The 57,671-nt window shown below is 74.1% G+C and carries 42 protein-coding genes (2 of these 42 cut by a window edge); 32 read left to right on the top strand and 10 right to left on the bottom strand.

The annotated features are described in order from the left end of the window. The 6 genes from IF01_RS0129810 to IF01_RS0129785 all read left to right on the top strand — a co-directional run. On the top strand, window positions 1-2,508 hold the 3' portion of the coding sequence (locus IF01_RS0129810; RefSeq protein WP_030396686.1) for an FtsK/SpoIIIE family DNA translocase. It extends 186 nt beyond the left edge of the window; the window shows 2,508 of its 2,694 coding nt (coding positions 187-2,694); its start codon lies off the left edge, out of view; it ends in the stop codon at window positions 2,506-2,508. A gap of 306 nt (window positions 2,509-2,814) precedes the next feature. Further along, complete coding sequence (locus IF01_RS0129805) at window positions 2,815-3,687, top strand: helix-turn-helix domain-containing protein (RefSeq protein WP_078880427.1); 873 nt, start codon at window positions 2,815-2,817, stop codon at window positions 3,685-3,687. 96 nt (window positions 3,688-3,783) lie between these two features. Next, window positions 3,784-5,256: a 30S ribosomal protein S12 methylthiotransferase RimO gene (rimO, locus tag IF01_RS0129800; RefSeq protein WP_051742870.1), complete on the top strand. Its 1,473-nt coding sequence runs from the start codon at window positions 3,784-3,786 to the stop codon at window positions 5,254-5,256. Next, the gene (pgsA, locus tag IF01_RS0129795) at window positions 5,253-5,891 is read left to right on the top strand and encodes a CDP-diacylglycerol--glycerol-3-phosphate 3-phosphatidyltransferase (RefSeq protein ID WP_030396683.1); all 639 of its coding nucleotides are present in this window, start codon (window positions 5,253-5,255) and stop codon (window positions 5,889-5,891) included. Before rimO ends, pgsA begins: the two co-directional genes overlap by 4 nt. A 95-nt stretch (window positions 5,892-5,986) precedes the next feature. Then, window positions 5,987-6,538 carry a CinA family protein gene (locus tag IF01_RS0129790; protein WP_078880426.1) on the top strand — a complete coding sequence of 184 codons (552 nt, stop codon included), beginning with the start codon at window positions 5,987-5,989 and terminating at the stop codon, window positions 6,536-6,538. 384 nt (window positions 6,539-6,922) lie between these two features. Further along, the gene (locus IF01_RS0129785; RefSeq protein ID WP_030396681.1) at window positions 6,923-7,291 is read left to right on the top strand and encodes a helix-turn-helix domain-containing protein; all 369 of its coding nucleotides are present in this window, start codon (window positions 6,923-6,925) and stop codon (window positions 7,289-7,291) included. A 575-nt stretch (window positions 7,292-7,866) separates the two neighbouring features. Here IF01_RS0129785 and IF01_RS0129775 read toward each other — a convergent pair. Beyond that, the gene (locus IF01_RS0129775; protein ID WP_030396679.1) at window positions 7,867-12,618 is read right to left on the bottom strand and encodes an Lhr family ATP-dependent helicase; all 4,752 of its coding nucleotides are present in this window, start codon (window positions 12,616-12,618) and stop codon (window positions 7,867-7,869) included. A gap of 362 nt (window positions 12,619-12,980) precedes the next feature. Here IF01_RS0129775 and IF01_RS0129770 point away from each other — a divergent pair, with 362 nt between their 5' ends. The 7 genes from IF01_RS0129770 to rny all read left to right on the top strand — a co-directional run bounded on the left by IF01_RS0129770 (window position 12,981) and on the right by rny (window position 20,873). After that, entirely contained in the window at window positions 12,981-14,513 is a 1,533-nt protein-coding gene (locus tag IF01_RS0129770; protein WP_244215670.1) for a S8 family serine peptidase, read from the top strand. Window positions 14,514-14,648: 135 nt separating this feature from the next. After that, window positions 14,649-15,287: a GNAT family N-acetyltransferase gene (locus IF01_RS0129765; protein WP_063764329.1), complete on the top strand. Its 639-nt coding sequence runs from the start codon at window positions 14,649-14,651 to the stop codon at window positions 15,285-15,287. Further along, window positions 15,284-15,478, top strand: coding sequence for a DUF3046 domain-containing protein (locus IF01_RS0129760; RefSeq protein ID WP_030396676.1), 195 nt, complete (start codon window positions 15,284-15,286; stop codon window positions 15,476-15,478). Before IF01_RS0129765 ends, IF01_RS0129760 begins: the two co-directional genes overlap by 4 nt. 240 nt (window positions 15,479-15,718) lie before the next feature. Continuing rightward, entirely contained in the window at window positions 15,719-16,861 is a 1,143-nt protein-coding gene (locus tag IF01_RS42490; RefSeq protein ID WP_279617280.1) for an AI-2E family transporter, read from the top strand. A gap of 154 nt (window positions 16,862-17,015) precedes the next feature. After that, on the top strand, window positions 17,016-18,134 hold the full coding sequence (gene recA, locus IF01_RS0129750) for a recombinase RecA (protein ID WP_030396674.1): 1,119 nt from the start codon (window positions 17,016-17,018) through the stop codon (window positions 18,132-18,134). 4 nt (window positions 18,135-18,138) lie between these two features. Next, window positions 18,139-19,188 carry a RecX family transcriptional regulator gene (locus tag IF01_RS44410; protein ID WP_051756481.1) on the top strand — a complete coding sequence of 350 codons (1,050 nt, stop codon included), beginning with the start codon at window positions 18,139-18,141 and terminating at the stop codon, window positions 19,186-19,188. 233 nt (window positions 19,189-19,421) lie between these two features. After that, window positions 19,422-20,873: a ribonuclease Y gene (gene rny, locus IF01_RS0129740; protein WP_030396672.1), complete on the top strand. Its 1,452-nt coding sequence runs from the start codon at window positions 19,422-19,424 to the stop codon at window positions 20,871-20,873. A 76-nt stretch (window positions 20,874-20,949) separates the two neighbouring features. On the opposite strand, the gene IF01_RS0129735 is transcribed toward rny, so the two are convergent. The 5 genes from IF01_RS0129735 to IF01_RS0129715 all read right to left on the bottom strand — a co-directional run bounded on the left by IF01_RS0129735 (window position 20,950) and on the right by IF01_RS0129715 (window position 26,354). Beyond that, on the bottom strand, window positions 20,950-22,800 hold the full coding sequence (locus IF01_RS0129735; RefSeq protein WP_063764328.1) for an FAD-dependent monooxygenase: 1,851 nt from the start codon (window positions 22,798-22,800) through the stop codon (window positions 20,950-20,952). A 134-nt stretch (window positions 22,801-22,934) separates the two neighbouring features. Then, a complete protein-coding gene (locus IF01_RS0129730; protein ID WP_030396670.1) occupies window positions 22,935-23,786 on the bottom strand; it encodes an amino acid ABC transporter permease in 852 nt (283 codons plus the stop codon). Continuing rightward, window positions 23,783-24,433 (bottom strand): amino acid ABC transporter permease, encoded by a 651-nt coding sequence (locus tag IF01_RS0129725; RefSeq protein ID WP_030396669.1) that lies wholly within the window; start codon window positions 24,431-24,433, stop codon window positions 23,783-23,785. The genes IF01_RS0129730 and IF01_RS0129725 overlap by 4 nt, the downstream gene beginning before the upstream one ends. Before the next feature lie 99 nt (window positions 24,434-24,532). Next, complete coding sequence (locus IF01_RS0129720; protein ID WP_030396668.1) at window positions 24,533-25,441, bottom strand: glutamate ABC transporter substrate-binding protein; 909 nt, start codon at window positions 25,439-25,441, stop codon at window positions 24,533-24,535. Window positions 25,442-25,580: 139 nt separating this feature from the next. Then, window positions 25,581-26,354 carry an amino acid ABC transporter ATP-binding protein gene (locus tag IF01_RS0129715; protein WP_030396667.1) on the bottom strand — a complete coding sequence of 258 codons (774 nt, stop codon included), beginning with the start codon at window positions 26,352-26,354 and terminating at the stop codon, window positions 25,581-25,583. Window positions 26,355-26,767: 413 nt separating this feature from the next. Here IF01_RS0129715 and IF01_RS0129710 point away from each other — a divergent pair, with 413 nt between their 5' ends. Then, the gene (locus IF01_RS0129710; protein WP_030396666.1) at window positions 26,768-27,523 is read left to right on the top strand and encodes a response regulator transcription factor; all 756 of its coding nucleotides are present in this window, start codon (window positions 26,768-26,770) and stop codon (window positions 27,521-27,523) included. Between the two features lie 6 nt (window positions 27,524-27,529). Beyond that, a complete protein-coding gene (locus IF01_RS0129705; RefSeq protein ID WP_030396665.1) occupies window positions 27,530-28,966 on the top strand; it encodes a sensor histidine kinase in 1,437 nt (478 codons plus the stop codon). Window positions 28,967-28,984: 18 nt separating this feature from the next. Here IF01_RS0129705 and IF01_RS0129700 read toward each other — a convergent pair whose 3' ends face one another. Continuing rightward, a complete protein-coding gene (locus IF01_RS0129700; protein ID WP_078880423.1) occupies window positions 28,985-29,992 on the bottom strand; it encodes a TAXI family TRAP transporter solute-binding subunit in 1,008 nt (335 codons plus the stop codon). Window positions 29,993-30,078: 86 nt separating this feature from the next. Between IF01_RS0129700 and miaB the strand changes: the two genes are divergently transcribed. Continuing rightward, entirely contained in the window at window positions 30,079-31,581 is a 1,503-nt protein-coding gene (gene miaB, locus IF01_RS0129695; RefSeq protein ID WP_030396663.1) for a tRNA (N6-isopentenyl adenosine(37)-C2)-methylthiotransferase MiaB, read from the top strand. A gap of 177 nt (window positions 31,582-31,758) precedes the next feature. Continuing rightward, complete coding sequence (locus tag IF01_RS0129690; protein ID WP_030396662.1) at window positions 31,759-32,457, top strand: class III extradiol dioxygenase subunit B-like domain-containing protein; 699 nt, start codon at window positions 31,759-31,761, stop codon at window positions 32,455-32,457. A 27-nt stretch (window positions 32,458-32,484) separates the two neighbouring features. Here the strand turns inward: IF01_RS0129690 and IF01_RS0129685 are convergent, their stop codons facing one another. Further along, window positions 32,485-32,844, bottom strand: a complete 360-nt coding sequence (locus tag IF01_RS0129685; RefSeq protein WP_030396661.1) for an antitoxin — start codon at window positions 32,842-32,844, stop codon at window positions 32,485-32,487. Window positions 32,845-32,981: 137 nt separating this feature from the next. Here IF01_RS0129685 and miaA point away from each other — a divergent pair, with 137 nt between their 5' ends. The 5 genes from miaA (at window position 32,982) to hflX (ending at window position 40,016) form a co-directional block, all read left to right on the top strand. Next, window positions 32,982-33,941, top strand: coding sequence for a tRNA (adenosine(37)-N6)-dimethylallyltransferase MiaA (gene miaA / locus IF01_RS0129680; protein WP_030396660.1), 960 nt, complete (start codon window positions 32,982-32,984; stop codon window positions 33,939-33,941). A 274-nt stretch (window positions 33,942-34,215) separates the two neighbouring features. Continuing rightward, window positions 34,216-34,716 (top strand): hypothetical protein, encoded by a 501-nt coding sequence (locus IF01_RS42480; protein ID WP_199523442.1) that lies wholly within the window; start codon window positions 34,216-34,218, stop codon window positions 34,714-34,716. Between the two features lie 89 nt (window positions 34,717-34,805). Further along, window positions 34,806-35,717: a diaminopimelate epimerase gene (gene dapF, locus IF01_RS0129670; protein WP_030396658.1), complete on the top strand. Its 912-nt coding sequence runs from the start codon at window positions 34,806-34,808 to the stop codon at window positions 35,715-35,717. Window positions 35,718-35,922: 205 nt separating this feature from the next. Continuing rightward, complete coding sequence (locus IF01_RS0129665; protein ID WP_078880421.1) at window positions 35,923-38,400, top strand: RelA/SpoT family protein; 2,478 nt, start codon at window positions 35,923-35,925, stop codon at window positions 38,398-38,400. A gap of 107 nt (window positions 38,401-38,507) precedes the next feature. Next, window positions 38,508-40,016 carry a GTPase HflX gene (gene hflX, locus IF01_RS0129660; RefSeq protein WP_037781584.1) on the top strand — a complete coding sequence of 503 codons (1,509 nt, stop codon included), beginning with the start codon at window positions 38,508-38,510 and terminating at the stop codon, window positions 40,014-40,016. A gap of 103 nt (window positions 40,017-40,119) precedes the next feature. Here the strand turns inward: hflX and IF01_RS0129655 are convergent, their stop codons facing one another. Beyond that, window positions 40,120-41,307 carry a trypsin-like serine peptidase gene (locus IF01_RS0129655; RefSeq protein ID WP_030396655.1) on the bottom strand — a complete coding sequence of 396 codons (1,188 nt, stop codon included), beginning with the start codon at window positions 41,305-41,307 and terminating at the stop codon, window positions 40,120-40,122. 329 nt (window positions 41,308-41,636) lie between these two features. On the opposite strand from IF01_RS0129655, the gene IF01_RS50335 reads away from it, so the two are divergent. From IF01_RS50335 to IF01_RS0129630, 5 genes are read left to right on the top strand one after another with little or no spacing between them, the layout of a single operon-like run. Further along, window positions 41,637-43,517, top strand: coding sequence for an IucA/IucC family protein (locus IF01_RS50335; protein ID WP_037781582.1), 1,881 nt, complete (start codon window positions 41,637-41,639; stop codon window positions 43,515-43,517). After that, complete coding sequence (locus IF01_RS50330; RefSeq protein WP_341845510.1) at window positions 43,409-44,128, top strand: GNAT family N-acetyltransferase; 720 nt, start codon at window positions 43,409-43,411, stop codon at window positions 44,126-44,128. The genes IF01_RS50335 and IF01_RS50330 overlap by 109 nt, the downstream gene beginning before the upstream one ends. A gap of 15 nt (window positions 44,129-44,143) precedes the next feature. Then, window positions 44,144-45,637, top strand: coding sequence for a lysine N(6)-hydroxylase/L-ornithine N(5)-oxygenase family protein (locus IF01_RS0129640; RefSeq protein WP_078880419.1), 1,494 nt, complete (start codon window positions 44,144-44,146; stop codon window positions 45,635-45,637). Continuing rightward, window positions 45,615-47,441 (top strand): IucA/IucC family protein, encoded by a 1,827-nt coding sequence (locus IF01_RS0129635; RefSeq protein ID WP_030396651.1) that lies wholly within the window; start codon window positions 45,615-45,617, stop codon window positions 47,439-47,441. The genes IF01_RS0129640 and IF01_RS0129635 overlap by 23 nt, the downstream gene beginning before the upstream one ends. Window positions 47,442-47,453: 12 nt before the next feature. Further along, on the top strand, window positions 47,454-49,586 hold the full coding sequence (locus IF01_RS0129630; protein ID WP_078880418.1) for an ATP-dependent DNA helicase: 2,133 nt from the start codon (window positions 47,454-47,456) through the stop codon (window positions 49,584-49,586). Between the two features lie 120 nt (window positions 49,587-49,706). On the opposite strand, the gene lexA is transcribed toward IF01_RS0129630, so the two are convergent. Then, window positions 49,707-50,588, bottom strand: coding sequence for a transcriptional repressor LexA (gene lexA, locus IF01_RS0129625; protein WP_369826377.1), 882 nt, complete (start codon window positions 50,586-50,588; stop codon window positions 49,707-49,709). Window positions 50,589-50,933: 345 nt separating this feature from the next. On the opposite strand from lexA, the gene nrdR reads away from it, so the two are divergent. The 5 genes from nrdR to IF01_RS0129595 form a co-directional block, all read left to right on the top strand. Further along, window positions 50,934-51,431, top strand: coding sequence for a transcriptional regulator NrdR (gene nrdR, locus IF01_RS0129620; protein WP_030396649.1), 498 nt, complete (start codon window positions 50,934-50,936; stop codon window positions 51,429-51,431). Window positions 51,432-51,645: 214 nt separating this feature from the next. Next, window positions 51,646-54,531 carry a vitamin B12-dependent ribonucleotide reductase gene (locus IF01_RS0129615; protein WP_030396648.1) on the top strand — a complete coding sequence of 962 codons (2,886 nt, stop codon included), beginning with the start codon at window positions 51,646-51,648 and terminating at the stop codon, window positions 54,529-54,531. A gap of 556 nt (window positions 54,532-55,087) precedes the next feature. Continuing rightward, complete coding sequence (locus tag IF01_RS42475; protein WP_051756478.1) at window positions 55,088-55,489, top strand: hypothetical protein; 402 nt, start codon at window positions 55,088-55,090, stop codon at window positions 55,487-55,489. Between the two features lie 188 nt (window positions 55,490-55,677). After that, the gene (locus IF01_RS0129600) at window positions 55,678-57,480 is read left to right on the top strand and encodes a sensor histidine kinase (protein WP_244215669.1); all 1,803 of its coding nucleotides are present in this window, start codon (window positions 55,678-55,680) and stop codon (window positions 57,478-57,480) included. Further along, window positions 57,477-57,671, top strand: the 5' portion of a protein-coding gene (locus tag IF01_RS0129595) for a roadblock/LC7 domain-containing protein (RefSeq protein ID WP_030396646.1). The gene runs 252 nt beyond the window's last position; 195 of the gene's 447 nt are visible here — the first part of the coding sequence; the start codon lies at window positions 57,477-57,479; its stop codon lies beyond the right edge, outside the window. The genes IF01_RS0129600 and IF01_RS0129595 overlap by 4 nt, the downstream gene beginning before the upstream one ends.

Genomic DNA, 57,671 nt, shown 5'->3' with positions numbered 1-57,671 from the left:
GCCGTGCGCGCCGTCTGGCTCGGCGCGGCGCACAGCATCGGCGCGGTCTTCCGCGGCTTCGGCGACGGCGCGAAGAACCTCGACCCGGCGCACCGCAAGGACGGCATCGGCCTGCTGCTGTTCGCGCTGGCCCTGGTGACCGCCGCCGGTACCTGGTTCAGCCCGCAGGGCTGGCTGGGCGAGGCGGCCACCAATGTGGTCTCCGGCCTGTTCGGCCGGCTCGACGCGCTGGTGCCCTTCCTGCTGGCCGCGGTGGCGGTCCGGCTGCTGCGCCACCCCGAGCTGCCGGAGGCCAACGGACGGATCATGATCGGTCTGAGCACCCTGCTGGTCGGGGTGCTCGGTCTGGTCCACATCGGCTGCGGAGCACCCGGGATGGGCAGTGGCGCGACCCGGATAAGGACCGCCGGCGGGATCATCGGCTGGGCCGCGTCCACCCCGATGATGGCCGCTGCCGGGCCGGCCCTCGCGGTGCCGCTGCTCCTGCTGCTCGCCTTCTTCGGCCTGCTGGTCACCACCGCCACCCCGGTCAACCGGATCCCGGAGCGGATCCGCGCGGTCGGCGTCCGGCTCGGCGTGGTCGAGGCCGGTCCGCAGGACACCGGGGCCGAGGGGCGCACGCCGGAGCGCGAGTTCTCCCACGACCCGCCGGAGGACGCCGACCCGTCCGCCCTGCCCTTCACCGTGGACACCGACGGTGAGGACCCGACCGACGAGGTGGCCGCCCGCCGGCGCCGCCGCAGGCGCAGGCCGGAGCCGGCCGAGGCGCCCGCCGACGAGCCGGACATGTTCGCCAAGGAGGCCCTGGACCCCTACGCCACCCGGGACATCGCCGCCGGCGCCGCCGCCGACCTGGACGGCGCGCTGGTCTACGGCGTGCCCGCCTCCTCGGCGGTGGCGGACATGATGCACCAGGTGCAGGACCGCACCGCCCCGCCGGAGGAGCCCGCCGTCCCGGCCGCCAGGACCGGCGGCCCCGGCCCCGGCGCCCCCGAGGAGCACGGCCCGGCACCGGTCCGGACGGAGCAGCTCCAGCTCTCCGAGGGGCTCAGCTACGCGCTGCCCCCGCTCGACCTGCTGGAGCGCGGCGGCCCGGCCAAGGCCCGCAGCGCCCTCAACGACGAGGTGGTGGCCCAGCTCACCGGGACCTTCGGCGAGTTCAAGGTGGACGCCAGGGTGACCGGCTTCACCCGCGGCCCGACGGTCACCCGCTACGAGGTCGAGCTCGGCCCGGCCGTCAAGGTCGAGCGGATCACCGCGCTGGCCAAGAACATCGCCTACGCGGTGGCCAGCCCGGACGTGCGGATCATCAGCCCGATCCCGGGCAAGTCCGCGGTCGGCATCGAGATCCCGAACCGGGACCGGGAGATGGTCAACCTCGGCGACCTGCTGCGCTCGCGCACGGCCGCCGAGGACACCCACCCGATGGTCGTCGGCATGGGCAAGGACGTCGAGGGCCACACCGTGATGGCCAACCTCGCCAAGATGCCGCACATCCTGGTGGCCGGCGCGACCGGCGCGGGCAAGTCGTCCTGCATCAACTGCCTGATCACCTCGATCCTCGCCCGGGCCACCCCGGACGAGGTGCGGATGGTGCTGGTCGACCCCAAGCGGGTCGAGCTGACCGCGTACGAGGGCATCCCGCACCTCATCACGCCGATCATCACCAACCCGAAGAAGGCCGCCGAGGCCCTCCAGTGGGTGGTCCGCGAGATGGACCTGCGCTACGACGACCTCGCGGCGTTCGGTTTCCGCCATGTGGACGACTTCAACGCGGCGGTCCGGGCCGGCACCGTCACCCCGCCGCTCGGCAGCGAGCGCGAGCTGACGCCGTACCCGTACCTGCTGGTGATCGTCGACGAGCTGGCCGACCTGATGATGGTCGCGCCGCGCGACGTCGAGGACTCGGTGGTCCGGATCACCCAGCTCGCCCGCGCGGCCGGCATCCACCTGGTGCTGGCCACCCAGCGGCCCTCGGTGGACGTGGTCACCGGTCTGATCAAGGCCAATGTGCCGTCCCGGCTGGCCTTCGCCACCTCGGCGATGGCCGACTCCCGGGTCATCCTGGACCAGCCCGGCGCGGAGAAGCTGATCGGCAAGGGCGACGCGCTGTTCCTGCCGATGGGGGCGAGCAAGCCGATCCGGATGCAGGGCGCGTTCGTCACCGAGGCCGAGATCGCCGCGGTGGTGAAGCACTGCAAGGAGCAGACCTCGGTCGCATACCGCGCGGACGTGACGGTCGGCGGCGGGCCCAAGAAGGAGATCGACGAGGAGATCGGCGACGACCTGGAGCTGCTGATCCAGGCGGCCGAACTGGTCGTCTCCACCCAGTTCGGCTCCACCTCGATGCTGCAGCGCAAGCTGCGGGTCGGCTTCGCCAAGGCCGGCCGGCTGATGGACCTGATGGAGTCGCGCGGCATCGTGGGGCCGAGCGAGGGCTCCAAGGCCCGCGACGTACTGGTGCAGCCGGACGAGCTGGACGGGGTGATCGTCGCCATCCGCGGCTGACGGCGCCGCGGTGGCCGGAGGGTGCGGTGCCGGGGCGCGGAGGAGTGTTCACCCGTTCGGACCGGGGTAGGCGGCGGGGGCGGAACCGATCGGGTGCGGACGGCGTCCCACGGGCAACGGCCGATGCGCCACCCCGGCAAGGGGGTCCCGGAGACGGCGGCCCCCGTACCGACGGACAGTCAGTGCACGCCCGGCCCCCGGCCGGGGCGGGCGAACGCATTCGGGCCTGTTCCGCTTGAGAAACGATCCGCTCGCGCCCCTAGACTGTTCCCCAGCAGGTGGCCAACCGCTCGAAAGGCGTGCACCGTGACCATCGGCAAGTCCCCCGACCGCGAGAACGCCCCGTCCTCCGCGCTGCCCTCCGGCACCGCGGAACAGACGGCCGATGCGCCGAGCATCGGCCGGGTGCTGTCCGCCGCCCGGATCGACGCCGGGCTCACGGTGGATCAGGTGAGCAGTGCCACCCGCGTGCGGGTGCCGATCGTGCACGCCATCGAGGAGGACGACTTCGGTCGCTGCGGCGGTGACTTCTACGCCCGCGGCCACATCCGGGCGATCGCCCAGCTGGTCCGCGTCGACGGCGAGGCCCTGGTGGCCCGCTACGACGCCGCGCACGGCGGCTCCCCGGCCTCCAAGCGGCCCACCGAGCTGATCGAGAGCGGCCCGATCAAGGTCCCCGGCCGGGGCCGCCCGAACTGGACGGCGGCGATGGTCGCCGCGATCGTCGCGGTCGTCGGAGTGATCGGCTTCAACCTGGTGAGCGGCAAGTCCGGCGTCGGCACCACCGGCTCCGCCAGCGCCCCGCTGCCCTCCGGCTCCGGCACCGGCTCGGTCGCCGCGGTGGCCCCGGCGCCCACCCCGACGGTCCAGCCGCCCGCGCCGGCGCCCAGCGCCGCCGCGATCGCCGCCGCCCCGGCCGACAAGGTCACCGTGAAGCTGGTCGCCGAGAAGGACACCAGCTGGGTCTCGGCGGTGGACGGCACCGGGAAGTCGCTGTTCCAGAACAACATCGGTGAAGGTCAGGACCAGACCTTCACCGACCCCAAGCAGATCAAGCTGGTGATCGGCAACGCCGGCGCCGTGCACGTGTACGTCAACGGCAAGGATCTCGGTCCGGCGGGCAAGAACGGCCAGGTGGTGCACGTCACGTACACCCCCGGAGACCCGCAGGCGGGCTGATGGCGAGGGGCGTCCGACCGGTCGGGAACCCGGCCGGACCCAACGCGTGGCCTCCGGGGCGAACGGCTCCGGCGGCCGCGCGTTAATCTTGGCCCTATGCCTGATCGCCGTACTGTCGCCCTTGTCACGCTCGGATGCGCCCGCAACGAGGTGGACTCCGAGGAACTCGCCGGGCGACTGGAGGCCGACGGCTGGTTGCTCGTGGACGACGCAGCCGAAGCCGACGTCGCCGTCGTCAACACCTGTGGCTTCGTCGAGGCCGCCAAGAAGGACTCCGTCGACGCCCTCCTGGAGGCCAACGACCTCAAGGGTCACGGCCGCACCCAGGCCGTCGTCGCGGTCGGCTGCATGGCCGAGCGCTACGGCAAGGAGCTGGCCGACGCGCTGCCCGAGGCCGACGGTGTGCTCGGCTTCGACGACTACTCGGACATCTCCGACCGCCTGCAGACCATCCTGTCCGGCGGCCACCACGCCCCGCACCTGCCGCGCGACCGCCGCAAGCTGCTCCCGCTGAGCCCCGTCGAGCGCCAGGCCGCCGCGGCCGAGGTGGCCGTGCCCGGTCACGGCGCCCCCGAGGACCTGCCGGACGGCCTCGCGCCCGCCTCCGGGCCGCGCACCCTGCGCAAGCGCCTGGACGACAACCCGGTCGCCTCCGTCAAGCTCGCCTCCGGCTGCGACCGGCGCTGCTCGTTCTGCGCCATCCCGGCCTTCCGGGGCTCGTTCATCTCCCGCCGCCCCTCGGACGTGCTGCACGAGGCCCAGTGGCTCGCCGGGGAGGGCGTCCGCGAGGTCGTCCTGGTCAGCGAGAACAACACCTCGTACGGCAAGGACCTCGGCGACATCCGACTGCTGGAGACCCTGCTCGGCGAGGTCGCCTCGATCGAGGGTGTGGAGCGGGTCCGGGTGTCCTACCTCCAGCCCGCCGAGATGCGCCCCGGGCTGATCGACGCCATGACCGGCACCGCGGACGTGGTGCCCTACTTCGACCTGTCGTTCCAGCACTCCGCCCCGGCCGTGCTGCGGCGGATGCGGCGCTTCGGCTCCACCGACCAGTTCCTGGAACTGCTCGGCTCGATCCGCGGCAAGGCCCCGCAGGCCGGCGCCCGGTCCAACTTCATCGTCGGCTTCCCCGGCGAGACCGAGGCGGACTTCGCCGAGCTGGAGCGCTTCGTGACCCACGCCGGGCTGGACGCGATCGGCGTCTTCGGCTACTCCGACGAGGACGGCACCGAGGCCGCCGGCTACGACGGCAAGCTGCCGGAGGACGTGGTCGCCGACCGCCTGGCCCGGCTCACCCGGCTCGCCGAGGAGATGACCGCCCAGCGCGCCGAGCAGCGGATCGGCACCGAGATCGAGGTGCTGGTCGAGTCGATCGACGGGGACGTGGTCGAGGGCCGAGCCGCCCACCAGGCCCCCGAGACGGACGGCCTCACCACCCTGCTCGGGGTCGAGGACCCCGAGGTCGGGCAGTTCTACCGGGCCCGGGTCGTCGCCAGCGAGGGCGTCGACCTGGTCGCCGAGGCGCTGGAGCAGGTGCGGGTCCGCCGGGCGCCCGGAGTCGGGGCATGACCCAGGGGCCAGGCGCCCCGGCCGCGGCCCACCCGGGCAGACCGGCGGCCGTGGCGCCGCCGGCGCCGGGGATCTGGAACATCGCGAACGTGCTGACCATGGTCCGGCTGCTGCTGGTCCCGGTCTTCGTCACCCTGCTGTTCGCCGACGGCGGGCACGACCCCAAGTGGCGCTCGGTGGCCTGGGCCTCCTTCGCGGTCGCGATGATCACCGATCTGTTCGACGGCGAGCTGGCCCGGCGCAAGGGCCTGGTCACCGACTTCGGCAAGATCGCCGATCCGATCGCGGACAAGACGATCATGGGCGCGGCGCTGATCGGGCTCTCGGTGCTGGGGGACCTCCCCTGGTGGATCACCGTGGTGATCCTGGCCCGCGAGCTCGGCATCACGCTGATGCGGTTCTGGGTGATCCGCTTCGGCGTGATCCCGGCCAGCCGGGGCGGCAAGATCAAGACGCTCACCCAGGGCATCGCGGTCGGCATGTACGTGCTGGAACTGGACGGCTGGCTGGCCACCGCCAGGGCCCTGCTGATGGGGGTCGCGGTACTGCTGACCGTCGGCACCGCGCTGGACTACGTGGGGCAGGCACTGCGGCTGCGCCGGGAGGGTCTGGCCGCACGGCGCACGACCGGGTGAAACCCGGGGCGAAGCGGCTCCCCGGCGGCCCTCCGGGCCCACAATGACGGGTACTCCGGGGTGGGCCCGGGGGAACACGAGGGAGGGACGTCGGGATGAGCGGCGGAGCCGGGGCGGCCTCCGGGTCGACGGATGTCGGACCGGTCGGTTCCGGGCCGGGTGATTTCGGTCTGGCCGCGCGGGTGCACGCCGGGCTGCGGGCGGAGGGCGGCACGGTGGCCGTCGCCGAGTCGCTGACCGGCGGACTGCTGGCGGCCGCGCTGGTGGACGTCCCCGGGGCCTCCGCGACCTTCCGGGGCTCGGTGACCGCGTACGCGACCGAGCTGAAGGCCTCGGTGCTCGGGGTCGACGAGGGACTGCTGGCGGTCCACGGCCCGGTCCACCCCGTGGTGGCCCGGCAGATGGCCGAGGGCGTGCGGAAGCTGCTCGGCGCCACCTACGGGCTCGCGACCACCGGAGTGGCCGGTCCGGAGCCCCAGGACGGGCAGCCGGTCGGCACGGTACACCTCGCGGTGGCCGGCCCGGGGGGAAGTCTGGTCAGTTCGCCCCGGTTGTCGGGGGAGCGTGCCACAATCCGTCACAGGGCGGTGACCGCCGCTCTGGAGCTGCTCGTAGGGCGGCTCCCGTCCGGTACGTCCACGCACTGAGCGTCGTCCGCACTGTCGTCACCGTGCCTCCGACCGTCCACGCACCACCTCCGACCCGGCTCCCGCAGACGGCCGCTCGCAGGATCTCCACCGAACCGAGATCCGCCGAACTGGCGTGCGGGCATCGGACAACTGCAGGATCGTGTTACATCGGAGGCCCTGGTTGGGCAGAAACCAGGTGGCGAACGAGTGGCGCGGCGGTGACCCGGTGCCGCCCGGAGGGTACGACGGGGTGCCCATCGGCCCGGGCGCGACACCGAAACAGGGGAGGGGACAGCCTTGCAGCCCAGAGTGAACACGACCATGGTCCCCGCACGCGAAGCGGGCAAGGCGGTACGGTGGGGGCGTGACATCTCGATCCGCAGTCCGAGGAGGGAGGCACCGATGATCCTGCTCCGTCGCCTACTGGGCGATGTACTGCGTCGGCAGCGCCAGCGCCAGGGCCGCACACTCCGCGAGGTGTCGGCGGCAGCCAGGGTTTCGCTCGGATACCTCTCCGAGGTCGAGCGGGGACAGAAGGAGGCCTCCTCGGAGCTGCTCTCCGCCATCTGCGACGCACTCGACGTCCGGATGTCCGAGGTCATGCGCGAGGTCAGCGACGAACTGTCGCTCGCCGAACTTGCGGCGATGGCCACGCTCTCCGAAGGTGAACTGCTGAGGCCGGTGCTCGAACCGGTACCGCTGCCGGCCCCCGGTGTCGACCGGGCGAACATGTCGCCCAAGGCCGCCGCGATGGACGTGGTCGCCGCCTGACCCGGCCTCGGAGCGGGCCCTCTGCGGCCCGGGTCGAGCGAAGGAGGCGGTCGTGCGGAATGCGGCGGCGATGCGTGCCGGGGCCCGAATACGGCTCCGGCGGGTGCGGTCCGGGCGGCTCCCGGTGCTGCTGGCTCTTCTGACGGTCCTGGCCGTCGGGTCCGGCTGGTGGCTCTCGGCGGGCGGCGGACGGCTGCCCGACGGGGCGATGCTCGGGCTGCTGGCGGCCGGAGGCTGGGGCCTCGGGTTGATCCCGGTCCATGCGGACAGATGGTCCACCGGCCCCTCGCGGCGCCGGACGGCTGAGCCGATCGGACCAGCGGAGGCCGAGTCCCCGATCGGATGAGATCGGGTGGGATCGGCCGAACAGAACGCGGACGAGGGCCGCGGGACTTCCGGGTCCCGCGGCCCTCGTTGTACGTCCGGGTGTTGCCGGTGGGCCGGGGTAGGTGCTTTTCGGTCGCTTCCGGGTGATTTCCGGTCCCCTTGCGCCGGTGCTGCCTGTGCCGCCGGTGCCGTCGGCGCTGCCTGTGCCGTCTGAGCTGCCTGTGCCGTCGGGGTCGCCGGTGCTCCGCTCAGGGGCGCAGCCGCAGACCGCGCGGGGTCGGGTGGAAGCCCGCCTCCTCCAGGGCGGCGCCGAGCGCGGAGCCGAGGGCGGGCTCGCCGTTGGCCCGTTCGACGGTCACGCTGCCCAGTGCCCCGGCCCGGGCCGCCCCGGCCAGCGCGGCCGCCGCGGTGGCCAGCGTCGCGCCGTCCTCCGGCCAGGCCAGCAGGGACTTGCCGCCGCGCTCGATGTACAGGCACAGCTCGCCGTCGACCAGGACCACCAGGGCACCGGCCTTCCGGCCCGGACGGTGTGCCTTGCCCGAGGTCTCGGCCGCCCCGGTGGGCGGCTCGGGCCAGGGCAGCGCGGCCCCGTAGGCGTTGGCCGGATCGGCGGCGGCCAGCACCAGGGCCTGCGGGGGCTCGGCGGACGGGGCGGCCGGCCACTCCACGCCCCGGGCCCGCTCCAGCCGGCCGTTGACCGAGCGCAGCCGGTCGGCGGCGCCCTCCATGGCGAACTGGGCGCCGCCCAGCCCCTCGACGAAGTAGCCCCGGCGGGCCCGGCCGCGCTCCTCCATCGCGGAGAGCACCCGGTAGACCCCGGCGAATCCGCCCGGGACCCGTTCGGCGACGACCGTGCCCCGGGTGAGCAGGCCGTGCCGGTCCAGCAGGCCCTGGGCCTGGGCGGTGGCCCGGAGGGTGGGGTCGGTGGTGAACGGGGGCAGCAGCGACCAGCGCCCGCCCACCGTCGGCGGGCCGCTGCGCAGGGCTCCGCCGAGTCGGCCGTGGGGCCGGCCGGCGCCGCCGTAGCGGCCGCGCGGGGTGGCCCGGGGCGCCCGGTGCGCGGTGGAGCCGGCCGTCCGCCCGGAGCCGAGCAGGGCCCGCAGCGGGGCCAGGGTGTCGTTGCTGACGTAACCGGCCCAGACGAGGTCCCACAGGGCCTCGACGATCTCCGGTTCGGGCGTCTCCGGGAGGTGCGCGACCAGTTGGCGGAAGAACAGGCCGTAGCCGCCGGCCAGTGCCTCCAGCAGGGCGGTGTGCACCGGGGTGACGGTGGGCGGGACGGGCTCGGGCCGCAGCAGATGGGCGTTCTCGGCCAGGTGCAGGCTGATCCAGCCGTCCTTGCCGGGGAGCGCGCCGGCGCCGGCCCAGCCGATCTCGCCGGCCGCCGTCAGCTCGTCGAGCAGGCCGGGGGAGTAGTCGGCCAACCGGGCCGGGAGGATCAGCTTCTCCAGCGCGGAGGCGGGCAGGGCGGCGCCCTGGAGCTGCTCGACCACCCGGAGCAGGCCGTCGGCTCCCCGCAGCCGGTGGCCGGCCAGGTGCTGCCACTGCGGCAGGAAGGCGGCCAGCGCCCGGGGCGGGACGGGCTCGACCTCCTGGCGCAGGGCCGCCAGCGAACGGCGGCGCAGTCGGCGCAGCACCTCGGCGTCGCACCACTCGACCGCGCCGGTGGGCCCGTCGGCGGGGGCGGCGTGCGGCCCTTCCGGAGCGGGGTGGTGGGTGCCGGGCGGGCGGAACTCGCCCTGGACCAGGCGGCCGGCGGCGGTGAGCCGGTGCAGGGTGCCGGTGACCACGGCGGTGCCGAGGCCGAAACGGGCGGCGGTCTCGGCCGCGGTGAACGGGCCGTGGGTGCGGGCGTGCCGGGCGAGCAGGTCGCCGAGCGGGTCCTTGACCGGTTCGGTGAAGGCCTCCGGCACGCCGACCGGGAGCGGGGTGCCGAGGGCGTCGCGCAGCCGGCCCGCGTCCTCGACGGCGGCCCAGCGCAGCTCGCCGGCGATCCGGACCTGGATCACCCGGCGGGCGGCCTCGAGCTCGAGGGCCAGGAGCGGTTCGGCGCCGCGGGCGGTCAGCTCGGCCTCGCTCAGCGGGCCGAGCAGGCGCAGCGCGTCGGCGACCCCCTCGGCGTCCTTGATCCGGCGCTCGGGGGTGAGCCGCTGGAGCTCGGCCTCCAGCTCGGCCAAGACCTCCGGGTCGAGCAGCTCCCGCAGCTCGGCCTGGCCGAGGAGTTCGGACAGCAGCCGGGAGTCGAGCGAGAGGGCGGCGGCGCGGCGCTCGGCGAGCGGGGAGTCGCCCTCGTAGAGGAACTGCGCGACGTAGCCGAAGAGCAGTGAGCGGGCGAACGGGGAGGGCTCGGGGGTGGTGACCTCGACCAGCCGGACGGCCCGGGACTCGAGGTCGCCCATCAGCTCGACCAGGCCGGGGACGTCGAAGACGTCCTGGAGGCACTCGCGGACGGCCTCCAGGACGATCGGGAAGGAGCCGTACTCGGCGGCGACCTCCAGCAGCTGGGCGGCGCGCCGGCGCTGCTGCCAGAGCGGGGTGCGCTTGCCGGGGCTGCGGCGGGGGAGCAGCAGGGCGCGGCCGGCGCACTCGCGGAAGCGGGAGGCGAACAGGGCGGAGCCGCCGACCTGGTCGGTGACCAGCTGCTCGATCTCCTGCGGGTCGAACAGGGCGGCGTCGGCGCCGACCGGGGCGTCGTCGGTGACCGGTCCGGTGAGGGCGCCCGGTGCGGCGGCGGGGCCGCCGAAGTCGAAGTCGGGCGAGAGCAGGTCGGCGTCGGGCAGCCGCAGCACGATGCCGTCGTCCGCGTGCATGACCTGCGGGTCGAGGCCGTGCTTCTCGCGCAGCCGGGCGGCCAGGGCGAGCGCCCAGGGGGCGTGCACCTGGGCGCCGAACGGGGAGTGGACGACGATCCGCCAGTCGCCCAGCTCGTCGCGGAAGCGCTCGACCACGATGGTGCGGTCGTCGGGGAGGTGGCCGCAGGCGGCGCGCTGCTCGGCGAGGTAGTCGAGCAGGTTGGCGGCGGCCCAGTCGTCCAGGCCGGCCCGCTTCAGCCGCTCGGTGGCGGCCGCCGGGTCGAGTGCGCCGAGCTCGCGGGTGAAGGCGCCGAGGGCGCGGCCGAGTTCGAGCGGGCGGCCGAGGGTGTCGCCCTTCCAGAAGGGCAGCCGGCCGGGGATCCCGGGGGCGGGGGTGACCAGCACCTTGTCGTGGGTGATGTCCTCGATCCGCCAGGAGGTGGTGCCGAGGGTGAAGACGTCGCCGACCCGGGACTCGTAGACCATCTCCTCGTCGAGCTCGCCGACCCGGCGCCCGCCGGCGCCCTTCCGGTCGTCCGTCCCGGCGATGAAGACGCCGAACAGGCCCCGGTCGGGGATGGTGCCGCCGGATGTGACGGCGAGCCGCTGGGCGCCGGGGCGGCCGGTGACGGTGCCGGCCACCCGGTCCCAGACCAGGCGGGGGCGCAGCTCGGCGAAGGCGTCGGAGGGGTAGCGGCCGGCCAGCATGTCGAGCACCGCGTCGAAGGCGGACTGCGGCAGGGTCGCGAACGGCGCGGCCCGGCGGACCAGCGCGAGCAGGTCGTCGACCTGCCAGGTGTCCATGCCGGTCATCGCGACCAGCTGCTGCGCGAGGACGTCGAGCGGGTTGCGCGGGATGCGCAGCGCCTCGATCCGGCCGGCCCGCATCCGCTCGGTGACCACGGCGGACTGGACGAGGTCGCCCCGGTACTTGGGGAAGACGACGCCGGTGGAGACGGCGCCGACCTGGTGGCCGGCCCGCCCGACCCGCTGCAGGCCGGAGGCGACCGAGGGCGGGGACTCGACCTGGACCACCAGCTCGACGGCGCCCATGTCGATGCCCAGCTCCAGGCTGGAGGTGGCGACCACGGCGGGCAGCCGCCCGGCCTTGAGCTCCTCCTCGACCAGGGCGCGCTGCTCCTTGGAGACCGAGCCGTGGTGGGCCCGGGCGATCACCGGCGGGGCGCCGCGGGCGGCGCCGGAGCCGCCCATCAGGAGGGCGGGGGCGTGCGCCTCCGGCGGCGCCCCGCCGGCCCGCTCCAGGGCGATCTCGTTCAGCCGGTTGCAGAGCCGCTCGGCGAGGCGGCGGGAGTTGGCGAAGACGATGGTCGAGCGGTGGGCCTGGACGAGGTCGACGATGCGCTCCTCGACGTGCGGCCAGATGGAGGCCTTCCGCTGCGGGTCCTCGGCACCGGCGGCGCCGGTGGAGGGGGCGGCGGGCAGGTCGTCGAGGTCCGGGACGGGGACCACCACGGAGAGGTCGAACTCCTTGGTGGCGGGCGGCTGGACCACCTCGGCGCCGCGCCCGGGGCTGAGGAAGCGGGCCACCTCCTCGACCGGGCGGACCGTGGCGGACAGGCCGATCCGGCGGGCCGGGCGGTCGAGCAGCTCGTCCAGCCGCTCCAGGGAGAGGGCGAGGTGGGCGCCGCGCTTGGTGCCGGCGACGGCGTGCACCTCGTCCAGGATCACCGTGTCCACACCGCGCAGGGCCTCGCGGGCGGCGGAGGTGAGCAGCAGGAAGAGCGATTCGGGGGTGGTGATCAGGATGTCCGGCGGGTGGGTGGCGAAGCGCCGGCGGTCGGCGGCCGGGGTGTCGCCGGAGCGGATGCCGACCTGGACCTCCGGCTCGGGCAGGCCGAGCCGGACGGCGGCCTGGCGCAGGCCGGCCAGCGGGGCGCGGAGGTTGCGCTCGACGTCCACCGCGAGGGCCTTGAGCGGGGAGATGTAGAGCACCCGGCAGCGGCGGCCCGGCTCGGCCGGGGGCGGGGTGCTGCTGAGCCGGTCCAGCGCGGACAGGAAGGCCGCGAGGGTCTTGCCGGAGCCGGTGGGGGCGACCACGAGCACGTCGGCCTCCCGGCCGATGGCGCGCCAGGCCTCGGCCTGGGCGGCGGTCGGCGCGGAGAAGGCGCCCGTGAACCAGGCCCGGGTGGCCGGGGCGAAGCCGGCCAGCGGGTCGGCCGGGGGCGGGGTCGGGTGCTCGGTCGCCATGCCCCCATGGTGCCGGGTGGCACTGACAACGCGGGGCGGGCGGGGGCGGGGCGGTGGCCGTTCGGGGCAATCGGGCAGGCGAGTCGGACAAACCGACCATATGGTGATGATTCTTACCACCGTGATGCTCCTGTGATGATCAGCCCTCCGGTGGCCGGCCGCCTCCGGCGCGGCCGCCGGGACCGACGAGCGGAGACCGTGCCATGGCGCAGGCGGACCCGTCCGGCCGCGGCGGTCCTCTCCCCGGTCCCGGCCCTCTCCCGGCCCGCGGCGCCGGCCCGGTCCACGTGCCCGTCCGGGCGGCGGGTCCCGGCCGCCCGGTCCGGCGACGGGGTCGGGGGCCGCTCCGGGTCCTGCTCGCGATGCTGCTGACCGCGCTGGTCGTCGGCGGGGCCGTGCCCTACGTCGCCGGGCCGGGCCGCTCCTACCTCAGCTACCTGGTGCTCGCCGACCGGGCCGACGCCGACGGGGCCGCGCACGCGGCCGCCGAGGCCCGGGCCGCCGGGGGGCAGGTGGTCCAGGAGTACCCGCAGATCGGGGTGGTGCTCGCGTACGCCGGCGGGGGCTTCGCGGAGAAGGTCCGGGGCCGACCGGGAGTGGCCGCGGTCGGGGCCAGCCGGACCTCGCCGGTGCCCGGGCCGCCCCGGCCGCTGGACGGCGCCGGCGACTTCCGGGCCGGGACGGACCCGGCGGCCGGTGACCGGGCCGACGGCGACCGGGCGCGGTCCGGACGTGCCGCCGACGGGACCGGCTTCCGCGGCGGCGGCGGTGGGGCCGCGGACGGGCGCGGGGCCGTGGACGGCGGGGACGACGCCACCGCCACCGTCCCGGACCCGGGCGAGCAGGACGCCTGGAACCTCGCGCTGCTCGGCGCCGCCCCCGCCGGCGCCGCGGACGCCACCCCCAACCTGCTGCGCGGCACCGCCGCCCCGGCCGCCGACGCCCTGCGCAAGGTGCTGGTCGCCGTCCTCGACTCCGGCGTCGACGACACCCACCCCGATCTGCGCGCCGCCGTCGACCCGAGGAGCTCCGCCTCCTGCGCCGACGGCCGCCCCGACGCCAGGACCGGCGCCTGGCGGCCCGACGCCGGGGTCGGCGAGAGCGGCCACGGCACCCATGTCGCCGGGATCGTCGGCGCGGCCAGGGACGGCCGCGGCGTCAGCGGGGTCGCGCCCGGCGTGCGGATCGCCGCCGTCCGGCTGCTCGGTCCGCTCGGCCAGTACTACGCCGAGAACATCGTCTGCGGCATGCTCTGGGCCGCCGACCACGGCGCCAGGGCGATCAACAACAGCTACTTCGCCGACCCGTGGAAGTACAACTGCCCCGATGACCCCGACCAGGCCGTGCTGACCGCCGCCGTCGGCCGGGCCGTCGAGTACGCCCGGGGGAAGGGCGCGGTGGTCGTCGCCTCGGCGGGCAACGACGGGCAGGACCTCGGCGCGCCCCGTACCGACGAGCGCAGCCCCAACGACCGCACGACCGGCCCGCCGCAGTCCCGCCACGTCGGCCCCGAGTGCGTCCGGCTGCCCGGCGAACTGCCCGGCGTGGTCACGGTGACCGCCGTAGACCGGGACGGCCGGCCGTCCGCGTACACCAACTACGGGCGCGGCCACGTCTCGCTGGCCGCCCCCGGCGGGGACCCGGACGGCGGCGCCCGGGGGGCGGTGGTCTCCGACTGGCCCGGCGGCCGGTACGCCGCGCTGGCCGGCACCTCGATGGCCGCCGCGCACGTCACCGGCGCGGTCGCGGTGGCCGCCGCGCTGCACCCGGACTGGGGCTCCGACCGGCTCGCCGCCCGGCTCGCCTCGGACGCGGCGGCCGCCTGCCCGCCCGGGCCGCACGTCTGCGGCGACCACGAGTTCTACGGCGCCGGGGCGCTGGTGCTGCCGCACTGAGCCTCCCCCGCCCCCGCCCCCGCCCCCGCCCCGCGCCGGGGCCGCAGTCGCAGCCGCGCCGGACGGGTGGTGCGGGGACGGAGGGCCGCGGAAAACCGGATGACGGGGCGGCGCCGGCGGGTCGAGGATCGAGGGATGGACACCTTCCTCACCACCGAGCGGCTGGTGCTGCGCCGCTTCACCGCCGCCGACGTGGACGCCCTGGTGGAGCTGGACTCCGACCCGGAGGTGACCCGCTACCTCACCGGTGGCCGGCCCACCCCGCGCGCGGTGGTCGAGGACACCCTGCTGCCGCTCTACTTCGACCACTACCGGCGCTTCGGCGACCTCGGCTGGTGGGCCGCCGAGGAGCGGGAGGGCGGCGCCTTCCTCGGCTGGTTCGAGTTCCGGTCGCTCCACGGCGACCGCGCCGAGGTCGAGCTGGGCTACCGGCTGCGCCGCGCGGCCTGGGGGCACGGCTACGCCACCGAGGGCTCCCGGGCGCTGGTCCGCCGGGGCTTCACCGGGCTGGGCGTCGAGCGGGTGGTGGCGTACACGATGACGGTCAACATCGGCTCCCGGCGGGTGATGGAGAAGGCCGGGCTGTCGTACGTGCGCACCTTCCACGAGGACTACCCGGAGACGATCGCGGGCAGTGAGCACGGCGAGGTCGAGTACGCCCTGACGGCCGCCGACTGGGCGGCGGCGGAAGCAGTCCGAGCGGCCCGGGCCGAGCGACCCGGTCCCCGAGTGCCCGGACCGGCCGATGTGTGGTCCGGGATACTGGGGGCATGAGGCTGACGGAGTTCTGGCGGCGAATGTACGAGCACTTCGGGGAGGCGTACGCGGAGTCGTTCGCGAGCGACCATGTGATGAGCGAACTGGGCGGGCGGACCGTCCGGCAGGCGCTGGACGCGGGCCAGGAGGCCAAGGACGTCTGGCGGGTCGTCTGCGACACCCAGGGTGTCTCCGGCGTGCTCCGCTGACCCCGGCCCCCGTGCCGGACCGGCGCCGACCCCGGTCCGGCGAACCCTCGGCCGTTGCTCGAACGTTCGTCGGGCATGGGTCAAACTGTGCGGGTGGCAAGCAGTGCAGAACAGCCGAATTCGGACAGGTCGGCGCAGGTCGCCGACGAGGCCGCGGGCCCTCCGCCCGCCTCCCCGCCCGGCCCGCCCGAGGGACCGACCGGGGCCCGGACCGCGGGTGACGGTCTCTGGGGTACCGGGATGCCGCGCTGGCTGCCGCGCGCGATGGTGCTCGCCCTGGTCCTGGTCGGGGTGTTCCAGCTCGCCGACTGGGCCTTCCACCAGCTGATCGACCTCTTCGTGATGCTGCTGGTCTCGTTCTTCCTCTCGCTGGCGCTGGAACCGGCCGTGGACCGGATGGCGGCCCGCGGCGTGCGCCGGGGCATCGGCACCTTCCTGGTCTTCGTCGCGGTGGCGATCGCCGTGGCCGGGTTCCTGACCGCGCTCGGCACCCTGCTGGTCGACCAGGTCGCGAAGATCGCCGGCGACCTGCCCCACCTGCTGGACAATCTGATCGCCTGGATCAACAGCACCTTCCACCAGGACCTCTCGCTGGACGAGCTGCAGAAGAAGCTGCTCAAGGACTCCGGTGCGATCGAGACCTACGCCCAGCAGGCCGCGGACAACGTCTGGGGCGTCTCCTCGACCCTGATCGGCGGGCTCTTCCAGGCCTTCACCGTCGGGCTCTTCACCTTCTACTTCACCGCCGACGGGCCCCGGGTGCGGCGGACCGTCTGCTCGATGCTGCCGCCCGCCAAGCAGGCGGAGGTGCTGCGGGCCTGGGAGATCGCGCTCGCCAAGACCGGCGGCTACCTCTACTCGCGGGCCCTGCTCGCGGTGGTGTCGGCGCTGGCGCACTGGGTGATGTTCGCGCTGCTGGACCTGCCCTACGCGGCCGCGCTCGCGGTCTGGGTCGGCGTCATGTCGCAGTTCGTGCCCACCATCGGCACCTACCTCGCCGGGGCGCTGCCGGTGCTGGTGGCGCTCACCACCCCCCAGCCGGTGGACGCGCTCTGGGTGCTGGCCTTCGTGGTGGTCTACCAGCAGATCGAGAACTACCTGCTGCATCCGCGGATCACCGCGCGGACGGTCGACGTGCACCCGGCGGTGGCGTTCGGCTCGGTGATCGCGGGCGCGGCGCTGCTGGGCGCGGTCGGCGCGCTGATCGCGATCCCGGCGGCGGCCACCCTGCAGGGATTCGTCGGGACGTACGTGCGCCGCTACGAGGTCGCCACGGACCCGCGGATCGACCGCGGCGAGCAGCGCCGGCACCGCCGCGAGCTGCGGCGGGAGGCGGCCCGGCGGCTGCGGCGGATGGTCGGCGGGGACTCCGGGAGGAAGTAGTCCGAACGGCTCCGGCTTGATTCGAACACTTGTTCTTTGTACTCTCCGGCGCAGAGTTTTCCCCAGGCAGAGCCCGGTCGGGGCCGATTGTCGGTGGGAGGCGCTAGCGTCGAGGACGATGAAGCGCACAGCACAGAACCCGAGGGTGGAAGCCATGGCAGGTACGGACCGCGAGAAGGCCCTTGAGACGGCGCTCGCGCAGATCGAGCGGCAGTTCGGCAAGGGCTCGGTGATGCGCCTCGGCGAGAAGGCGAACGAGCCGATCGAGGTGATCTCCACCGGTTCCACCGCCCTGGACGTCGCGCTCGGGGTCGGCGGCATCCCGCGCGGCCGGGTGGTCGAGATCTACGGCCCGGAGTCCTCCGGCAAGACCACGCTGACCCTGCACCTGGCGGCCAACGCCCAGCGGGCCGGCGGCACGGTCGCCTTCGTCGACGCGGAGCACGCGCTCGACCCGGAGTACGCCAAGAAGCTCGGCGTGGACACCGACGCCCTGCTGGTCAGCCAGCCGGACACCGGTGAGCAGGCGCTGGAGATCACCGACATGCTGATCCGCTCCGGCGCGATCGACCTGGTGATCATCGACTCGGTGGCGGCGCTCGTGCCGCGCGCCGAGATCGAGGGCGAGATGGGCGACTCCCACGTCGGTCTGCAGGCCCGGCTGATGAGCCAGGCGCTGCGGAAGATCGCCGGTGCGCTGAACCAGTCGAACACCACCGCGGTCTTCATCAACCAGCTGCGGGAGAAGATCGGCGTCATGTTCGGCTCGCCGGAGACCACGACCGGTGGCCGGGCGCTGAAGTTCTACGCCTCGGTCCGGCTGGACATCCGCCGGATCGAGACCCTGAAGGACGGCACCGAGGCGGTCGGCAACCGCACCCGGGTCAAGGTCGTCAAGAACAAGGTCGCCGCGCCGTTCAAGCAGGCCGAGTTCGACATCCTCTACGGCGTGGGCATCAGCCGTGAGGGCGGCCTGATCGACATGGGCGTGGAGCACGGCTTCATCCGCAAGTCGGGCGCCTGGTACACCTACGAGGGCGACCAGCTGGGCCAGGGCAAGGAGAACGCCCGCAACTTCCTGCGGGACAACCCGCAGCTGGCCGACGAGATCGAGCGGAAGCTCAAGAGCAAGCTGGGCATCGGCCCGAAGGTGGAGGAGCCGGCCGAGGCCGAGGCGGCGGGTGACGCCGAGGGTGCGGCCAAGCCGATCACCGCGACCGCCGCCAAGACGGCCGCGGCGAAGAAGACGACGGCGGCCGCCGCCAAGGCCTGAGCCGTTGACGCAGCACAGTGGGCCGGTCGGCCCCGAGGAGGACGACGACCACGGGCCGCCGGACTGGTTCGCGGCTGTCGCCTCGCCGCGGACCGGGGCGCGGGCCGCGGCGCAGCCCGAGCCGACGACCTGGCCGGAAGCGGTGTGGGATCCGGCGTGGGAGCCGGAGCCCGTGCCGGAGCGCGCCCGGGCGGTGAAGCGCCGGGCGGCCCGCCCGGCGGACGTGGGCGAGCTGGGGCTGGTCCAGGCCTCCGAGCTGCCCGCGGGGCGGCGCCGGCGGCGCTCGGCCCTGGAGGCCGAGGACGGCCCCGGCGAGGGAGCGGGTGCGGCCGGTCACGGGGGTGCGGCCGCCCCTGCTCCGACGTTCCCGGCGGAGCGCCCGAGGCGTCGGTCCGGCCGCACCCGGGGGGCCGGTGTCTCCGGGGGCGGGGGCCACGAGGGGCACGACGGCGATGAGGGCCGCGAGGGTACGGGCCGGGGCCCGGGTCGTCGCGGGGCGGGCCGCGGTGCCCGGACCGAGGAGCCGGCCGATCCCGAGAGCCGGGCGCGGGACATCTGCCTGCGGCTGCTCACGGGCGCGGCCAAGAGCCGCAAGCAGCTCGCCGACGCCCTGCGCAAGCGGGAGATCCCGGACGAGGTGGCCGAGGAGGTGCTGACCCGGCTGGAGGAGGTCGGGCTGATCGACGACGCGGCCTTCGCCCGGGCCTGGGTGGAGTCCCGGCACAGCGTCCGCGGTCTGTCCCGGCGTGCGCTGGCGCAGGAGCTGCGGACCAAGGGCATCTCCGGCGAGTTCGCCGAACAGGCCCTGGCCCAGCTCGACCACGACGACGAGACCGAGGCGGCCCGGGCCCTGGTCGACCGGCGGCTCCGGGCCACCCGGGGCCTGGAGCGGCAGACCCGCACCCGCCGGCTGGTCGGGCTGCTCGCCCGGCGCGGCTACTCCGAGGGCTTGGCCTTCCGGGTGGTCCGCGACGCCCTGGACGCGGAGGGGGCCGCGGACGAGTACGGCGACGGGGACGAGTACGGCGACGAGGGCGACGGCTACCAGGACTGAGGCGGGCCCGGGCGGGTCGCTCCGCCCCGACTGTTACCGGAGGGTTGGTCAACTGCCTGGCCAGTCTTGACCGTTTCGTAACCCGCGCTTAGCCTCGCACTCAGTGCGGGAGCACGTCGACCGTCCCTCGGACGCCCCGGCCGTATGCCCGGCCATGCCTGTGACCGGGCTGTTCCGGGCGGCCGCGCGGTGGTCCCGGGCGGCGTGCCGCGGCGGGACGGGGAGTGGGCAGCATGAGGATCGCGGTGAGCGCCGGATCGGCCGCTTCCCTTTCGGTGGCCGTCCTACTGGTGGTCCTGGCGGCAGCGTGGCTACTGGCCCGGCGGTCGAGGGTCGCTCGCCGCCGCGCGGCCGCAGCGGCCGAACGGGCCCGGCGGCAGGCCGAGCAGCAGGCCGACCGGTTGCGGGCCGAACTCGACCGGCGCGAGGAGCGGCTGGCCGGGGAGCTCGACCGGCTGCGCACCCGCGAGGACGAACTCGCCGAGCGCTCGGCGGCGTTGGCCCGCGCCGCGGCGGAGGCCGGGGAACTCCTCCGGCGCCGGGAGGCCGAGCTGGAGCGGACCGCCGGGCTCTCCGCAGCCGAGGCCCGTGCCGAACTCGTCCGGGAGGCCGAGTCGGAGGCCCGCCGGGAGGCCGCGGTCGCCGTCCGGGAGATCGAGCGCGCCGCCCGCGAGGAGGGCGAGCAGCGGGCCCGGGGCATCCTGGCCGGGGCGATCCAGCGGCTGGCGGCCGAACAGACCGCCGAGACCGCGGTGTCGGTGTTCCGGCTGCCCAACGAGGAGATGAAGGGCCGGGTGATCGGACGCGAGGGTCGCAACATCCGGACCTTCGAGGCCGTCACCGGCGTCAATCTGATCATCGACGACACGCCCTCGGTGGTGCAGCTCTCCTGTTTCGACCCGGTCCGCCGGGAGACCGCCCGGCTCACCCTGGAGCAGCTGGTGGAGGACGGCCGGATCCACCCGCTGCGGATCGAGCACGTGCACGAGCGCAGCCGGATCGAGGTCGAGCGCCGCTGCGTACGGGCCGGTGAGGACGCGCTGCTCGCCGTCCGGGTCGGCGCCATGGACCCGGAGCTGGTCCGTACCCTCGGCACCCTGCGCTACCGGGCCTCGTACGGGCAGAACGTGCTCGGCCACCTGGTGGAGTCGGCGCACCTGGCCGGGATGATGGCCGCCGAACTCGGGGTGGACCCGGAGCCGGTGCGGCGCGCGGCGCTGCTGCACGACATCGGCAAGGCGCTGACCCACGAGGTCCAGGGCAGCCATGCGGCGATCGGCGCCGACCTGGCCCGGCGGTTCGGCGAATCGGCGGACGTGGTGCACGCGATCGCCGCGCACCACGGCGAGGTGGAGCCCCGGACGGTGGAGGCGGTGCTCACCCAGGCCGCCGACGCCTGCTCGGGCGCGCGGCCGGGCGCGCGCAAGGAGTCGCTGGAGGCGTATGTGCGGCGGCTGGAGCGGTTGGAGGAGATCGCCCGGGCGCACGACGGCGTGGCCACCGTCTACGCGATGCAGGCCGGCCGGGAGGTGCGGGTGATGGTCCGGCCGGAGGTGGTGGACGACCTCGGGGCGCAGGTGATCGCCCGTGAGGTCGCCAAGCAGGTCGCCGAGGAGCTGACCTATCCGGGCCAGATCCGGGTCACCGTGGTCCGCGAGAGCCGGGCGACCGAGGTGGCCAGGTAGCAGGCGGCCCGGTGAGCCCGGCCTCGGCCCGTCGGGCGTTCGGCCCGTTCGGCCGCCGCCCCGTTCGCCCGCCCGGTCAGCGCCCGGACGGGCGGACCGGCGGCGCCGGAGCGGCGGCAGGAGCAGTGGCGGGCCTGGCGGCGGGCGTGGCGCTGACCGGGCCGGTGACGACCGGGCCGGGGGTCGCGGCCCCGGGGCCTGCGGGGCCGGGGGTCGCGGCACCGGGCCCGGCGGGCTCCGGGGCCGGCGCCTCCTGGTCGGGTCCGCCGGGGAGCGAGGCCGGCCCGCCCCTGGCCCCGTCGGCCAGTGCCTGGAGGTCCTCCGCCGCCGCGCCCTGAGTGACCCCGACCAGATGACCGTCGGGTCGGATCAGCAGCACGGAGTGCGGGCCGGCGCCCGGGTAGGCCTCGGTGACCAGGACCTCGGCCGGGACCGGCAGCGCGGCGGCGACCTCGGCCAGCCGGGGCATCAGCCCGGCGCCCAGCCAGCGTTCCGCGGACCAGACGGCGGTGCCGGGCGCGACCAGCAGCAGCAGGAAGCCCGCACCGAGCCGGGAGTGCAGCCGGTCGGGGGTGCCGTCGGTGGCCAGCACCGGCAGGTCGGGGACGAGCACCCCGGGGGCGGTGGCGGGCAGCAGTTCGCTGAGCGAGGTGGTGCCGCGGGCGCCGCGCTGGACCGGGACCCGCCCGGGCACGCCGGAGGGCGCGGCCGGATAGGCGGGGGCGCCGCCGAACCGCCCGGTGCCGAGGTGCCCGTCGGCGAGCATCGGCGCGTGCTTGCGGAAGGACCCGGTGAGCAGCGAGCGCCGGGTCTGGGCCCAGCCGCGCAGCGGGCGCAGCAGCGGCATGGCCTGGTCGACGGCGCGCAGCCGGGCGCCGACCGCGCCGCGGCGTTCGGCCTCGTAGCCGTCGAGCAGGGAGCCGCCGGGCTGGGGGCCGCCCGAGTGGAGGTGCCAGGCGAGGGCGAGCCGCCAGGCCAGGTTGTCGGCGTCGCGCAGGCCGTCGGTGAGGTTCTGCATGCCGAGCGCGCCGTGCAGATGGGCGGCGTCGCCGGCCAGGAAGCAGCGGCCGACCCGGAACCGGGCGGCCAGCCGCTGCTGGGCGGTGTGGTCGGCGGCGGCGAGCAGGTCGAACTTCGGGAGTTCGCCGCACCAGCCGGTGAGGGTGGAGGAGACCCGGGTGAGCAGCGTGTCGCCGGTGACGATGCCGGGCCAGGTGGCGTGCGGGTCGACCGGTTCGGCGGGGGCGGGACGGCCCGGGGGGAGCCGCCAGTCGAGCCGCCAGACGCCGTCCGGCAGCGGGCGGGCGGTGGCCTCGCGGTCGCCGCGCCACGGGGGCTCGCGGTGCAGCCGGGGTTCGGTGAACGGCAGGTCGACCCGGACGGTGGCGATCGCGCTGCGGTCGACGGCGGGCCGCCCGGGGAAGCGGATCTTCAGCAGTTTGCGGACGGCCGAACGGGCGCCGTCGCTGCCGACCAGGTGGCTGCCGCGCCACCAGGTCTCGGTGCCGTCCTGCGGGTTGCGGGTGAGCACGTTGACGCCGTCGCGGTCCTGTTCGAGCCGGGTGACCCGGCTCAGCGGAACGAGTTCGACCAGCGGGCTGCCGGTGAGGGCGTCGCGCAGGCCGCGCTGGAGGCGGTGCTGGGGCAGGTGCAGCACGGGGGTGTCGGCCAGGTCGATCCGGAGCACCTCCTGGCGGCGGCGCCAGACGGCGAAGGCGTCCCAGCGGGCGGCGTCGGAGGCGGCCCGGGTGTAGCCGATCCGGGTCAGGAAGGCGGCGGTGTCGGCACCGAGGACGACGCTGCGGGGGCTCTCGGGGCAGAGTCCGGTGCCCTCGTCGAGGACGACGGTCGGGACCTCGTGCCGGGCCAGGGCGAGGGCCAGGGCCAGGCCGACCGGCCCGGCCCCGACCACGATCACCGGGTCCATGCCGGTCCCTCCGGGCCCGGGCGGGCGCCGTGGATCTCGGAGCACGGACCGGCTGTCAGCCTGCCGTCATATGCCGCGTGGATGCTCCCGGATGGTGTCACGAAGAGCAATGCAACAGTTCACCTGCGTGTCCGTCAAGCAGCAGCTGAAGTGCGCCGGTTCGCGCCGCGTCGGCCACGTGCCTCGATCCACCGGGCGAGCGCGGTGAGCAGGAGGCACATCGCGATGTAGATGGGGCCGATCACCAGGACCACGGGGATGTAGGGGAAGCCCGCGGAGTTGAGCGGCTGGGTGGCGATGGCCTTACCCACGAAGAGCAGCTCGTGGTAGGTGATGATGAAGCCCAGCGAGGTGTCCTTGAGGGTGACGACCAGCTGGCCGATCATCGTGGGCAGCATCGAGCGGACCGCCTGCGGGACCAGGATGCCGGTCATCACCTGCGTCTTGCGCATGCCGAGCGCGTAGGCCGCCTCGCCCTGGCCGCGCGGCACCGCGTTGACGCCGCTGCGGATGATCTCCGCCTGGACCGAGCCGTTGTAGAGGCTGAGGCCGAGCACCAGGGCCCACATCGGCTCCTTCGCGAAGAACGCGTAGTAGAGCGCGACGATCAGGATCAGCAGCGGCATCGCCCGGAAGAACTGGACCACCGAGACGCAGACCCAGCGCACCGGCTTGTGCTCGGAGAGCTGCCCGGCCGCCAGCAGCGCGCCCAGCACCAGCGAGAACACCGCCGCCAGCCCGAAGGCCTCCAGGGTGGAGACCAGGCCGTCGACGATCCGCTGCTGGATGGCCGTGTACTGGAACACGTCCCAGAGCGCGGCGTCGAACTGGCCGTTGTCGTTGAGCGCGTCGAAGACGTACCAGAGCAGTCCCGCGATGCCGAGCAGCGAGAGCACCCCGAAGATCCGGTTGCGGGCGCGTGCCTTCGGGCCGGGGGCGTCGAAGAGGACGCCGGCGGTCGTCGAGCGGGTGAAGGGCTTGCTCATCGGGCCACCGCCAGTCGGGATTCCAGGAAACGGAACAGCAGGGCGACGGTGGCGCTGATCACCAGGTAGGCGCAGGCGACCCAGAAGAAGATCGCGAAGATCGAGTAGCCGCGCTCGGAGAAGGTCTGCTGCGCGCTGTACAGCTCACTGACGCTGAACGCGCCGGCGATCGCCGAGTTCCTCGGCAGCGCGATGAAGACGCTGCTCATCGGGGCCAGCACCGTCCTGGCCGCCTGCGGCAGGACGACCTGGGTCAGCGTCTGGCCGAAGGTCAGGCCGAGGCTGCGGGCCGCCTCGGCCTGACCGATCGGCACCGTGTTGATGCCCGAGCGCAGCACCTCGCAGACGAACGCCGCGGTGTAGCTGCCGAGCGCCAGCACCGCGAACACGAGGTGGCTGAAGTGCACGCCGAGCGGCGGCAGGCCGAAGGTCACGGCGAAGAACAGCACGGTCAGCGGGGTGTTGCGGAAGATCGTCACCCAGCCGGTGCCGAAGGCACGCAGCACGGGGACGGGGGAGACCCGGAAGGCCGCCAGCAGGGTGCCCAGCAGCAGGGCGAGCAGCGCGCTGAGCGCGCTCAGCTCGATCGTCTGCAGGAAGCCGTCGCGGAACAGCGCGAAGTTGCCGTCCTCGAACAGGAAGCCCATCCGGCGGCCCTCCTCTCAGGGGTTCGTCGACTCGGGGGAGATCCGGACGGATCGGTCGGGATCCGTCCGGATCTGTGGAGATCGGGTGGGACGGGTGGATCAGTAGCGGTCGAGCGCCGGCGGCTGCGGGGCGACGGCGCCGGAGAGGCCGAGGGTGGCGTCGTAGGCCTTCTTCCAGTCGCCGTTGTCCTGGTGGGCCTTGATCGCGTCGCTGATCGCGTCGCGCAGCGCCTTGTCGTCCTTGTTCAGGCCGACGCCGTAGTTCTCCTTGGTGAAGGGCTGGCCGACCACCTTGAGCTTGGGCGCGTACTTCGAGGCGTAGCCCTTGAGGATCGCGTCGTCCGTGGTGACCGCGTCCACCTCGCCCGACATCAGCTTCTCGACGCAGGCCGAGTAGGTGTCGAACTGGGTGATCTTCGGCGAGTACTTCTCGATGTTCTTGATCGAGGTGGAGCCGGTGGCGGTGCAGACGTTCTTGCCGTTGAGCGAGTCCGGGCCGGTGATCGTGGTGTTGTCGGCCTTGACCAGCAGGTCCTGGCCGGCGACGTAGTACGGGCCGGCGAAGGAGACGGACTTCTTGCGCTCGTCGTTGATGCTGTAGGTGCCGACGTAGAAGTCGATCTGGCCCTTGGAGATGGCCGGCTCGCGCTGCGAGGAGACCAGGGTCTGCCACTTGATCTGCTGCGGGGTGAAGCCGAGGTCGGCGGCCACCATCTTGGCGATCTCGATGTCGAAGCCGCTGCGGTCGCCGCTGGCGAGGTCCTCCCAGCCGAGGAACGGCTGGTCGGACTTGGCGCCGATGAGCAGCTGGCCGCGCTTCTTGGCCTCGGCCAGCACGGCCGAGTCGACCTTGACGTCGGTCTTCACGGTGTAGGTGGGCAGCGCGGGGGCGGCGCTGCCGCCGGCCGAGGTGTTGCTGGCGCCGGGCGTGCCGTCCTTGCCGCAGGCGGCGGTGGCGGTGAGCGCGATGGCGCAGAGCGCGACGGCGAAGGTGCGACGAGTCCTCATGAGGGCAGTTCTCCTCGGGCTTGGCCACGGGTCGACCGGGCGCTGGCGAAGGGTGCGGTTCGGGTGGGGGCCCGGCGGGCGGGCGGGAGGGCGCGTGGGGGCGCCCCGCCGCCGTCGGCCGGGGGTCCGGACCGGGCGATCAGTGGTGCAGGATCTTGGAAAGGAAGTCCTTGGCGCGCTCGGAGCGCGGCGCGGTGAAGAAGGCCTCGGGGGTGTTCTGCTCGACGATCCGGCCGTCCGCCATGAACAGCACCCGGTTGGCGGCGGAGCGGGCGAAGCCCATCTCGTGGGTGACGACGACCATCGTCATGCCGTCGGCGGCCAGCTGGCGCATGACCTCCAGCACCTCGTTGATCATCTCGGGGTCGAGCGCCGAGGTGGGCTCGTCGAAGAGCATGACCTTGGGGTTCATCGCCAGCGCCCGGGCGATCGCGACCCGCTGCTGCTGGCCGCCGGACAGCTGGGCGGGGTACTTCGACGCCTGGGCGCCGACGCCGACCCGCTCCAGCAGTTCCTGGGCGGTCCGCACGGCCCGGTCCTTGGCGATGCCGCGGACCTTCACCTGGCCGAGGACCACGTTCTCCAGCACGGTCTTGTGGGCGAACAGGTTGAAGCTCTGGAAGACCATGCCGACCTCGGCCCGCAGCCGGGCCAGTTCCCGGCCCTCGGCGGGCAGCGGGCGGCCGTCGATGGTGATCGTCCCGGAGTCGACGGTCTCCAGCCGGTTGATCGTCCGGCACAGCGTGGACTTTCCGGAGCCGGAGGGGCCGATCAGTACGACCACCTCGCCCTGCTTGATCTCCAGATCGATGTCCTGGAGGACGTGCAGCGCACCGAAGTGCTTGTTGACGTTGCGCAGGACCACCAGGGGAGCGGCGTCGGCGCGGGAGTCCTGGTCGAGGCTCGTGCTCATCGGGCCTGCTCCCTCGGGTCGGCCCGTGGGTGCGAACTCCCTTGGGCGGCAATGGTGGTAGGAATCCGAGGGCCGCAGCCGGCGGAGCCGCGACCCTCGGTGGGCCGACCATAGGAGCCCTGACGTCGCCACGTCAGCCGATCTGAGTGGAATTTGAGGATCACGATCCGGCCACACGCCCGGCGAACGCTGTTCACAAAGGTCCGATAGGGGCACAGTGACAGCGTCCGGAGGCCGCGGCGGGCGTGATCGCGGAGCCCCGGCGGTGCCCGGCGGCCGTCGGCCGAGCCTGGCGTCCGGGCGTTCGCTGGCCCATACTGCGCAGAACCGGGACCTGCCCGGCAGGGGCCGTGACGATCGCACGGCGACCGAGGGACACCCCCCGGGAATCCGTCCGGGAGAGGAGGAGAACCATGCGACTGCTGCTCGTCGAGGACGACGAACGCGTGGCCGCCGCGCTGGTCGCGGTCCTGGGCCGGCACGGCTTCCAGGTCCGGCACGCCCGCAGCGGCCACGAGGCCCTGGACGCCCTGGTGCCGGACGGCAACGAGCCGTACCGGGTGGTCCTGCTCGACCTCGGGCTGCCCGACCGCGACGGCTTCGAGGTCTGCAGCCGGATCCGGGCCGGCAGCGGCGTACCGGTGATCATGGTGACCGCGCGGGCCGACATACGCTCCCGGATCCACGGCCTCAACCTCGGCGCCGACGACTACGTCACCAAGCCCTACGACATGGGCGAGCTGCTCGCCCGGATCCACGCCGTCGCCCGCCGCGGCGCCGCGCCCGCCGCCGTCGCCGCACCCGCCCCGGACACCGTCCCGCAGCAGCGCGGCCCGCTGGAGTCCCGCGGCATCGTGATCGACCGCGAGCGCCGCCGGGTCAGCGTCGACGGCCGGGACGTGCCGCTCACCCGCAAGGAGTTCGACCTGCTGGCGCTGCTCGCCCAGAGCCCCGGCGTGGTCTACCGCCGCGAGCAGATCTTCAGCGAGGTCTGGCGCAGCGGCTGGGAGGGCAACGGCCGCACCCTGGAGGTGCACATCGGCTCGCTGCGCACCAAGCTCGCCCTGCCCGGCCTGGTCGAGGCCGTCCGGGGCGTGGGCTACCGGCTGATCCCGGAATGCCCGGCGCCCGCCGCCGACAGCACGCCCCCGGCCCGCGCGGAGCACTGACCGCACGTGCGCACCCGCCTCCTCGGCATCCTGATCGCGCTGATGCTCTGTGTGCTCGCCGCGCTCGGAATGCCGCTCGCCGCGGCGTTCGCCGCCGCCGAGCAGAGCCGGGTGGTGGTCGACCGCCTGGACGACGCCGCCCGCTTCGCCCAGGACCTGCCGACCTCCGGCTCCGGCCTCGAGTCGGCGCTCAAGGGCGACCCCCAGCCCGCCCCCGGCGACCTCAGCCGCCGCCACGCGCTGGACGCCGAGGTGGTGCGCTACCACGAGCTGTACGGGGTGCGGATCGGCATCTTCCAGCGCGACGGCGTACCGATCGCGGTGGCCCCGGCCGACTGGCGGGTGCCCGCCAGCGGCTGGGCCGACCAGGCCTTCCAGGAGGCGCTGGACGGCCGGCGCAGCCACAACCCGCCGCAGGTCTGGCCGTGGACCCCGGACCGGACGCTCACCGTCGCCACCCCGGTGGTCCGCGACGGCGACGTGGTCGCGGTGGTGCTCAGCGACTCCCCGACCGGCGCGCTGCGCACCCGGGTACTGCGCCAGTGGCTGGTGATCGGGGCCGGCGAGGCCGTCGCGATGATCGTCGCGGTGCTGCTCGCGGCCCGGCTGACCGAGTGGGTGCTGCGCCCGGTCCGCACCCTGGACCGGGCCACCCACGACATCGCCACCGGCCGGATGAACGCCCGGGTGGCGCCCGGCGGCGGCCCGCCCGAGCTGCAGCGGCTGGCCCGCTCGTTCAACGAGATGGCCGACCACGTGGTGCTCGCCCTGGACCAGCAGAAGGCCTTCGTCGCCGACGCCTCGCACCAGCTGCGCAACCCGCTGGCGGCGCTGCTGCTGCGGGTCGAGGTGCTGGGCCTGGAACTGCCCGAGGGCCACGACGAGGAGCTCGGCGGGGTCCGCGAGGAGGGCGTGCGGCTGGCCCGGGTGCTGGACGACCTGCTCGGGCTGGCCACCGCCGAGCACGCCCGCCCCGAGCCGGAGCCCACCGACCTGGTCGTGCTCACCCTGGCCCGGGTCGACGCCTGGCGTCCGCTGGCCGGGCAGCGCGGGATCGAGCTGGTTTGGGAGGGCCCGGCGCTGGCGCTCGGGCTGGCCGACCCGATCGGCTTCGGCAGCGCGCTGGACGCCGTGGTCGACAACGCGCTGAAGTTCGGCCCCACCGGCAGCCGGGTGCGGGTGCTGGTCGCGGTGCGCCGCGAGGAGGTCGCGGTGACCGTCTCGGACCAGGGACCGGGCCTCACCGAGGAGGAGCTGGCCCGGGCCGGCGACCGCTTCTGGCGCAGCACCCGGCACCAGAACGTGGACGGCTCGGGCCTCGGCCTGTCGATCGCCACCACCCTGCTCCAGGCCGCCGGCGGCTCCCTCACCTTCGGCACCGCCGTCCCGCACGGCCTCGCCGTCACCCTCGCGGTGCCCCGTGCCGCCGACAAGCGCCGCTGAGGGGCGGGGGACCGAGGGTCAGGGCTTGACCGAGCGGTAGTAGCGGGCGGCGCCCTCGTGGAGCGGGAGCGGATCGGTGTAGACGGCGGTGCGGAGGTCGACCAGCTGGGCGGCGTGGACCTGGGCGCCGATCTGGTCACGGCTGTCGATCACGGCGCGGGTGATGCCCTGGACCAGGTCGTCGTCCACGTCGGCGCGGGTGATCAGCAGGTTGGGCACGGCGACGGTGGCGACCGCGTCCTGCGGCTCGGCGTTGGGGTAGGTGCCCTTGGGCATGGTGGCCGCCCGGTAGGCGTCGGTGCCGCCGCCCTCGACCATGTGCACCGACTCGGCGAGGTCGCCCAGCGGCACGATCCGGATCCGGACGTGCTCGGACAGGTCGGTGAGCGCGCTGGTCGGCAGGCCGCCGGACCAGAAGAAGGCGTCCAGTTCGCCGCGCCGCAGCCCGTCGGCGGCGTCGCCGATGCCCAGCGGCTTCGGGGTGATGTCGTGGTCCGGGTCCAGTCCGGCCGCGGCCAGCAGCCGCCGGGTCACCAGGTTGACGCCCGAGAGCGGCTGGCCGACGCCGACCCGCAGACCCTTGAGGTCGGAGGCCCGGTGCACCGGGGAGCCGGCCGGCACGATCAGCTGCAGGTAGTCGTCGTAGAGCCGGGCGATGGCGCGCAGCTTCTCCCGGCCGGGGCCGGTGTACTGGGCCACGGCGTCCGCGGTGGCTATCGCGAAGTCGTCCCGGCCGGAGGTGACCCGGCGGAGGTTGTCGATCGACCCCTCGGAGTTGTCGAGCTCCAGGCGGACCCCGGGCATCGCCCTGGCCAGATGGGCGTCCAGCAGCTGCCCGTACCGGTCGTACACCCCGCGCTGGACGCCGGTGGCCAGACGGGTCTCGCCGCGCGGGTAGCCGGGGGAGCGGCTCTCCGACAGCCACCAGCCGCCCAGGCCGGCCAGCACCAGGACGAGCGCCGCCACGATCCGCCACAGCGGTCGGCGGGCCGCGGTGCGGAACCGGGAGGTGCTGCTGGAGACCATGCAAGGGATAGTGCCAGGCGCCCGCGGCGAACGGGAGGGGGGCAGGACGGCGGAAGGTCCGGGGGAGCTGCCCGTACCCTGGTCGGGTGAGCGGTGACAGCGGATCGAAGAGCTACAAGGTCGTCACGTACGGCTGCCAGATGAACGTCCACGACTCGGAGCGGCTCTCCGGGTTGCTGGAGGACGCCGGGTACGTCAAGGCGGGCCAGGAGGGTGATCCCGACCTGGTGGTCTTCAACACCTGCGCGGTGCGGGAGAACGCGGACAACAAGCTGTACGGCAACCTCGGACAGCTGGCGCCGGTCAAGACCCGTCACAAGGGCATGCAGATCGCCGTCGGCGGCTGCCTGGCCCAGAAGGACCGCGACACCATCGTCGCCAAGGCCCCCTGGGTCGACGTGGTGTTCGGCACGCACAACATCGGCCACCTGCCGGCCCTGCTGGAGCGGGCCGCGGTCGAGCGCAAGGCCCAGGTCGAGATCCTGGAGTCCCTGGAGACCTTCCCCTCGACCCTGCCCACCCGCCGGGAGTCCGCGTACGCCGCCTGGGTCGCGATCTCGGTCGGCTGCAACAACACCTGCACCTTCTGCATCGTCCCCGCGCTGCGCGGCAAGGAGGAGGACCGCCGGCCCGGCGACGTGCTCGCCGAGATCGAGGCGCTGGTCGGCGAGGGCGTCATCGAGGTGACCCTGCTCGGCCAGAACGTCAACGCCTACGGCTCCGACCTGGGCGACCGCGAGGCGTTCTCCAAGCTGCTGCGCGCCGCCGGGCAGATCGAGGGCCTGGAGCGGATCCGCTTCACCTCGCCGCACCCGCGCGACTTCACGGACGACGTGATCGCCGCGATGGCCGAGACCCCGAACGTGATGCACCAGCTGCACATGCCGCTGCAGTCCGGTTCGGACCGGGTCCTCAAGGCGATGCGCCGCTCCTACCGGCAGGACCGCTTCCTGGGCATCATCCGCAAGGTGCGGGAGGCGATGCCGGACGCGGCCATCTCCACCGACATCATCGTGGGCTTCCCCGGCGAGACCGAGGAGGACTTCGAGGAGACCATGAAGGTCGTCCGCGAGGCCCGCTTCACCAACGCCTTCACCTTCCAGTACTCCAAGCGCCCGGGCACCCCGGCCGCCGAGATGGACGAGCAGGTCCCGAAGGCGGTCGTCCAGGCACGCTACGACCGGCTGATCGCGCTCCAGGAGGAGATCTCCTGGGACGAGAACAAGAAGCAGGTCGGCCGCGTCCTGGAGATCCTGGTCGCCGAGGGCGAGGGCAAGAAGGACGACCGGACCGACCGGCTCTCCGGCCGCGCCCCCGACAACCGGCTGGTGCACTTCACCCGGCCCGCCGAGCCGGTCCGCCCGGGCGACACGGTCACCGTGGAGATCACCTACGCCGCGCCGCACCACCTGCTGGCCGAGGGGCCGACGCTCGCGGTGCGGCGCACCCGGGCCGGCGACGCCTGGGAGAAGCGCAAGGGCGTGGCCGCGGCCAAGCCGGCCGGCGTGATGCTGGGGCTGCCGTCGATCGGCGCCCCGAAGGCGCTGCCGCTCGCCGCCCCGGCCGGGGGCGCCTGCTGCGGGGACTGACCCGCCACCGGCGCGACCGGAGCACGGTCGGGCCCTCGCCGGCTTCGGACCGTCCGGCCCTCGGACCATCCGGCCCTCGGACGATCCAGTCTTCGAACGGCCGGGGGGACCGCACGGTCCCCCCGGCCGTCGGGCGTTCTCGGCAAGGATCGGGAGACAGGCCATAGAGTGATCCACATGCTGGTTGCCGCCGCCGTGTGTCCCTGTCCGCCGCTGCTGGTCCCCGAGGTCGCCGTCGGGGCCTCGTCCGAGCTGGAGCCGCTGCGCGCGGCCTGCGACGAGGCGCTCGGGGCGGTGCTCGCCGCCGGTCCCGACCTGCTCGTGGTCGTCGGCACCGGGCCGGAGGCCGAGGTCTGGACCGAGGGCGGTGCCGGGTCCTTCCACCGGTACGGCGTGCCGCTGGTGGCCGCGCTGCCGGGCGGCCGGGCCGAGGGGCCCGAGCTGTCGCCCGCGCTGACCGTCGGCGCCTGGCTGCTCGGCCGGGCCGGGGCGACCCTGCCGACGCACGCCTGCGCGGTGCCCGCAGACGCGCCCGCCGACCGGATGCTCGGGCTGGGCCAGGGCCTGGCCGGGCTGGCCGACCGGGTCGGGCTGCTGGTGATGGGCGACGGCAGCGCCTGCCGCTCGCTGAAGGCGCCCGGCTACCTGGACGAGCGGGCGGAGGGCTACGACGCGGAGCTCGCCCGGGCGCTGGGGACGGCCGACACGGCCGCGCTGGCGGCGCTGGACCCGGGCCTGGCGGCCGAGCTCAAGGCCGAGGGCCGGGCGCCCTGGCAGGTGCTGGCCGGCGCCGCCGAGGGCGCCGGCCTCACCGCGCGGCTGGGCTACCAGGACGCGCCGTACGGGGTCGGGTACCTGGTCGCCTCCTGGAGCTGAGCCCCGGGCCCGGCCCCGGGCGGGCGGTCAGCCGGTGGGGCCGGGCGTCCCGCCGTTCGGGCTGCCGTTCGGGCCGGCGGCCGGGCTGCCGTTCGGGCTGCCCGGGGCGGTGCCGGGCACCCCGGTGCCCCCGGTGTTCGCGGTGCCGTCGGTGTTCGCGGTGCCGTCGGTGCCCTCGGGCTTGTGGGCGAAGTCGTCCACGGCGGTCCTGGCCTTGCTGGTGCCGTGCTCGATCTTCTCGCTGTACTTGCCCTTGGTGGCCTTGTCGATCGCGCCGCCCGCCTTGTCCACCGCGCTCCCGATCTGGTCGCTGTGCTTCCCGGCGAACTCGCTGGCCTTCTCCTTGAGCTCCTCGGCCTTGCCCTTGAGGTTGTCCATCAGACCCATGGCGCCTCACCCTTCTGTCGCTGTCTCTCTCACAACGTCTGTCACGCCCGAACCGTTCGCAACGGGACGAGGTGGCCGAAAACGGGCGTGAACGGGGGGCCGGCCGGTCGGCCGCCGTTCTTTGGCAGACTTGTCCGGTGAGCAGCTCCACTACAGTCCGGCCCAGCCGCCCCCGTGTCGTCTCGGTCGTCGGCGCCACCGCCGCCGGCAAGTCCGACCTGGCCGTGGCCCTGGCCCGTGCCCTCGACGGCGAAGTGATCAACACCGACTCCATGCAGCTCTACCGGGGCATGGACATCGGCACCGCCAAGCTCACCGCGGCGGAGCGGGGTGGGGTCCCGCACCATCTGATGGACATCTGGGACGTCACCGAGGCCGCCAGCGTCGCCGAGTACCAGCGGCTGGCCCGGGTCGAGATCGACCGGCTGCTCGCGGCCGGCCGCACCCCCGTGCTGGTGGGCGGCTCCGGCCTGTACGTGCGGGCGGCGATCGACGAGATGGAGTTCCCGGGCACCGACCCGGAGGTCCGGGCCCGGCTGGAGGTGGAGCTGGAGGAGCTCGGCCCGTACGCGCTGCACGGCCGGCTGGCCGCGCTGGACCCGGCGGCGGCCGAGGCGATCCTGACCGGCAACGGCCGGCGGATCGTCCGGGCGCTGGAGGTCATCGAGATCACCGGGCAGCCGTTCACCGCGAACCTGCCGAGCAACACCGCCGTGTACGACGCGGTGCAGATCGGCGTCGCGGTGCCGCGTCCCGAACTGGACGAGCGGATCACCCTGCGGGTGGACCGGATGTGGCGGGACGGGCTGCTGGACGAGGTGCGGGCCCTGGAGGAGATCGGGCTGCGCGAGGGGCGGACGGCCTCCCGGGCGCTCGGTTACCAGCAGGTGCTGGACCACTTCGCCGGGACCTGCACCGAGGACGAGGCGCGGGCCGAGACCGTCCGGGCGACCAAGCGGTTCGCCCGCCGGCAGGAGTCCTGGTTCCGCCGGGACGACCGGATCCACTGGCTCTCCCGGCCGGCCGGCACCGACCCGGCCGAGCTGCTCGATCGCTCGCTGGAGCTGATCGATCGTCAGGAAACGGCCGCCCGATAGGCGGTTTCCGGCCATCCGGCGGTGCAGTTGCGCGGGCAGAGGGCCGTGCAGAACAGTCCGGCGGTCACGACCGGATCACGTCATGGCCACGGATCACCCGACGACCCCGGTCAGGCCCGGAACGCCACCCTGGACATGCCATCATCGAGGTCACAAGGGTCGGCCCGGGCGGGCCGATCGGCCAGACCGCGAGTCGCACTCGTGTCGAACTGTCAGGGGAGGCCGCGTGTCCACGGGTACCGGCCCCGAAACCGGCCAGAGCGCCGGACGTTCCGTGAGCGGCGGAACCGTCGGCGGCAGTGCCACGGCGCAGACCGCCGACCTCGACTCCTCGACGCTGCCGGACCTGCCGGTGCTGGCCGGACTGGACATGCCCACCTCGTACGCCCTCGCGCTGCCCGCACTCGACACCAGCGCCCCCGCCGGTGCGGTGCACGAGCGGGAGATCCGGCCGCGCCGCCGGCTCCGCTGGTGGCAGACCCTGCCGATAGCCCTGCTGGCCACCGCCGGTTCGCTGATGTTCGCCTTCCCGCTGGCCTTCGGCTCGGCCGGGGCCGGCTCGGCGATGATCGGGATGCTCGGCCTGCTGCTGACCGCCGCCTCGCTCGGCTGGGGCGCGATGGCCGCCCGGCACGCCGGTTACAAGTGGCCGGGCCTGCCGCGCCGCGGCACCGGCGAGCGGGCCGGGTGGCGGGCGATCGTGATCTACACCCTGATCGTGCTGGCGGCCTGCGCGCTGGCCCTGTGGCGGGTCGTCCGGCTCTCCGGCCGGTAGGGCGGGTCACTGGCGGCACGCGGTCCGCGCCGGTCCGCGGGGTGGAACCGGAGGGCAGGGGTCCGGGGCGCCTCGGTACCATCGGGAGGGTGACCGCAACCTCCGCGCAGCCCGTCGGCCTCCCCTTCCTCAAGGGGCACGGCACCCAGAACGACTTCGTCATCGTCCCCGACCCGGACGGCCGGCTGACCATCGGTCCCGAGGCCGTCGCCGCGCTGTGCGACCGCCGCGCCGGCATCGGCGGGGACGGGCTGCTGCGCGTGGTGCGCTCCGCCGCCGACCCGGCCGCCGCCGACCAGGCCGACCGCGCCGAGTGGTTCATGGACTACCGCAACGCGGACGGTTCGATCGGCGAGATGTGCGGCAACGGCGTCCGGGTCTTCGCCCGCTACCTGATCGAGGCCGGACTGGCCGAGCCGGGCGAGCTGCCGGTGGCCACCCGGGCCGGACTGCGGACCGTGCGGGTCGCCGCGGACGCCGCGGACGGCACGCCCGGGGAGATCACCGTGGACATGGGCCGCGCCGCGCTGCCCGGACCGGACGGCATCGCGGTGGCGGTCGGCGGGCGCAGCTGGCCGGCCCTGAACGTCAACATGGGCAATCCGCACGCGGTCGCGTTCGTCGAGAGCCTGGACCACGCCGGGGAGCTGCGGACGGCGCCGGCGACCAGTCCCGAGGGCGCCTACCCGGAGGGCGTCAACGTCGAGTTCGTGGTGGACCGGGGGCCCCGGCACGTCGCGATGCGGGTGCACGAGCGCGGCTCCGGCGAGACCCTCTCCTGCGGTACCGGCGCCTGCGCCGTCGCGGTGGCCGCCGCCCGGCGGGACGGCCTGGACCCGGCGGTCACCGGTGAGGCCGTGACCTACGCGGTCGACGTGCTGGGCGGCCGGCTGACGATCACCGAGCACCCGGACGGCCGGGTGGAGAAGACCGGACCGGCGGTCATCGTCGCCCGCGGCGAGCTGGACCCGTCCTGGACGGCGCTGCTCGGCGGCGTCTGACCGTCCCTCACGAGCGGTCCGGGGAGCGTTCTCCGGGCCGCTCGGCCGTCGAGGATCGCGTTTGCCCAATTCGTATCGGATCGAATCCCCCCGTTCGAGTGACAGGGATGACGGACGGGAAGCGGGGCATCGCGGAACGTGCTCTGCTCGGTAGCATGGACCACCGGGTCGGCCCACGCCCCCGGTACCGCTGCCGGAGGTGCCGATGACCATCGAAGCCGGGCAGCCCCTGGCGGGGCAGCCGACGTCCGCACGGCAAGCCGGGCCCAGACGGCCGCTCGGCGGACTGGGCCGGGCCGCGCTCGGACGCGCCGGGCGCGCCGCGCTGCTGGCCACCGGGCGCCCGCCCGTGCCCGACGCCCTCGAACCGCTGGTCCAGGCGCACCGGCGGCACCATCCGCAGGCCGACCTCGGCCTCCTCGGCCGTGCCTACCGGCTGGCGGAGGAGAGCCACCGGGGCCAGAAGCGGAAGAGCGGCGAGCCGTACATCACCCATCCGCTGGCCGTCACCATGATCCTGGCCCAACTCGGCGCCGGCACCACCACCTTGGTCGCCTCGCTGCTCCACGACACCGTGGAGGACACCGAGTTGACGCTGGACCAGGTGGCCGAGGGCTTCGGGCCCGAAGTCGCCTACCTGGTCGACGGGGTGACCAAGCTGGAGAAGGTCGACTTCGGGGCGGCGGCGGAGGCGGAGACCTTCCGCAAGATGCTGGTCGCCACCGGGGACGACGTCCGGGTGATGGTGATCAAGCTCGCCGACCGGCTGCACAACATGCGGACCATCCGGCACATGAAGCCGGCCAGCCAGGTGCGGATCGCCAAGGTCACCCGGGACGTGCTGATCCCGCTGGCCGAGCGGCTCGGCATCCAGGTGCTGAAGGCGGAGCTGGAGGACATCGTCTTCGCCACCCTGCACCCGGAGGAGCACGCCCGCACCCGTGCCCTGCTGGCCCGGCACGAGGACGGCCCCGACACCCTGCTGGCGCCGTTCGCCGGCGCGCTGGGCCGCCAGCTCGCCGAGGCCGGGGTCGCCGCCGAGGTGACCGTCCGGCCCCGGCACTGCGTCTCGCTGCACCGGGTGCTGCTCAAGCGGGACGCCGCCCCGGGACGGGACGGCCGGCCGCAGGAGCCGCAGCCGGCCGACTTCGGGCGGCTGCTGGTGGTGGTCGAGGAGAACGCCGACTGCTACGCCGTGCTCGGCGAGCTGCACACCTGCTGGACGCCGCTGCCGGGCGAGTTCAAGGACTTCGTGGCCGCGCCCAAGTTCAACCTCTACCAGTCGCTGCACACCGCGGTGGCGCTGGCGGGCGGCGAGGTGGTCGAGGTGCTGGTGCGCACCCGGCGGATGCACGAGATCGCCGAGACCGGGGTGGTGGCGCTCGGCGACCCCCGGCAGCCCGCGCGCGGCGGCGAGCAGGCCCCGGACGAGCTGGACCGCACCGACCCGGCCCGGCCGGGCTGGCTCTCCCGGTTGCTGGAGTGGCAGCAGGAGACCCCGGACCCGGACGCCTTCTGGTCCGCCCTCACCGCCGACCTCGCCGGTGACCGCGAGATCACCGCGGTCACCGAGCTCGGTGAAACGCTTCAGCTCCGGGCCGGGGCGACCTGCGTGGACGCCGCCTACCTGCTGGGCGAGGAGACCGGGCACCGATGTATCGGGGCGCGGGTGAACGGGCGGCTGGTGGCGCTCTCCACCGTGCTGCAGGACGGCGACCGGGTGGCCATCCTCACCGACGGCTCGGACGCGTCGGACGGCCCCCACGGGCCGGACGGCTCGGACGGACCCGACGGCTCCGACGGCGTCGACGGGCCCGGGGGTGCCGGGCGCTCCGCCGCGCCGGCCGGCCGGCGCCGCTCCGAGCCCTCCGGCCCCGCCCCCGAGTGGCTCGCGCACGCCCGCACCCCGGCCGCCAGGATCGCCATCGAACGCTGGCTGGCCGACCACCCGGAGCGCCGCCCGGTGGTCCGCACCGGTCCCTCGCCGAGCCAGCCCGCGCCGCCCGCCCACCCCGTCGCCGCCGGCCGGCCGGCCGTCCCGGTCACCGCGGCCGGGCGCCCGGGCGCACCGGTCCGGCTGGCCCGCTGCTGCACCCCGGTGCCGCCGGACGAGATCGTCGGCTACCCGATCCGCGGCGGCGCGGTCGCCGTGCACCGGGCCGGCTGCCCGGCGGGGGAGCGGATGCGGGCCGACGGGCGCGGCGCGCTGGAGGTCGACTGGCGCCCCGGCGGCGCCCCGCCGGCCGGCTACCGGGCCACCCTGCGGGCCGAGGCGCTGAACCGGCCCCGGCTGCTCGCCGACCTCACCGCCGCGATCTCGGGGGAGGGCGTCGGCATCGTCTCGGCCGAGGTCGAGCCGCCGCAGGAGCTGCGGGTCCGGCACACCTACACCGTCGAGCTGCCGGACCCGGCCGCGCTGGCCGCGGTGCTGCGGGCGATGCTGCGGGTCTCCGGGGTGTACGACGTGGAGCGGCCGCACGCCCCGCCCGGCGGCGGTCCCGGCCGGGCCCCGGCCGCCCCGACCGGCGCGGCGGGCCGTCCGGCGGACGACCCGGCGGCGCCGGAGGTAAATGCGGATGACCCGTCCGCGCCCGGCGTGCGAACATCATGGGGAATTCACGGCCGGACCGCGGCGTTCTCGGGGCAGAGGAGTCCCAGTCCGAACCGCGGCCCCGAGGGGTAGCTCGCACCTCGCCCGAGTGGTAGTCGGGGCGGCAGCTGGGCAGACTCCCGGCACGACCGTCCGTACGGTCGCGCACAGGCCACCCGTTCCAGCAGCCGAAGGACAGAATGACCTCCACGTTCGACACCCGCGACCAGACCGACGCCACGCGCCGCATCGACGGTCTGCGGGCGGAAGCCCTCATGGACGAGGACCTCGCGGCCATCGACGAGGACCACGGCCACCACTACGACGGCGACCAGTACGACCGCAGCGAGCGCGCCGCGCTGCGCCGTGTCGCCGGCCTCTCCACCGAGCTCGAGGACGTCACCGAGGTCGAGTACCGCCAGCTCCGCCTGGAGCGCGTGGTGCTCGTCGGGGTCTGGACCGACGGCACCCTGGAGGAGGCGGAGAACTCGATGGCCGAGCTCGCCGCCCTGGCCGAGACGGCCGGCTCCGAGGTGCTGGACGGCGTGATCCAGCGCCGTGACAAGCCCGACGCGGCCACCTACATCGGTTCCGGCAAGGCCAAGGACCTGCGCGACATCGTCGCCGCCAGCGGCGCCGACACCGTGGTCTGCGACGGTGAGCTCACCCCGGGCCAGCTGATCCACCTGGAGGACGTGGTCAAGGTCAAGGTCGTCGACCGGACGGCCCTGATCCTGGACATCTTCGCCCAGCACGCCAAGTCCCGCGAGGGCAAGGCGCAGGTCTCGCTCGCGCAGATGCAGTACATGCTGCCGCGACTGCGCGGCTGGGGCCAGTCGCTCTCCCGGCAGATGGGTGGTGGCGGCTCCGGCTCCTCCGGCGGCGGCATGGCCACCCGCGGTCCCGGTGAGACCAAGATCGAGACCGACCGGCGCCGGATCCGGGAGAAGATGGCGAAGCTCCGCAAGGAGATCGCCGACATGAAGAAGGGCCGCGACACCAAGCGCCAGGAGCGCAAGCGCCACCAGGTGCCGTCCGTGGCCATCGCCGGCTACACCAACGCCGGCAAGTCCTCGCTGCTCAACCGGCTCACCGGGGCGGGCGTGCTGGTGGAGAACTCGCTGTTCGCCACCCTCGACCCGACCGTGCGCCGGGCGCAGACGCCGAGCGGCCGGGTCTACACCCTGGCCGACACCGTCGGCTTCGTCCGGCACCTGCCGCACCACCTGGTCGAGGCGTTCCGCTCCACCATGGAGGAGGTCGCCGACGCCGACCTCATCCTGCACGTGGTGGACGGCTCGCACCCCGAGCCGGAGACGCAGCTGGCCGCCGTCCGCGAGGTGGTCGTCTCGGTCGACGCGCAGAACGTGCCGGAGATCGTGGTGATCAACAAGGCCGACGCGGCCGACCCGCTGGTGCTGCAGCGGCTGCTGCGCCGCGAGCCGCACGCCATCGTGGTGTCGGCCCGCACCGGCGTCGGCATCGAGGAGCTGCTCGCGCTCATCGACGACGAGCTGCCGCGGCCTGCCGTCGAGGTGCACGCGCTGGTCCCGTACACCCAGGGCGCGCTGGTGTCCCGGGTGCACGCCGAGGGCGAGCTGCTCGGCGCCGAGCACACCGGCGAGGGCACCCTGCTGCACGCCAAGGTGCCGGCCGAGCTGGCCGCCGAGCTGGAGGCCTTCGCCGTGGCGCTGACGCCGCAGGGCTGATCCCCACCGCGCGAAGAACGCGAACGGCCCCGGTCCCCTCCCGCGAGGAGGGGACCGGGGCCGTTCGCGTTCCCGGCCGGATCTTCCCGGCGGCCGCGCCGGGCTACTTCTTCTTGGCGATCCAGTCCAGCGCCTGCTTGGCGACCGTCTCCAGGTAGGGCCCGCTCAGCGAGGTGTGGTCCTGGGTGCCGATCGAGGTGTTGGAGACCAGCGCGAGCTTGCCGTCCGGCATCGGCGCGAACCAGCCGCCGCCGCTGGAGCCCTGGGTCATGTTGCAGCCGATGGTGAGCATCGACGGGCGCTTCGGGTCGAAGGAGAGCCGGGTCGGCTTCCCGCCCTCGCACTTGTACAGCTCCTGGCCGTCGAACGGCTTGTACAGCGGGTAGCCGACGGCGGTGGCGGTGACCTTGTCGCGCGGGGCGTCGAACCAGACCGGGACGGCCCCGCCGACCGTCTCCTCCAGCGACTTGCCGCTGTCGGTCTGGTTGCTCACCCGCATGATCGCGAAGTCGTACTGGTTCGCCGCGTCACCGGTCCCGCCGCCCTCGACCAGCCACTGCGGCGAGGTCACCACGTCCTTCGCCCACCAGGTGCCGAGCGGGGCCAGGTCGGCCAGCGGGGCCTTCTTGCCGCCGCTGGAGGCACCCGAGTTGTTGTAGGCGGGGACGAACACCAGGTCCTTGAAGTAGTTGCCGCCCTTGCCCGGGTGGACGCAGTGGCCGGCCGTCCAGACCAGGTTGCTCTTCCCCGGGTGCGCCGGGTCCTGGACCACGGTGGCCGAGCAGTTGCCCCGGCCGCCCTCGGCGGAGAAGAAGACCTTGCCGGACGGCTGCTTGGTGTACGGACGCGGCACCGGTACGGCCTTGACCACCGCGGGCTCGGGGTCGGTGACCCCGGCGTCGTCGGCGGGCTTGGCGGTGGGCGGCGCCGGGTCGGCCGGCTTGGAGTCGCCCATCTTGTCCGGGTTCCAGAAGTCCTTGACGATCGGGTTGTTGAAGACGTGCTTGGACGCCCAGTTGTCCCAGTCCTCGAACTTCCACCGGGTCAGGTCGTCCCAGCTCTTCGGCAGGCCCTCCAGCAGACTGGTCGGGATGCCGGTGGGCAGGGTGATGCCGCCGATCACACCACTGCCGCCCCCCGCGGCGGTGGCGGAGGCGGAGGTGCCCGTCGAGGGCGGCGGGGCGGCGGTTCCCCCGCCGCCCGAAGGCCCGTCGGGGCCGCAGGCGGTGACGGCGAACAGGGTCCCCGCGGCGAGGACCGCGGCCGCGGCTGACCGGTGGATCGCTGGCATGAGTGCTGTCCCCCTGGTGGTTCGGTGTGGGCGGCGGGCCGCCGTCCTGGAGTCTGCCACTGGCCACCAGGACGGCACCGGGCGGCCCCCGGTTGCGGTGCCCGGCGGCGGTCACCGATCTGTGACGCGAGCGCCGCCGGCTCGTTGGCACTGGGGGCCCAGCTCCCTGCCGAAAGGTGAACCTTCACCGGTCTTCACCCGGACGAGTGAAGCGCCCTTGTGATCAACCGTCAGGGATAGGTAACCCTTACCTGACGCGACGGTGCGAGCGCCCGCCGGATTTCTCCACCCCACGCGCGTCGGCACTCCACGCGCACCAAGGAGCAGCATTGAGCACCGCCCTCACCGGAGCCCCGCCCGACATCCCGGCCGGCCGACCCGGCCCCGCGGCCCCCGCCGCCGGTCCGCCCGCCACCACTCCCGCCGCCGCCGCCGTTCCCGCCGCCCCGGTCCCGTCCGACCGGCTGCTCCACCCGGACCCGGCCGTCGCCGCCGAACAGGCCGCCGTGGAAGCCCTGTTGCGCTGCTGGGCCCGCGAGACCCGCGCCGCGCCCGGCCCGGACGGACACCTGCGGATCGCCGTCCTCGGCGGCGCCGCCCGGCTCTCCGCCCCCGTCCGGCACTGGTCGCCGGCCGGCTGGCACCGGTTCGGCCCGCCCACCCTCGGGGCCGGCCCGGACCTCCACGAGGCCCCGGTGGACGCCGTCACCGCCGCCGCCCTGCTCGCCGCCGCGGCCGCCGACCGGCCCGACCCCGGGCAGGTCGCCGACCTCGCCGCCCGGGTCGCCGACTCGGTGGTCCGCACCGCCGACATCCTGGCCCACCACCGCTCCGGCACCGCCCCGGCGCCCGGCGGGCCCGAGCGCTCCGAGTTCCTCGCCACCGAGCAGTCCCTGCTGCTCGGCCACCCGCTGCACCCCACCCCCAAGAGCCGCGACGGCCTCGGCCCCGCCCAGAGCGCCGCCTACTCGCCCGAGCTGCACGGCTCCTTCCAACTGCACTGGTACGCCGTCGACCGCGAGCTGCTCGCCGCCGGCTCCGCCCTCACCGAGGGCGCCGACCGGATCACCGCCCAGCTCCTCGGCGACCCCGCCCTGCTGCCGCCCGGCACCGCCGCCCTGCCGCTGCACCCCTGGCAGGCCCGCGAACTCGCCCACCGCCCGGCCGTCGCCGCCCTGCTCACCGAGGGCCGGCTGCACGACCTCGGCCCGTCCGGCGCCGCCTGGTACCCGACCTCCTCGGTGCGCACCGTCTACCGGCCCGGCACCCCCTGGATGCTGAAGCTCTCGCTCGGCCTGCGGATCACCAACTCCCGCCGGGAGAACCTCCGCAAGGAGCTCCACCGGGGCCTGGAGATGCACCGGCTGCTGGAGAGCGGCCTCGGCGCCGAGTGGCGGGCCGCCCACCCCGGCTTCGACATCGTCCGCGACCCCGCCTGGATCGGCGTCGACCACCCCGGCCTCGGCGACCCCGGCGGCCTGGACACCGTGCTGCGCGCCCAGCCCTTCGCCCCCGGCGACCGCGCCCACTGCGTGGCCGGGCTGGTCGCCGAGCGGCCGCACCCGGCGGGGGCCGGCGAGGAGGCCGGCCGCGTCCGGTCCCGGCTCGGCGACCTGCTGCGGACGCTCGCGGCCCGCACCGGCCGCCCGCTGCCCACCGTGGCGGCCGAATGGTTCCTGCGCTACCTGGACGCCGTCGTGCTGCCCGTGCTCTGGCTGGACGGACAGGCCGGCATCGCGCTGGAGGCCCACCAGCAGAACAGCCTGGTGCTGCTCGACGCCGACGGCTGGCCGAACGGCGGCCGCTACCGCGACAACCAGGGCTACTACTACCGGCACAGCGCCACCGACCGGCTCACCGCCCGGCTGCCCGGCCTCGGCGCGCGCAGCGACACCTTCCTCGACGACCCGGTGATCGACCACCACTTCGCCTACTACCTGGGCATCAACCACGTCCTCGGCCTGATCGGCGCCCTCGGCTCGCAACGCCTCGCCGACGAGGCCCTGCTGCTGGCCGCCCTCCGGCGCTTCCTGTCCGGGCCCGCCGCCCGGGCCACCGGCTCCGCGCTGCCGGGCCTGCTGCTCGACGCCCCGACGCTGCCCTGCAAGGCCAATCTGCTCACCCGGATCCAGGGCCTGGACGAGCTGGTGGGGCCGGTCGCCACCCAGTCCGTCTACATCGAGCTGCCCAACCCGGTGGCGGGCGCGTGAGCGGGCCGGTGAACGGGCTGGTGAACGGGCTGGTGAACGGGCGCTCCGGCGTCGACGAACCGGCGGGGTGGGGCGCGATGGCCACCGCCGCCGGGGAGTTCCGGCTCCGCCAGGTCCGGCTCCCCGCCGACCTCGGCCTGCTCACCCGCTGGATGAACGACCCCGAGGTGGCCGCGTTCTGGGAACTCGCCGGCCCGTCCGCCGTCACCGAACGGCACCTGCGCCACCAGCTCGACGGCGACGGCCGCAGCCTGCCCTGCCTCGGACTGCTCGACCACACCCCGATGAGCTACTGGGAGGTCTACCGCGCCGACCTCGACCCGCTCGCCGCGCACTACCCGGCCCGGCCGCACGACACCGGACTGCACCTGCTGCTCGGGCCCGCCGCCAGCCGCAGCCGGGGCCTCGGCACCACCCTGCTCACGGCCCTGACCGACCGCCTGCTCCGGGAGCGCCCGCACTGCGAACGGGTGGTCGCCGAGCCGGACGTCCGCAACCGGCGCTCCGTCCGCGCCTTCCGGCGGGCCGGCTTCCGACTCGCAGCCGAACTCGACCTGCCCGACAAGCGGGCCGCCCTGATGGTCCGCGACCGCACCCCGCACCCCGCCTAGGACAGCACCCGCCTCATGGACACCCCAGCCCCCCCGCCCGGGCCGTACGACCTGCTCGGCCTCGGCATCGGCCCGTTCAACCTCTCGCTCGCCGCGCTCGCCGAGCCCGTCCCCGGGCTGCGCACCCTCTTCTGCGACCGGCGCCCGGAGTTCCGCTGGCACCCCGGGATGCTCGTCGAGGGCGCGCGGATGCAGGTGCCGTTCCTCGCCGACCTGGTGTCCCTGGTCGACCCGACCAGCCCCTGGTCCTTCCTCAACCACCTGCGGGAGGAGGACCGGCTGTTCCCGTTCTACTTCACCGAGCGCTTCCAGCTCACCCGCCGCGAGTACGACCACTACTGCCGCTGGGCCGCCGAACGGCTCGCCAACTGCCGCTTCGGCACCGAGGTCACCGCCCTGCACTGGACCGGCGACCGCTACCGCGCCGAACTGCGCGAACCCGCCACCGGCCGCGAGTACACCGTCGAGGCGCGCAACGCCGTGCTCGGCGTCGGCACCCTGCCCGTCCGCCCCGAGGCCTTCGCCGCCCTCGACGGCCACCCGGCGGTCTTCCACTCCGCCGACTACCTCGACCGGCGCGAGGACCTGGCCGCCGCCCGGGACATCACCGTGGTCGGCAGCGGGCAGTCCGGCGCCGAGATCTTCCTCGACCTGCTGCGCCGCCACGACGGCGACGGCGTGCGACTGCGCTGGCTCACCCGCACCCGGGCGCTCGCGCCGATGGAGTACTCCAAACTCGGCCTGGAGCACTTCACCCCCGACTACACCCGGTACTTCCACGGCCTGCCCGAGGCCGTCCGCGACCACCTGGTCGAGGCCCAGTGGCAGCTGCACAAGGCCGCCTCCGCCGAGACCCTCGCCGAGATCCACGACCAGCTGTACGAACGCACCGTCGGCCGGCCGGTCGGCGCGGCGCCGGTCGAGATCACCCCCGGCACCGCCGTCACCGAGGCCCGGCCCGGCCCCTGCGGCGGGCTCGAACTCGACTGCCGGCACACCGACTCCGGCGCCGAGCACGTGCTGCGCACCGACGCCGTGGTGCTCGCCACCGGCTACCGGGCGGCCGGCCCGGCCGCCCTGGAACCGCTCGCCCACCTGATCGACCGCGACCCGGCCGGCCGCTACCGGGTCGACCTCGACCACCGGGTGGCCACCCGGCCGGAGGTCACCGGCGGGCTGTACGTGCAGAACGGCGAGCTGCACACCCACGGGGTGGGCACCCCCGACCTCGGACTCGGTGCCCATCGGGCCGCGGTGATCCTCAACGCCGTCACCGGGCGGACCGTCCACCGGCTGCCCCGGCGCACCGCCTGGACCGGCTTCGCCCCGCCCGCCCCGGTCCCGGTGCCGCCCGCGCCGCCCGCGCCGCCCGCGCCGCCCGCTCTGTCCGCCCCGTCCGTCCCGACGACCGCACCACCCGGCCCGGCCGCCGCCCCCACCACCTCCGTTCCCGCTTCCAGCCTCCCCCGACCCCAGGAGCCGACCCGTGCCGCAACCGCCGGCCGCTGAACCGCCGCTGTACCTGCCGCCGCAGCTCACCGCCGGCCATTGGCAGCGGGCCGGCCGCACGCTGCTCGCCAAGATGCTCGGCGAGTTCGCCTACGAGGAACTCCTCGCCCCGACCGCGACCGGGGCACCGGACGGCTGGACGCTCGCCCTGCCCGGGGCCGAGTACCGCTTCACCGCCCGGCGCGGCGCCTACGAGAGCTGGCTCGTCGACCCCGGCTCCGTCCGCTGCGACGACCCCGAGGGCCTCGACCCGCTGCGCTTCCTGGTCCACGCCCGGCACGCCCTCGGGCTGCGCGGCGACACCACCGGCCACCTGCTCCGCGAGCTCACCGCGACCCTGATCGCCGACGCCCACCTGCTGGCCACCGGCCTCACCGCCGCCGAACTCGCCGACCTCGGCCACACCGAGCTGGAGGGCCGGCAGGGCGGCCACCCGTGGATCGTCCCCAACAAGGGCCGGATCGGCTTCTCCGCCGCCGACGCCGCGCGCTGGGCCCCGGAGGCCCGCACCCCGCGCCCGCTGCCCTGGATCGCCGTGCACCGCCGGCTCGCCGAGTACCGGGGCGTGGCCGGCCTCGCCGACCCCGAGCGCCTGTACCACCGGGAGCTCGACGACCCGGCCGCGCTCCGGGCCCCGCTCGGCGCCGCCGCCGACGACTACCTGCTGCTGCCGGTGCACCCGTGGCAGTGGGACGAGACCGTGGTGCCGCTGTTCGCCCCGTGGATCGCCTCCGGCGAGATCGTGCCGCTCGGCACCGACGGCGACCTCCGGCTGCCCCAGCAGTCGATCCGCTCGTTCTTCAACGAGAGCCGCCCCGAGCGCTGCACCGTCAAACTGCCGCTGGCCATCCTCAACACCCTGGTCTGGCGCGGCCTGCCCACCGAACGCACCCTGGCCGCGCCCGCCGTCACCGCCTGGATCCACGGGCTGCGCGACGCCGACCCCTTCCTGCGCGAGGAGTGCCGGGTGGTGCTGCTCGGCGAGATCGCCTCGGTCACCGTCGACCACCCCGTCTACCGCGACCTGCCCGAGGCCCCCTACCAGTACAAGGAGCTGCTCGGCGCGATCTGGCGGGAGCCGCTCGGCCCCGCGCTGGCGCCCGGCGAGCGCGGTCGCACCCTGGCCGCCCTGCTCCAGGCCGGACGCGACGGACGGCCGCTGGCCGCCGAGCTGGTCGCCCGCTCCGGGCTCGCCCCCGCCGAGTGGACCGGCCGGCTGTTCGCCGCGATGCTGCCGCCGCTGCTGCACTTCCTCTACCGGTACGGGCTGGTGTTCTCCCCGCACGGCGAGAACGCCGTCCTGGTCTTCGACGAGCGGGACGTACCGGTCCGGCTCGCGGTCAAGGACTTCGTCGACGACGTCAACCTCAGCGACCAGGACCTGCCGGAACTGCGCGACCTGCCCGCCGAGGTGGACGCGGTACTGCTGCGCGAGGACCCGCAGGGCCTGTGCCAGTTCCTGCACTCCGGGCTGTTCATCGGCGTGTACCGCTATCTGGCACCGCTGCTGGAGGCCGGGACCGGCCTCGCCGAGGCGGAGTTCTGGGAGCTGCTGCGCGCCGAGATCCACCGCTACCAGGCGCGGTTCCCGGAACTGGCCGAGCGGTTCGCGCTGTTCGACCTGTTCCGGCCGCGGATCGACCGGCTCTGCCTGAACCGCAACCGGCTGCTGCTGGACGGCTACGGCGACCGCCCGCACCGCCCGCACGCGGCCCGGCACGGCACCGTGCCCAACCCGCTCGCCGCGGACGGCACCGGCCGGGTGCCCCGTCGGCGGGACCGGATTGTCACCCCTGCCCCGTAGGCTGGGTGGGTCATGACGAACGACTCCGAATCCCAGCTCCCCGCCGAGGACGCCGACGAGGCCGGGAGCGTCGCGGACGCCCCGGCGGAGGCCGTCCCCCGCGCCCGTGTCCCCGAGCTGCTGCACGCCGCGGTGGCCTCCGTCGGCGGCGTCGAGCGCCCCGGACAGCTCCGGATGGCCGAGGCCGTCGCGGACGCCGTCGACCACGGCGAGCACCTGTTGGTGCAGGCCGGCACCGGTACCGGCAAGTCCCTCGCCTACCTGGTGCCGGCGCTCGCCCACGGGGACCGCGTGGTGGTCGCCACCGCGACCCTGGCGCTCCAGCGCCAGCTGGTCGAGCGGGACCTGCCGCGCACCGTGGAGGCACTGCACCCGGTGCTGCGGCGCCGTCCGCTGTTCGCGATGCTCAAGGGCCGCTCCAACTACCTGTGCCTGCACCGGGCCAACGAGGGCACCCCGGGCGACGAGGGCGAGGGCCTGTTCGACCCGGTCGAGGCGCTGGGCGGACCCGCCGGCAAGCTCGGCAAGGAGGTGCTCCGGCTGCGCGAGTGGGCGGACGAGACGGAGACCGGCGACCGGGACGACATGACCCCCGGCGTCTCCGACCGGGCCTGGGCCCAGCTCGCGGTCACCTCCAAGGAGTGCCTGGGCGCGACCCGCTGCGCGTACGGCCAGGAGTGCTTCGCGGAGAAGGCCCGGGAGCGGGCCAAGCTCGCCGACGTCGTCGTCACCAACCACGCGATGCTCGCGATCGACGCGATCGAGGGCGCGCCGGTGCTGCCCGAGCACGGGCTGCTGATCATCGACGAGGCGCACGAGCTGGTCAACCGGGTCACCGGGGCGGCCACCGCCGAGCTGACCGTCGGCGCGGTGAACCGGACGGTCAAGCGGGCCGCCCGGCTCGCCAACGAGAAGGCCGTGGACGCGCTGCAGGCCGCCGCCGAGAACTACCACGGCCTGATGGAGACCGCCCAGCCCGGCCGGGTGGAGGAGCTGCCCGAGTACCTCGCCTACGCCGTGACCGCGATCCGGGACGCCTCCCGGCAGGTGATCACCTCGCTCGGCGAGACCAGGGACAAGGGGCTCAGCGACGAGGACGCCGTGCGCAAGCAGGCGATGGCCGCCGCGGAGTCCCTGCACGAGACCGCCGACCGGCTGCTCCAGGACTCCGAGTACGACGTGGTCTGGATCGAGCGCAGCGACCGCTACGGGCTGGGCACCGCCTCGCTGCGGGTCGCCCCGCTGAGCGTCTCCGGGCTGCTGCGGGAGGGGCTGTACAAGGAGCGCGCGGTGGTGCTCACCTCGGCCACCCTCAAGCTCGGCGGGGACTTCACCGGTGTGGCCGCCTCGGTGGGCCTGCCGTCCGACGCCCGGCTGCCGGACGTCCGCACGCCCGGCGACAACCCGGAGGCGGTCGGGGAGGGCATGGGCGACGAGCCGGTGCCGCACTGGCGGGGGATCGACGTCGGCTCGCCGTTCAAGTACTCCAAGCAGGGCATCCTCTATGTCGCCAGGCACCTGGCCGATCCCGGGCGTGATCCCGAGCGGCCGGACATGCTCGACGAGTTGGCCGATCTGATCGGCGCGGCCGGCGGGCGGACGCTGGGGCTGTTCTCCTCGATGCGGGGGGCGCAGACGGCCGCCGAGGCGATGCGGGAGCGGCTGGACCAGCGGATCCTGCTCCAGGGCGAGGACACCCTGGGCGAGTTGATCCGCGAGTTCGCCTCGGACGCGACCACCTGCCTGTTCGGCACGCTGTCGCTCTGGCAGGGCGTGGACGTGCCCGGCTCGGCCTGCCAGCTGGTGGTGATGGACCGGATCCCGTTCCCGAGGCCGGACGACCCGCTGATGAGCGCCCGGCAGAAGGACGTCGAACAGCGCGGCGGGAACGGCTTCATGGCCGTCGCGGCCACCCATGCGGCGCTGCTGATGGCGCAGGGCGCGGGCCGGCTGGTGCGCGCGGCGGAGGACCGGGGTGTGGTGGCGGTGCTCGACCCGCGGGTGGAGACCAAGCGCTACGGCGGCTTCTTCCGGTCCTCGATGCCGGAGTTCTGGTACACGACGGACCGCAACCAGGTGCGCCGCTCGCTGGCGGCGATCGACGACTCGGCGGCGCCGGTCCGGCCGGTGCCGAAGCGGGGCTGATCCCCGGCTGCTCCGGGCCCGGGACGGGACTCTGTCGGGAACCGGGGTCGGGAAAGGCCGGAGGGGCTCCACGCGCTGTGCGGGGAGCCCCTTCCTGTGGGTCCGGGCGGGGTGGTGCGGTCAGAGCCGGCGGAGGACGGCCACGACCTTGCCCAGGATGGTCGCGTTGTCGCCGTTGATCGGCTCGTACGCGGGGTTGTGCGGCATCAGCCAGATCCGGCCGTCCTCGCGCTTGAGGCGCTTGACGGTGGCCTCGCCGTCGATCATCGCGGCGACGATGTCGCCGTTCTCGGCGACCGGCTGGCGGCGGACGGTGACCCAGTCGCCGTCGCAGATGGCCGCCTCGATCATCGAGTCACCGCGCACGGTGAGCGCGAACAGCTCGCCCTCGCCGACCAGCTGCCGGGGCAGCGGGAAGACGTCCTCCACGGTCTGCTCGGCCAGGATCGGACCACCGGCGGCGATCCGGCCGACCAGCGGCACGTAGGAGGTGGACGGGCGGCCGGCGGTCTCGGCGGTGTTCGGCCGGGCCACCTCGACGCCGCGGACCTCGTAGGCGCGCGGACGGTGCGGGTCCCGCCGCAGGAAGCCCTTGCGCTCCAGTGCCATCAGCTGATGGGCCACCGAGGACGTGCTGGACAGGCCGACGGCCTGGCCGATCTCGCGCATCGACGGCGGGTAGCCCCGGCGCTGCACGGAGTCCCGGATGACCTCGATCACCCGGCGCTGGCGCTCGGTGAGGCCTGCCTCGTCGGTCCGGATCCCGGGCGGGCGGCCCGGCGCGGAACGGGTCGGCGCCGGGTGGGCGTCGTCCAGGGCGGGGGAGTGTTCGATGGGCTGGTCCGGAACACGCCCGACCCCGGAAATGCCCGGGCCCAGGGGGCGATGATCCTCGCTGCGGTCCATGCTGATGTCCACGCTCTGCTGATTCGTGGTGCGCTGCCCCACCTTGAGCTGGGAGTGATCCTGCACCGGGATGGTGTTGCTTTCGACGGCGTTCACGGCTGCCCCTCTCGACGGCTGTCCTCTCCTTTTTCCAGCCCAACGCACCTCGTATCGAAAGGTTGCGCCAAACACACGTTCGAGTGAATTATTCGGGAGTTGGCTGACTCGATCAAGGCTTTGTTGTACATCGATTAAATGTTCGATCGGAAATCGGCTCCGAGGGTATCGCCCGCGCCGACACGCCAGCACCCCTCCTTCGCTCCAAAACCTAGATGTAGTGGCTACAGTCCTCTCCGTGGCCCAGTACTTGTGGTCGAGGCCTCAAGATCGGGTTGCTCGCAGGGCCCCGGGATCGCATAGACTCGACCAAGTCCGCACGTCCTGCCAAGGAGGGATCCTCAGGTGCACTGCCCCTTCTGCCGGCACTCCGACAGCCGTGTCGTCGACAGCCGGACCACCGAGGACGGCAGCTGCATCCGCCGCCGCCGGCAGTGCCCGGACTGCGGTCGCCGATTCACCACTGTGGAGACGGCCGCCCTGATGGTCATCAAGCGCAGCGGCGTCACCGAGCCGTTCTCCCGGGAGAAGGTCATCTCCGGAGTCCGCAAGGCCTGCCAGGGCCGCCCGGTCACCGAGGACGCCCTCGCCCAGCTCGGCCAGCGGGTCGAGGAGTGCGTGCGGGCCACCGGCAACGCCGAGCTCACCACCCACGACGTCGGGCTTGCCATACTCGGCCCGCTCAAGGAACTCGACGTCGTCGCGTTCCTCCGCTTCGCCAGCGTCTACCAGGCGTACGACGGACTGGAAGACTTCGAGGCCGCCATCGCGGAACTCCGCGCCGAGCAGCCCGCCACCGAGGCCGACGGCGCCTGCGTGCCCGTCGCCGCCGCCGCGCCCTGACAGGCACGGCCCCTCCACCGGCCCCTTTCCGGGGTCGGCGCAACCCCTTCGGTCCCCCGGGGCCGACGTGTGCCCGAAAACGGCGCACAGACCATGACAAAACGTGCGCGGTGGGTGAGGATCCCTGCCTGCCGCACACCGGAAGAGCGAACCAGCCGTGCCCGGACTTTACGGGGCACTTCGGGCGTTTGCCCAACCAGGAGGAGGAACAGAAGTGACAGACACCACGAGCGGTTCCGCACGCGGGTCGAAGTCCGACAAGGCCGCGGGCAAGGGTGCCGGCAAGGCCCCCAAGGGCGGCCTGCGGATCGAGCGCATCTACACCACCCCTGGCGTGCACCCGTACGACAAGGTCCGCTGGGAGCGGCGCGACGTCGTCATGACCAACTGGCGTGACGGCTCGATCAACTTCGAGCAGCACGGTGTCGAGTTCCCCGACTTCTGGTCGGTCAACGCGGTCAACATCGTCACCTCCAAGTACTTCCGCGGCGCCCTCGGCACCCCGCAGCGCGAGTGGAGCCTCAAGCAGATCATCGACCGGGTGGTGCTCACCTACCGCGCCGCCGGCGAGAAGAACGGCTACTTCGCCACGCCGGACGACGCCGAGGTGTTCGAGCACGAGCTGACCCACGCCCTCCTCCACCAGGTGTTCAGCTTCAACTCGCCGGTGTGGTTCAACGTCGGCACCAAGCAGCCCCAGCAGGTCTCCGCCTGCTTCATCCTGGCCGTCGACGACTCCATGGAGTCGATCCTCGACTGGTACAAGGAAGAGGGCATGATCTTCAAGGGCGGCTCCGGCGCCGGCCTCAACCTCTCCCGGATCCGGTCGTCCAAGGAACTGCTCTCCTCCGGCGGCAACGCCTCCGGCCCGGTCTCCTTCATGCGCGGCGCCGACGCCTCCGCCGGCACCATCAAGTCCGGCGGCGCCACCCGCCGCGCGGCCAAGATGGTCGTGCTCGACGTCGACCACCCGGACGTCGAGGCCTTCATCGAGACCAAGGTGAAGGAGGAGGAGAAGATCCGCGCCCTGCGCGACGCGGGCTTCGACATGGACCTCGGCGGCGACGACATCGCCTCCGTCCAGTACCAGAACGCCAACAACTCCGTCCGCGTCAACGACGAATTCATGACCGCCGTCGAGAACGGCACCGAATTCGGCCTGCGCGCCCGGATGACCGGCGAGGTCATCGAGACCGTCGACGCGAAGAAGCTCTTCCGCAAGATGGCCGAGGCCGCCTGGGCCTGCGCCGACCCCGGCATCCAGTACGACTCCACCATCAACCAGTGGCACACCTGCCCGGAGTCCGGCCGGATCAACGCCTCCAACCCCTGCTCCGAGTACATGCACCTGGACAACTCCAGCTGCAACCTCGCCTCGCTCAACCTGATGAAGTTCCTCCGCGACGACGACTCCTTCGACGCCGAGAGCTTCGCCAAGGTCGTCGAGCTGGTCATCACCGCGATGGACATCTCCATCTGCTTCGCCGACTTCCCCACCGAGAAGATCGGCGAGACCACCCGCGCGTTCCGCCAGCTCGGCATCGGCTACGCCAACCTCGGCGCCCTGCTGATGGCCACCGGCCACGCCTACGACAGCGAGGGCGGCCGCGCCCTGGCCGGCGCCATCACCTCCCTGATGACCGGCACCGCCTACCGCCGCGGCGCCGAACTCGCCGGTGTGGTCGGCCCGTACGACGGCTACGCCCGCAACGCGGCCCCGCACCAGCGGGTCATGAAGCAGCACGCGGACGCCTCGAAGGCCGGCGTGTCCTTCGACGAGCTGGACGCCCCGATCTGGACCGCCGCCACCGCGACCTGGGACGAGGTCCTGCGGCTCGGCGCCCAGAACGGCTTCCGCAACGCCCAGGCCTCGGTGCTCGCCCCGACCGGCACCATCGGCCTGATGATGGACTGCGACACCACCGGCGTGGAGCCGGACCTCGCGCTGGTCAAGTTCAAGAAGCTCGTCGGCGGCGGCTCGATGCAGATCGTCAACGGCACCGTCCCTCGCGCCCTCAAGCGCCTGGGCTACCAGGACGAGCAGATCGAGGCGGTCGTCGCCCACATCGCCGAGCACGGCAACGTGGTGGACGCGCCGGGTCTGCGGACCGAGCACTACGAGGTCTTCGACTGCGCGATGGGTGAACGCTCCATCTCCCCGATGGGCCACGTCCGGATGATGGCCGCGATCCAGCCCTGGATCTCCGGCGCCATCTCCAAGACGGTCAACATGCCGGTCTCCGCGACCGTCGAGGACGTCGAGGAGATCTACTTCGAGGCGTGGAAGCTGGGCGTCAAGGCGCTCGCCATCTACCGCGAAAACTCGAAGGTCGGCCAGCCGCTCTCGGCCAAGAAGAAGGACGAGGAGAAGGCCGCCGCCGAGGCCCCGGCCCAGGTGGAGAAGGTCGTCGAGTACCGTCCGGTCCGCAAGCGCCTGCCCAAGGGCCGCCCGGGCATCACCACCTCCTTCACGGTCGGTGGCGCCGAGGGCTACATGACCGCCAACTCCTACCCGGACGACGGCCTCGGCGAGGTCTTCCTGAAGATGTCCAAGCAGGGCTCGACCCTCGCGGGCATGATGGACGCCTTCTCCATCGCCGTCTCGGTGGGCCTGCAGTACGGCGTCCCGCTGGAGACCTACGTCTCGAAGTTCACCAACATGCGCTTCGAGCCGGCCGGTCTGACCGACGACCCGGACCTGCGGATGGCGCAGTCGATCGTCGACTACATCTTCCGCCGCCTGGCGCTGGACTTCCTGCCGTTCGAGACCCGCTCGGCGCTCGGCATCCACTCGGTCGAGGAGCGCCAGCGCCACCTGGAGACCGGTTCCTACGAGCCGGAGGTGGAGGAGGAGCTGGACACCGAGACGCTCGCCCAGTCCGCCCCGGTCGCGCCGGTGGCCGCCAAGCCGGTCGCCGTCCCGACTCCGGCCCCGGCGCCGAAGGCCACCGCCCAGGCCCACAACTCCACCGAGCTGATGGAGATCCAGCTGGGCATGAACGCCGACGCGCCGCTCTGCTTCTCCTGCGGCACCAAGATGCGCCGCGCGGGCAGCTGCTACCTCTGCGAGGGCTGCGGCTCCACCAGCGGCTGCAGCTGACACAGGAACGCGGTCGGCTTCACTCGATGGAGTGAAGCCCTCGGGCGGGGCGAGGACGAGAGTCCTCGCCCCGCCCTTTTCTGTCGGTGAGGGCTGCTTGGCTTCGGATGTGACCGATCCCTCAAGGCGCCGCGGGCAGCGCCGACCTCCGGCAGCAGAGATCACATCTATGACACCGATCTGGTGTCCGGCATGTCAGGAGGTGCACCCGGCAGCCGATTTTCCGAAAAATGCAAGCAGGCCGAGCGGGCTCCAGAGTGAGTGCAAGCGCGCGGCCCGGGCCAGGGCGCGAACGACAGAGGCAAAGGCTGCAGCAAATGCGGCCCGTCGGGAGAGGTGGCAGCGACCCGAGGTCAAGGCAGCTGCGCTGGAGCGGCAGCGGGCTCGTCGGGCCCGGCTTGGATCCGCGCACGACCTGAACCGATCGAGGCAGAGGCTCCAATCCGTCGTGACCGAGTGGAAACGGACGGGATGTGTCGACTGTGGCTACTCCGACGTCCGGGCACTCGACCCGGACCATCGGGATCCGGGTGAGAAGACCGGAACTGTCTCTCGGATGGTGCAGTTGTGCGCGGGCAAGGACCGGCTTCTGGCCGAGTTGGCCAAGTGCGAGGTGCGATGCGCTCGCTGCCATCGTGCCCGCACGATGCGGCAACGGCCCCGAAGCAGGGACAAGCGTCTGCCACCGTCCTGGCAGGCGCTGGTGGATGCCCAGGCGAGGAACGATGCCATCAAGCTCCGCGCAGGCTGCATCGACTGTGGATGGGATGGGTGGGCACGGGGCCTGGACTGGGATCACGTCCGTGGGGCGAAGCGCGCGAATGTTTCCCAGCTGATAGCCGAGCGGCAGCCCTGGTCGGAGATCGAGCGGGAGATCGCCAAGTGCGAGGTGGTCTGCGCGAACTGTCACCGCATCCGTACATCGGTGCGACGTGAGGTCGAGGTGGCGATGGGGTGAGGGGATGGAGGTGGAGTGGTATACGGAGCGTGGCAGAAGGAGACTGACCGTCAACTTACCGGTTGAGCACATCGTCTGAATGGATATGATCGGCCGACTGCGTGAACCGAAACACCGCCCGGAGACGTTCCACGACGTCGGCCGGGCGGTCGCGCATTTGCCCGACTTCTGCCGAGGACACCGCACCGATGACAGAAACCACCAGCCCCGACGCTGGGCCCACCCGTCGACCCGACGTGCGTACCAGGGCCGTTGTGGCGGCCGCCGCCCTGCTGGCGGCGGTGGCCGGGCCGGTCGGGGTGATGCGGGCCTTCGACGCCGGGCGTCCGCTGACCGCGGCCGCCGTGGCGGCGGTCACCGTGCTCTGGCTGATCGCCGTCCGGCAGGCCGGCAGCGCCACCGAACGGGCCCGCCGGCTGGAGCTGGAACTGGGCCGGTGGGAGGGCGAGTCGATGACGGCCCTCGTGGTCGCCGGCGCGGCCAGGCAGGCCGAGACCGCCGCCAAGGCGCGGGCCGCCGCCGCCGAGGCCGAGCGGGACGAGGCCGGGGCGGCGCTCGCCCGGGCCGAGGAGCAGGCCGCCGCCGCCCGCGCGGAGGCGGCGGGGGCCCGGGCGCAGGCCGAGGCGGAGCGCGCCGAGCGGGCCGCCGTGGACCGGATCGCCGACGAGGTGCTGCCGGTCCTCGTGAAGCGACTGCGGAGCGGTGCGACCGTGGACGCCGCCCTGGCCCCGCACCGCGACCACCCGCAGCGTCCGCTGCTGCGCGCCGTGGCGGAGGAGATCGGCCGCGGCGAGCGGCTGCGGGCCGCCGCCCTGGCGGTCTGCGCCACCGCGGCCGGCCGGGTGCAGGCGCTGGCCACGAGCATGCACGCGGAACTGCGCGAGATGCAGCACCGGCACGACGAGGAGGTCCTCGGCGACCTGCTGCGGCTGGACCACTCGACCGCCCAGGCGGGCCGGATGGCCGACAGCATCGCGGTGCTGACCGGCGCTCGCTCGGGCCGTCGCTGGGGCCGGCCGATCCCGGTGGAGTCGGTGCTGCGCGGCGCGCTCGGCCGGATCGGCGCCTACCAGCGGGTCAGGCTGCACAACGCGAGCACGGCCGCGGTGGCCGGGTTCGCCGCCGAGGGCGTGATGCACGCGCTCGCCGAACTGCTCGACAATGCGACCACGTTCTCCGCGCCGCCGGCCGAGGTGCACGTCTACGTCGAGGAGGTGCCGGCCGGGCTGGTCGTCACCGTCGAGGACAGCGGCCTGGGCCTGAGCGACAGTTGGCTGCGCCGCGCCGAACGGGCCGTCTCCGCCGAGTCGCTGGACCTCACCACGCTGTCGGCGGGTACCCGGATCGGTCTCGCGGTGGTCGGTGTGCTGGCCCGCAAGCACGGGCTGCAGATCTCCTTCCGGCCGTCGGCGCGCGGCGGCACCGGGGTGGTGGTGCTGATTCCGCAGCAGTTGGTCACGCACCCCGCGACGGCGCCGGCCCCGCTGCCCGAGCCGGTCGAGCGCGCGGTCGAGCGGGCGGGCGGTACGGGTCCGCGCCCCGCGCTCACCCCCGCACGCCCGGCGCCCGCTGTTCCTGCCGCGCCGGTGGCGCCCGCCGTCCCGGTGGCCGCACCGGTGGGGTCCGCCGGATCGGCGCCCGTCGCGCCCGCCGTCACCGACAGCGGTCTGCCGCAGCGCCGTCGCGGCCGCACCATGGCCGCCGCCGCACCGGCGGCGGCCCCCGCCGAGCGGCCCGCCCGCCCCGACGGGGCGAGTGCCGCCGCCAGGTTGGGCGCCTTCCGCCGGGCCGCCCTGCCCGCCGCCACCGCCACCGCCGCACCCGCCGCCACCGCCACCGCGGCGCCCGCCGCCGGCGCCCCGAACCCCGCGCCCGCCGGTGCCCCCGCACCGGCCGAGGGCGCCGTACCGGTCCAGGACACCCCGGGTGCGCGGTCCGCCGCGGACCCCGCGTCCGACGCTTCCCCCGTCACCGAGAAGGACTTCCGATGAGCAGTGCCACCGACCGCGACCTCGACTGGCTGCTGGAAAACCTGCTGACCAACACCCCCGGCACCCGGCACGCCCTGGTGCTCTCCGCCGACGGCCTCAAGCTCTGCCACACCTCCGGCCTCGGCAACGACCGGGCCGACCAGCTCGCCGCCATCGCCTCCGGTCTGCAGAGCCTGGCGCACGGCGCGTCG

The sequence above is a fragment of the Kitasatospora purpeofusca genome, assembly GCF_000718025.1.
Taxonomy (GTDB): Bacteria; Actinomycetota; Actinomycetes; order Streptomycetales; family Streptomycetaceae; genus Kitasatospora; species Kitasatospora purpeofusca.
Note: the sequence above shows the minus strand (reverse complement) of the source record. Positions and strands in the feature narration are given on the sequence as shown.

Excerpts from the sequence above, each read along its gene's own strand:
- IF01_RS0129760 (WP_030396676.1), top strand. The coding sequence starts at position 15,284 with ATGAGGCTGACGGAGTTCTGGCGGCGAATGTACGAGCACTTCGGGGAG.
- IF01_RS0129720 (WP_030396668.1), bottom strand. The coding sequence starts at position 25,441 with ATGAGGACTCGTCGCACCTTCGCCGTCGCGCTCTGCGCCATCGCGCTC.
- IF01_RS0129790 (WP_078880426.1), top strand. The coding sequence starts at position 5,987 with ATGAGCGGCGGAGCCGGGGCGGCCTCCGGGTCGACGGATGTCGGACCG.
- IF01_RS0129725 (WP_030396669.1), bottom strand. The coding sequence starts at position 24,433 with ATGGGCTTCCTGTTCGAGGACGGCAACTTCGCGCTGTTCCGCGACGGC.
- rimO (WP_051742870.1), top strand. The coding sequence starts at position 3,784 with ATGCCTGATCGCCGTACTGTCGCCCTTGTCACGCTCGGATGCGCCCGC.
- IF01_RS0129710 (WP_030396666.1), top strand. The coding sequence starts at position 26,768 with ATGCGACTGCTGCTCGTCGAGGACGACGAACGCGTGGCCGCCGCGCTG.
- IF01_RS0129715 (WP_030396667.1), bottom strand. The coding sequence starts at position 26,354 with ATGAGCACGAGCCTCGACCAGGACTCCCGCGCCGACGCCGCTCCCCTG.
- IF01_RS0129600 (WP_244215669.1), top strand. The coding sequence starts at position 55,678 with ATGACAGAAACCACCAGCCCCGACGCTGGGCCCACCCGTCGACCCGAC.
- IF01_RS0129655 (WP_030396655.1), bottom strand. The coding sequence starts at position 41,307 with ATGCCAGCGATCCACCGGTCAGCCGCGGCCGCGGTCCTCGCCGCGGGG.
- pgsA (WP_030396683.1), top strand. The coding sequence starts at position 5,253 with ATGACCCAGGGGCCAGGCGCCCCGGCCGCGGCCCACCCGGGCAGACCG.
- IF01_RS0129735 (WP_063764328.1), bottom strand. The coding sequence starts at position 22,800 with ATGGACCCGGTGATCGTGGTCGGGGCCGGGCCGGTCGGCCTGGCCCTG.
- rny (WP_030396672.1), top strand. The coding sequence starts at position 19,422 with ATGAGGATCGCGGTGAGCGCCGGATCGGCCGCTTCCCTTTCGGTGGCC.
- IF01_RS42490 (WP_279617280.1), top strand. The coding sequence starts at position 15,719 with ATGCCGCGCTGGCTGCCGCGCGCGATGGTGCTCGCCCTGGTCCTGGTC.
- recA (WP_030396674.1), top strand. The coding sequence starts at position 17,016 with ATGGCAGGTACGGACCGCGAGAAGGCCCTTGAGACGGCGCTCGCGCAG.
- IF01_RS0129765 (WP_063764329.1), top strand. The coding sequence starts at position 14,649 with ATGGACACCTTCCTCACCACCGAGCGGCTGGTGCTGCGCCGCTTCACC.
- IF01_RS0129770 (WP_244215670.1), top strand. The coding sequence starts at position 12,981 with ATGCTGCTGACCGCGCTGGTCGTCGGCGGGGCCGTGCCCTACGTCGCC.
- IF01_RS0129640 (WP_078880419.1), top strand. The coding sequence starts at position 44,144 with ATGGACACCCCAGCCCCCCCGCCCGGGCCGTACGACCTGCTCGGCCTC.
- IF01_RS0129700 (WP_078880423.1), bottom strand. The coding sequence starts at position 29,992 with ATGGTCTCCAGCAGCACCTCCCGGTTCCGCACCGCGGCCCGCCGACCG.
- IF01_RS0129690 (WP_030396662.1), top strand. The coding sequence starts at position 31,759 with ATGCTGGTTGCCGCCGCCGTGTGTCCCTGTCCGCCGCTGCTGGTCCCC.
- IF01_RS0129730 (WP_030396670.1), bottom strand. The coding sequence starts at position 23,786 with ATGAGCAAGCCCTTCACCCGCTCGACGACCGCCGGCGTCCTCTTCGAC.
- IF01_RS0129665 (WP_078880421.1), top strand. The coding sequence starts at position 35,923 with ATGACCATCGAAGCCGGGCAGCCCCTGGCGGGGCAGCCGACGTCCGCA.
- IF01_RS42475 (WP_051756478.1), top strand. The coding sequence starts at position 55,088 with ATGGTGCAGTTGTGCGCGGGCAAGGACCGGCTTCTGGCCGAGTTGGCC.
- IF01_RS0129685 (WP_030396661.1), bottom strand. The coding sequence starts at position 32,844 with ATGGGTCTGATGGACAACCTCAAGGGCAAGGCCGAGGAGCTCAAGGAG.
- IF01_RS0129775 (WP_030396679.1), bottom strand. The coding sequence starts at position 12,618 with ATGGCGACCGAGCACCCGACCCCGCCCCCGGCCGACCCGCTGGCCGGC.
- IF01_RS0129785 (WP_030396681.1), top strand. The coding sequence starts at position 6,923 with ATGATCCTGCTCCGTCGCCTACTGGGCGATGTACTGCGTCGGCAGCGC.
- IF01_RS0129630 (WP_078880418.1), top strand. The coding sequence starts at position 47,454 with ATGACGAACGACTCCGAATCCCAGCTCCCCGCCGAGGACGCCGACGAG.
- hflX (WP_037781584.1), top strand. The coding sequence starts at position 38,508 with ATGACCTCCACGTTCGACACCCGCGACCAGACCGACGCCACGCGCCGC.